The sequence below is a fragment of the Psychrobacter sp. ANT_H3 genome (genome assembly GCF_027919975.1).
In the GTDB taxonomy this organism is placed as follows: Bacteria; Pseudomonadota; Gammaproteobacteria; order Pseudomonadales; family Moraxellaceae; genus Psychrobacter; species Psychrobacter maritimus.
The window spans coordinates 115,344-173,014 of sequence record NZ_JAQISM010000001.1 but is presented as its reverse complement, the minus strand read 5'-3'; the positions used below and the strand labels follow the sequence as shown (position 1 = coordinate 173,014).

Here is a 57,671-nt window from a genome sequence, read left to right as displayed (position 1 = left end):
GTTACCGGTTCTTTGCCTCGTACCAATAGTTTGGTCAGTTTTTCTGATATCCAGATTAATGGGTATAGCAGTAAAATAATACCGCGTACAAAATAAGCCACCATGCCACTTAATTGACGCCAATAGACTGTGCCCAACGTTTTTGGAATAATCTCAGATAAAAATAAAATTGCCAAGGTCATAATGGCAGAAAATAGCCCAAACCAAGCGCTACCAAAAACAATCGTCGCCTGTGCACCAGCGCCAATAGAACCTAAGGTATGTGCAACCGTGTTTAAGGTTAAGATAGCCGCTAATGACTGATCGATATTATCAATCTTTAAGCGTCTTAGCATGTTGGCTTTTTTGGGGTTAGTCTCTTGAACATCGGCGATATATGACGGCGTCATACTAAGTAATGCAGACTCTGCCAACGAACAAATAAATGAGATACCAATCGCTACTACCACAAATAAGATAAGCAGTAGAACGCTGGTCGGGCTTGGGTCTGCTAAGGCATCAGCAGCCAGCACCGATTGCGGCAGTAATAGAGTGAGGAATAGCGTTATCAATGCAGATAACGTAGCAAGCCGTTTTATAACAAAACGCCACATATTAAGGCGCATCATACCGAAGTAATTTTTACTAAAGCGAGTATAGCCACCCATCGTCGGGGGAGGTTCAGCGGATGCGTCTTTACGACAGGCGCGCGGACGGTATAAACGAGGTACAGATATAAAAGAGGTGAACAAGTTAGGTAACCTAAACAAAGAAGTAAAAGGAAGTCACAATATATCATGAGCTGACGGCAGCAGATAGAAAATAATAGCCGATAGCGTCTAATTTTTATCTATTTAACGACCAAAATCATGCTCAAGACAGCCTATTATACCCCCATTTATAGCGATATAAACCCTCGTTTAATCGTAGCAGCAATAATGGCATTCCATAGTAAATAACCATTTGTATCAAAGATATAATGTATATAACAAAGCTATTTTTTGACTATTGTGATGCTATGCCAATTGATATATCTACTTAATAGTCGGCTTTTACTGCTTGCTGAGCGTCAGAGCACTCTGCCCTTTAACTCCAATCATTCTATCATTTAGAATAGCAAAACGATTGTTAGGCTAAATATTGGCGGTTAGTATGTTAAATGGGTAACAAAAACACGCCTAGCCTATGATTAACAGTTACCAAGTCTGGGATTTTTTGTTACTATGCCTGTAAATTTATTGTTATCTATGACTTACTGAGAGAAATTATGAGCTTTTTTATTCAAGCTGCCCATGCTGCGCCAGAAACTGCCGGAGCTGCGTCACTATTTGGTCAAATCTTGTTGCCAGTGGCGTTTTTTGCCATTTTTTACTTTTTGGTGATTCGTCCACAGTCTAAACGCACCAAAGAGCACCGCGCTATGGTCAATTCATTGACTGTCGGTAGCGAAATCATCTTTGCTGGCGGCCTTATGGGTCGTATCAAAGCACTAGAAGGCGATTATGCGGTTGTGAGCTTAAACAACAACACTGACGTTAAAGTACAACGTGCTTCTGTTATTTCAGTATTGCCCGCTGGTACTATCGAAAGCGTTTAAGCATTATCGATGTATTTGATGATTGTTAAATATGAATTATTGAACATTGGTTGTGACTAATTGATGGCTATTATCAATTAATAGTTGTAATGACTTTAAAATGACCGTACATTATTTACGGTCATTTTTCGCTTTACTGCTTTACGCTTTACCGTTTTTTGCTTTACTATCATCGCGGATGATCACAGTGGTGCATGATTCAGTACGACTACTAAAACAATATAGTAGCTCTCCCTTTAGTCACTCACCCTTGTTATCGCTAACTTCCCATCTGCTAACTTGTGGCCTGCGTCGCCAGTAGTTTATCAACTTAAAGAAGTGATTATGCAATATCCCGCTTGGAAATACTTACTCATCACCGTCGTGCTCATCATTGCCGGTCTATATGCGGCTCCTAACCTATATCCTGATGAACCTGCCGTACAGATTACCAGTGCAGCAGCAGGTACGCAGCTGTCTGAAGGTATCTTGACTCAGTCTCAAAGCTTGCTCGAAGAAGCAGGCTTGAACAATCATGATGGTACCTTTGAAGGCAATAGTGCGCTGGTGCGTCTCGACAATCCCGTCGATCAGCTAAAGGCTCAGGAAGTGCTGCGTCAAAATCTAGGCGAGGACTATGTGGTCGCGCTGAACTTGGCACAGACTACTCCTGAGTGGCTACGTGATATCGGCGCAAGACCCATGAAACTCGGGCTTGATTTGCGCGGTGGTGTGCGTTTCGTGCTAGAAGTGGATATGGACAAGGCGCTCGAACAACGCTTAACCAGCGCCAGTCGTGATATGCGCCGTGACCTACGTGCTGAACGTATTGCGGTTAAAGGTATCAAAACAGAAAAGCGTGGCGTGGTGCTGCATTTTTCTGATACTGATACCCGTAACCGTGCGCAAAACATCTTGCAAGGCTCAATGGGTAACACATTCTCCTTACAGTCTTCTATTGATGAGCAAGGCCCTGCCCTGATTTTAGCTTATAACGATGCAACCTTAGACGAAATCAATAGCTACGCGGTCAATCAAAACTTGACCACCCTACGCAATCGTATTGCTGAGCTTGGGGTTACTGAGGCCTTGGTACAATCACAAGGCGCTAGCCGTATCGTGGTTGAGCTACCGGGTGTACAAGATACTGCAGAAGCAAAACGTGTCCTTGGTCGTACGGCAAACCTTGAGTTCCGTATGGTCGCTGAAGGCGCTGAAAATTATATGGGCGGTATTCCGCCTGCTGGTACCGAAGCATTTCCATTTGAAACGCTTGATGGTCCACCAGTATTGCTAGAGCGTCAAGCGATTGTCACCGGTGACAAGGTTACGAACGCGCAGACAGGTATTGATGAAAGCGGCTCACCTGAAGTAAGCATTACCCTAGATAGTGCTGGTGGTAAGCTGATGCAAAACGCCACGCGTACGGCTGTCGGCAAACAAATGGCGGTGCTGTTTATTGAAAATAAACAACGCATTACTTATGAAGAAAATCCAGCAACTGGTGAGACCGTCGAAGTACGTACGCCGTATGCTGAGACTAAAGTTATTAACCGTGCCAATATCCAAGCGGTACTGGGTTCTTCTTTCCGTATTACTGGGCTTGATAGCAGTGCTGAAGCCGCTGAGCTTGCGCTATTGTTACGTTCAGGTGCATTGGCAGCCCCGATGTATTTCGTTGAAGAACGCACCATTGGTCCATCATTAGGCCAAGAAAATATCGATAAAGGCCTATTCTCTACCCAAGTGGGTTATCTACTGGTCTTCGCCTTTATGATTATTTTCTATCGCTTATTTGGGGTGATTGCTAATATTGCCCTAGCGATTAACGTCATTATCATTATTGCCATTATGTCAATTTTAGGCTCATCACTGACCCTACCCGGTATTGCCGGTATCGTCTTAACCATCGGTATGGCGGTCGATGCCAACGTGCTGATTTTTGAGCGTATACGTGAAGAGCTGGCAAACGGGGTCAGACCAAAATCCGCTATCGTGGCAGGTTTTGATCGTGCCTTTAGTAGTATTTTCGATGCCAACATCACCACGTTATTGGTCGCGTTTATCTTATTTGCGATTGGTACGGGTCCGATTAAAGGCTTTGCGGTTACCCTCGCGATTGGTATTGTCAGCTCACTATTTACCGCGATTTTGGTAACCCGTGCGCTGGTACAACTTGCTTACGGTAAGCGTAAATCTATCAAACGTCTGAGCATCGGTTAGGAGAAAACTATGGCCATCGATAATAACAACCCTTTAGAACAACAGAACAACCCCGAACCGAATGGCTCAAATAGCGAAGCTAGTACGCGCCGCCGTAAAAAACCGCGCCGTGATGGTAAAGGCAGTAATACCCAAAGCAATAAGACTTCTAAGACGAGCTTGAGTAAAAATAAAACCCGTCGCGGTGGTAAAGATGCGAGTCAAGACAGCCATGCATTGGCCACGCAAGCAATGGATACTAATCTAAATAATTTAGACATAGGTGATGCTGAAGATAATGCAGCAGCAGAAGCTGAAGGTGGCATCAAAGCCATTGGCGATCAACGTATCATCCCATTTATGAAGTTAGAAAAGCCGATGGCACTTCTATCACTGCTGATGGTGATTGGTAGTATTATCGCCATTGCCGTCAATGGTCTAAATCTAGGTCTTGATTTCACCGGCGGGGTTTCAGCAGATGTACGTTATGAGCAGCCTGCTGAGCAAGTCGAAGTGGTTAAAGCCTTGGCTGACAATGGTTTTGATGATGCTGTCGTGCAGTATTTAGGGACGCGTCAAGAGCTTTTAGTACGTCTACCACCACAGTCTGACAACGTCGACGGACTTAATGCCAGTCTGAGTAAGGCGTTGGCACTGCCTAATAATAATGTTGAAATCAGTAATGTTAATATTATCGGTAGCCAAGTAGGTAACGACATCTATCTAAGCTCAGTCATGTCATTGGTGTTGGCACTGGCCTGTATGCTGGGCTATGTTGCCTTACGTTTCCAGTTTAAGCTGGCGCTTGGTGCGGTACTGTCGCTATTCCACGATGCTATCGTGACCATCGGGATTTTTGCATTATTTGGTTTTCCGTTTGATTTAACCGTCCTAGCTGCTATTTTAGCCTTGATTGGTTATTCAATAAACGATACCATCGTCGTTTATGACCGTATCCGTGAGAACTTTCGCCGTGTCCGTGGTATCACGCCGCGTCAAACGGTTGATTTGTCACTGACAGAGACCCTACGCCGTACCATTATGACCATTTCAACGGTTCTGTTAGTAGTCCTTGCAATGCTATTCTTAGGCGGAGAGGGTTTATACTGGTTCTCAGTCGCCCTATTTATCGGTTTACTGGCAGGAACGTATTCATCTACTTATATTGCAAGCTCTATTCCTTTAAGAATGGGTTTATCACGTGATGACTTTATCGTTAAAGTAAAACCTGAGTTTGAAGAAGAAATCGTAACCTTTAATGATCCAAAAATGTATGAGCAAGATTAATGCTTACCTCAAAGGCAATAATTAGACCTTTTAATTATTAAGCTGCTAGTTATTAAGCTGATGAGCGTTATCCTGACAAAAGCACCTAAACTCTAGGTGCTTTTGTCTTTATATTATTTATATTTTAATGTTATTTGAAGAGTGATTACTAAACTTCTCTGCCTCGTTATATAAGCGACTAAGCTATGTCATCTACCTTGCCGCCAAGTACTATGCCGCCTATCGATACTCGCTATGCGCGCATTATCGCCATCGCCTTGCCAGTATTATTGGCCAACCTTGCGATGCCGCTACAAAGCGTCATTGATACAGCGATTGTCGGTAATATGAATGACACCGCTAAGCTTGCTGGGATGGGCTTAGCCATACAGCTGCTGTCTTTAATACTGGTCAGCTTTAACTTTTTGCAATATGCGTCATCTGGACTGTCGGCACAAGCATTGGGGCAACTGGCTAATAAAGATGCCCTTAACAATAACAATGTGCCATTAAACGCGTCTAACCGAACACCATCACCGCTGTTGTCGATTTTGCAACGGGCTTTATTATTGGCCTTTATGATTGGCGCGGTTTTACTTATCGCAAAACCTTGGTTAATTGATTTTGGCTTGCAAGCGCTCTCCGCCAATCCTGATAGTGGCAGCGCGGCAAAGACTTATTTAGATGTACGTTTTTGGGGCGTTATCGCTGAGCTGATGAACTTTGCCTTTATCGGCTGGTTTGCTGGTCAAGGTAAGACCCGCTACATGCTTTATCAACAAGGCTTTATCGCTATCCTTAATATCATACTGACCTTGTTTTTTGTTTATGTGATGCAGATGGGCTTGGTTGGGGTGGCGTTAGGTACGACAATTGCCTTTTGGCTTGGCGTAGTTTTGGCATTATGGCTCAGCCGTCGACATCTACAAATCTCTTGGCGAGCGTTATTGACCGCCAATAAAGAACACTTTACCAAAGATAAAATGCTTAGGCTATTTTCATTAAATAAAGACATTTTTATCCGTACGTTAATTTTAACAGTAAGCTTTGCTTGGATTACCCGCCTGTCTGCCCAAAGCGGCGATGTCATACTGGCTGCCAACGCCATCTTATTGCAGGTATTGAGTATCTCAGCCTTTGCCCTTGATGGCGTGGCGGTATCTGCAGAAACCTTAAGCGGACAAGCTGCGGGACGACGTGACTGGCCACGGTTTCGTATTATCGTTAAGCGCACAGGCGTGGTTAGCTATGGGCTTGCCATTATGCTAAGTGCGATATGGTGGCTTGCCATGCCGACTTATTTACAATTGATGACCAATATCGAGCCGGTGTTTGCGCTTGCTTATGACTATCACCTTTATGCCGTACTTCTCCCCCTTGTAGGCGTTGGCGCTTATTGGTTAGATGGGATATTTTTTGGTTTAACGGCAGGTAGTGTCATTCGTAATGCCGCACTGATATTGGCGGTTATCTTTTTCCCATTAAGTTGGCTACTGTATCAACAATGGGATATGACCGGCATCTGGCTGAGCGTTTGGTGCTTATTATTATTAAGATTGATTATACTCGGTGGGTTTTTATATCGTGCCCATCAGACAGGTAGTTATGAAAAATTGCAGCCTGAAGCCTGATCATTAAGAGCATTTAGCTAAAATGATGCTTGTATGATGAATTTAAAAAACAAGAAAAAAGACCATAAACGACAAATTAAAGTAAGAAAAAATTAGGATGTCACGTGAATACTCAATCAAATGAGATAAATCAAAATCAAGCCTACCATTACGATTGGGCGGAAGGCTTTAAAAAAAGCTTGCCAGTCGCCATGGGTTATCTGCCAGCAGGGATTGCCTTTGGTGTGCTCGCACAAGTGGCGGGTGTGCCGGTGTGGGCTACTATCATGCTAAGTGTGGTCTTATATGCAGGCGCGGCGCAATATGCTTGTCTGCCGATGCTGAGTGCTGGATTACCGATTGGCAATATCGCAACCAATATTGCTGCTATTAACTTGCGCCATGTTTTTTATGGTATGCCGTTATTACAGTATCTACCAAAAAACAAAATAGCCAAGACTTATTGTTTATTTGCCTTAACAGACGAAACGTTTTCAGTGATGACCAGTTTGCCAAATGAGTCGCGCCAATCATTGATACTGCCTATTAGTCTGTTTAATCAAAGCTGGTGGGTATTAGCTGGTGCGATTGGCGTGATGATTGGCAGCGCCCTAAGCGATTTAATACCGCATTTGGATTTTGCCTTGGTCTGTTTATTTGCGATTTTAGCTTATGAGCAATTCCAAAGTATCAAACGCTATTTCCCCATTGGTATTGCCGTCATTGCTTTGGTCATAGCCTCATTCTTTACTAGCAACTGGCTATTATTGGTAGCGATTACAATTTGTATGCTGATGATTTTAGCCCGTGGAGTTTGGGTGCAGCGCAGTGTGCAAGGAGGCAGCAATGAGCAGTAGTTACCTGATTTTTGCAACGTTCGCGATGGCCGCAGTGACGTTTATTACTCGCGCCCTGCCCGCCTTAATACCCAAAAAGCTACTGGATACGCCGTGGCTACATCGCTTAAATGAAAGCTTGCCGCTGTCTGTGATGGTATTGCTAATCTTAACCAGTCTTTCTTATCAAGGTTTGTCAGGCAATGCGAGTTTAAATAGTGCTGAAGTACATTTATTAATGGCACAAATAGGCGCGTTATTATCAGTATTAGTCGTTTATCATATTAGCCGTCAGTTACTGGTCAGTATGATCGTCGGTATCGCTGCGATTAATGGCTTTTTATGGCTATTTACGCATTTCTTAGGCTGATTAAAGGTTTATTGTATATAGCAGATTAATTTTAAAAAAGATACAGCGCGACTGGGATGAATTTTTCGTAGCCTCTGTGATAACAGCAAGCGAGGAAAATTTATACCAGTCGCATGTGGCTGTTAATTCATCAATTATATTTCACACTGACTACATTTATTTTTGCCCATAAAAAAGGCTGCAATCTCAATGATTGCAGCCTTTTTATTTTGCCATTACTTTATTTTAAGATATTTGGTCTCTTACAGCTCTTCTACGCCCATCATATCGACTGGGGTATCAGCAACGATTTGTACGCCTTTTTTGCCAGTCTTAGCCGTGTCATTACGCTGCTCTTGTAGATGCTCAAGATAGGCTTCGTTGATTTGTCCGGTAATGTAGCAACCGTTGAACACCGCACAATCAAAGCCTTCGACCTTGCTATGCTTGGTATCTTTGACGGCTTCAATCAAATCGTCCAAATCTTGGAAAATCAAGCGGTCAGCACCGATAATCTCGCGTACTTCTTCAACGCTATGACCTGAGGCAATCAGCTCGCTACGCACTGGCATATCGATACCATAGACGTTTGGATATTTAACCGGCGGCGCAGCACTGGCAAAGAATACTTTACGGGCCCCGGCATCACGTGCCATTTGGATAATTTCATGACAAGTCGTACCGCGTACGATTGAATCATCAACCAAAAGGACATTTTTACCTTTAAACTCAAGCGGTACCGCACTTAGCTTTTGACGCACTGATTTTTTACGTTGCTGCTGACCTGGCATGATAAAGGTACGACCGATATAGCGGTTTTTCATAAACCCTTCACGGTATTTCACATTCATCTTTAGCGCCAGCTCCATCGCTGAGGTACGCGAGGTGTCAGGAATAGGAATGACCACGTCGATATCATGATCTTCGCCCCATTCAGCAAGGATTTTATCGGCCAGTTTTTCACCCATGCGTAGGCGTGATTTATAAACAGAGATATTGTCCATAATAGAATCTGGACGGGCAAAATACACATATTCAAAGATACAAGGCGTGTATTCTTTTTGCTCAACGCACTGATAAGTATGTATTTGATGATCTAAATCAATAAAGATAGCTTCACCAGGCTTAACGTCGCGCACGATACTAAAGCCCGAACCCGTCAACGCTACTGACTCTGAGGCGACCATATATTCTGTGCCGCCATTGGCTGCCATACGCTTACCGTAAATCAGCGGACGAATACCGTTTGGATCACGGAATGCTAGCAAACCATGGCCAGTAATCAGGGCGACCACGCCATAAGCGCCTTCAATGCGTCCATAAACCGCGGTGACTGCTTCAAAGATATCAGCAGGCGTCGGATTGGTTTTATCCAAATTTTGCATCTCATGCGCAAGGACATTTAGCAACACTTCAGAATCTGAGTCGGTATTTAAATGGCGGCGATCTTCTTGATATAGAGACTTAGCCAGACTTTCAGCATTGGTCAAGTTACCATTGTGCGCAAGGGTAATACCATAAGGCGAGTTGACATAAAAAGGCTGTGCTTCGGCACTACTTGAGGTGCCAGCGGTCGGGTAACGGACGTGACCGATACCAAACTTACCCACCAGCTTTAGCATATGACGATTCATAAATACGTCACGTACCATGCCATTTTCTTTACGTAAATAAAGACGCCCGTCCTGTAAAGTCACAATACCTGCCGCATCTTGCCCGCGATGCTGCAACATGGTTAAGGCATCATAAAGAATTTGATTGACTGGCTCATGAGCTGCGACCCCAACGACTCCACACATAGTTGTATCCTATTTTGTACCACACATTGATAACACAATAACGGCATAACTGCTGACAAAGTTATGGAACACATTGCCTGCCATTTACCGCCAAGCTGACGATTTTTCTGACTAAAAATCTTATAGATAATCAATAAGGCCTATTATCCATTAGACAAGTTGTTGATGATTGATAGAGGTGTATTTTACGAATATTAAAGCTGATTGAATAGCTTTTTATGAGCACTGATGATGCTTAGGACTGATTGACCTGATCCCACGCCAAGCCAAACATATCTGAGACCAGCTCTTTACCCATGGGGGCATAAGGCAGTAATTCAGGCGCGAGCACCGAGGTTTCCCATTGCGGCATTTGCACCAATAATGGCGCACTGACGCTAAGAACCACTAAGACCATAAGGACGTTTTTTGCCGCCCCAAGTACCCCGCCCGCCACTTTATCAAGGATACCAAGACGTAAGGTTTTGAGTACTCCGGAGAATACGAATGCAACTAGGTGCATGATGGCTAAGATGGCAATCACAATCACTAAAAAAGCCATCGCCATTTGCAAAACAGGATTTTCTACCATACCTGATAATTGCGGCGCGACGGAACCCGCCAATCGAGTGGCAGCAATAAGTGCAATAAACCAACCGACCAAACCGACAGCTGTCTTAATCAGACCTACCTGAAAACCACGCCATAAGCCAATCAGAACAACCACAGCAATCACAATGTCTAAACCACTCATGTTTATCGCCTCATTTGCATCTTATATCGGGTATTTCAGTGAAGGTGAAAAGCTTGCAGTTTTAACAATCTTTAAAAGGATTAAGCTTCCATGGCATCGTAATAGCCACCGATAGATTGAATGCAAGACTGTACCAGCCCAGGCCCTTTATAAATAAGCCCTGAATACAACTGCACCAAATCTGCACCCGCCTCGATTTTCTTGACGGCTTTGGCGCCGCTATCGATACCACCAACACCAATCAACGCTACCTTACCATCCAGCTGATCGGAGAATTGTTGTAAAATTTGCGTACTAATGTGGCTGACCGGACGACCGGATAAGCCGCCTGCTTGGTCGCCATCGGGCAAATCTTCGACGCCTACGCGGCTTAAAGTGGTATTGGTAGCAATCAAACCATCAATCTCAAAATCCAGCAGCTGCTGGGAGATATAATCGACTTGTAACGGCTCTAAATCAGGAGCGACCTTTAAGACCAAGGGCACATAAAAACCATATTCGGTTGCCAGCTGATTGTGACGGTTTTTAATGGTGTCTAATAATTGGGTTAACGCTTCACCGCTTTGTAGGTCGCGCAAATTTTTGGTATTCGGAGAGGAGATATTCACGGTGATATAAGAAGCATGCGCATAAACACGCTCTAAGCAATAGACATAATCATCAGCCGCATTTTCAACCGGTGTTGCAGCATTTTTACCGATATTAATACCGATATTGCCTTTGTATTTGCAACGTTTGACGTTTTCAACCAGGTAATCAACGCCTTGATTATTAAAACCCATACGATTAATGATGGCATCGGCTTGCTTGATTCTAAATAGTCTTGGTTTGTCATTGCCGACTTGCGGCTTTGGCGTGACAGTACCCACTTCGATAAAACCAAAACCCAACTCTGCCAGCGCATCGATATAGTCGCCGTTTTTGTCCAATCCGGCAGCAAGCCCAACGGGATTAGCAAACTGCAAACCCATACAGTCGGTTGGCTGCATTGACTGACCATATACTAAGCCCAATACACGCGCTTTATGAGCTTTATCTAATAAAGATAATGTCATCTCATGAGCGTGCTCGGGGTCCATATTAAACAAAAAAGGGCGAAGTAAGGCGTAAGACATAGTAATGACAGACCCTGCTTGAAAAGAAATGATAAATAAGAAAAACGAATGAGGTCAAGCGCTGCGATTATATCAGCTTAACTGAAATAAGACCAAAGTTTCATAGGACAAATTGCGCTAAATCATGCGAATAAACAATCGTTGATATTGCAAACGGACGCCCTTAACTAGTTAATGAGCTGATATCAAAAAGCATTTTTTTGAATGCATTGTTTATTCGTATTTGCTGCTTATTGATATTCGTGTTTTTTATATTAAGGAACTGGGCGTCCATCAGTAAGCGCAATCCAACCGCGTACAATACGGTATAGATGCCAAATAAAAGTAAAGCCCATAATAATAAAGCCTAAACTGGCCAATAATACCGAGCCGATGGCAATATTATTACTGTCAGCAAACATACTTACGCCAAAACTACCTAAGGCAAATGTGATGATAAGCACACCAATGACAAAAAAGACGATGCTATACCAAAACGTTTTAATCTGCCAATCAAAATGCGTGGCAAGCCATGTATTATCAGCATCGCGACGTTTGGCATAATTCATAAAGATAGGCACAATCCACAGCAGTCCCGCGGTAAAATAGCTGAGCACATAGAGCAAATACGTGATGTGATTATAGGTAATCAAAGAACGGCGCTTATTATCACTCATCGTATTATTGGGATTGTTTATCATACGGTCACTCGTTATCTTCTGTGGCTAATAGCTATATTATTGTGGCAAATGAGCAAGGTTTCAATGCAGCATATTTTAAAATATAAAGCTGCTTAAACATCAACTTGTTAGGTGTAAAAGTTGTTAGGCATAAAGGTTGTTAAGCATACCTCTTAAGAAGTTACGGTCGCCTGTACCTGAATCGCTTTAGTGACCAAATCTTGCTGCATCGACAGTTGGGTAAATTGCCAACCTTGCTGCTCAAGCTTACCCAGTGCGCCGCTCACCACCGCTTGGCTTGGATGCGTAAAGCTTAATTGCACCGCATCGCCAGCAGCAATGACCTGCGCATCGGCAATCCCTGAATTGTTTAGCAGCGCATTGATACTGCTAGCTGGCGGCATGGCATCTACGCCATCTGCACTACTAGCCGCATTTAACGCATTGCTGTCAATGTTACCAGCTTGGGCACGTAACCAAAAATAATCGGCGACCTGCTCTTGATACTCATTTTTGCTAGCATTTGCTGCTTGATGGACGCTATAGCCGCCATAGCCACCGACAAATAACAGCAAAAACGCTGACAATAACAGCAGAGCTAATTGGTCGCGCGCAGACAATGCCTGCCAACGTGTCATTAAGATACTTTGATAGCTACTCATGCGCACTGATAAAGCACTGCTTTGAGGGTTAGTAGCAGTAGTGCTGCGTTTGGCGAGGCGCTGTAATCTTTTCATGGTTACCCTTTATTGCTGACGCTGCTATTGTTTGCTACCACATCAACGGTCACTTGACCACTAAACTGCCCTTGTTCATTGCCATTCACTTGTTCTAATTTGGCGTTTAAGCCTTGGGCGACAAGCGTATTAGTAAATTGATCAAGACTGCCACGGTCGGGCGCAATCAGTGTAAAGCTAAGCGCCGCTGGCTGCATGACTAACGCCTGCGCTCGTAATGACGACTGTTTAATCAACGGTGATATACGTGCCAATACCGCTATGTGAGAATCAGGCGCTTGGCTATCACTACGCAGTTTTGGTTGCAATTGCACTTGTAGCTTTGTGCGCGTACTAAGCGGCTCATTTGGAAACCAAGACTGATACTGGCTCGCAATCTCGGTTTTGGTCGCCGCTGTCGCCGCCTTATATTGATACCATTGCACCCCATCGGTTGCCATCTGCAATACCAATGCCGTCAGCGCGACCATCATCGCCACCCGTAGATACGGTGATAATTGCGAATCGGTTGATTTAATAAAAAAGTTCAGAGCATGACGTTCAGGATTTTCAAGCGGTTTAGGAGTAACGGGAAGCGTGGTTAATAGTAATTGATGCTCGGCAATCATTGCCGCTGTTTGAGTAGAGGCGCTGGCTGTGGGTGCAGGTTTTGTTAAATTAATACCATCGTCAAGTGCTGGCTCATCAGCAATGTTTTCAGCAAGACCGTTATTAGAAGTTTGATGAACAACGGCACTAGAGTCATCAAAGATGTCATCGATGGCTGGCAATAGCAGTACTTCGCTTAAATACGGAAAACGCTCAAAGATTAAAGGCAAGTAACTTACTGCCATGCCTTGATGTAAGGATTGGCGCAGCAGCATGGTTTGTTGGTCTTGGTATAATATGATTTGCTGCCCTGCGCCCTCTTCTGGCGTTGGTAATAATAGAAAGTCAGGCAGTAACGCTACGATGTTCATGCCAGCGAGCTTGGCACTTTGCTGCCATGATTGGATATCACTTTGAGCCAAAGCATAGAGATGATGGCTTGTATTTTCAGTCATTTGCCGAATGGCTAACTGCTCAACTGGTGTCAGAGAAGTTTCTTCAAATAAATACTGCTTACCGCTCATACCTAATTGTTTGAGCTGAGCGGTATTTAGCTCAGAATCTACTTGTAAGACATGGCTTGAGGGAAAATACAGACAAACAGATTTCTGGCTATTGGTTTTATAGCTACCATAAATATCATGCAGCTGTTGCCAGCCGTCAATCGATTGCCATTGCTTTATGTCTTCATGCCAGACCGCTAGTGGACTGTGCTGCGCTCTTAACCAAACATGTAACACCAAATGTGTCCTTAATTATCAAAGCTGTTGTTTAAAGCCATTACTTATTGAGGCTGTTATTTATTAAAGCTGCGGTCTAGCAAAAATCTAGATAGTTTTACGAGCGTTTGTATAGTCGATACTAAATAACATGGATACGTTATCTGACAAGGTGAAACTGGTACAAATTTTTCTAGCTTGCTGTGCCTACGCCAACAGAGGCTACAAAAAATTCCTTCCAGTTTCACTGTGTCTTCTTTATATGGAGCTGACTATATTACTGTTACTAATAAGGTTGAGCAGGAACAAAACGATCAATCTCAGTTGCCATACCCGTCATCACAAAATCCATCTCAAACACACGCGCTTCTGCTAAAGAAAACGATTCAGGATAATCACCCGTTAGCAGCCCTGCGATGTGAGCAACGATAGACATATGACAGACGACTACCAGACACTCTGCTTCAATATTACCAATATCGATGAGCGCCTGACGGGCATCGTCAGACGGCGTGATATTTTCTTGTATTTGTGAGGGCACGTTAGGGGCGCGTAACTGTAATGCCGCCAACGTCTGCTGCGCTCTCTTATAAGGACTCACGACAAAACAGTCAGGTTGATAATGAGTGGTAATATACTCTGCGGTTTGCGCAGCTTGCTGCTGACCAAAATCAGTCAACTGACGCGCACTATCTGGGCGCGTTTCATCTTCTGCTTGACCATGACGTACTAAGATAATTTTCATAATCTTAACCACCTTGTTTGTTGCTTTTACCTGACTATTTCGATACTAATGCTATTTAATTATTATACTGAAGCGACATGTTGATAAGCGTTTTATTTATTATCGCCATCTACTTTTTTATTTTTAGCATTTTTAGCATTGCTGCTTGCCGTTTGCATTTGCGCCGTTAATGAAGCATTGCTATGGTCATGCTCCATGACAAACTCAACATCGCTACGGAAGCCCGCCTCCATAAGATGTAAAGCAACGCCAAGTGCCGCTTTATCTTCATAAATGACTGCATGCAAGGCATGGGTAATCGGCATATAAATGCCTTCTTTGGTGGCTTTTTCATGTACCTGCTGAATGGTATTGACGCCTTCAGCGGTCTGCCCTAGTTTTTTGACCGCCGCATCGATGGTCATACCCCGACCGAGCATATTACCAATACGGTAGTTGCGACTCAGCTCTGAGCTACAAGTGGCATATAAGTCGCCGACGCCCGACAGACCTAAAAAGGTCAGCGGATTGGCACCAGCATGGACGCCAAAACGGCTCATTTCTGCTAAGCCACGGGTCAATATCATAGCCTTGGTGTTTTCACCGACTTCATAAGCTGCCGCCATTCCCATTGCAATGGCATAAATGTTTTTGAGCGCGCCACCAAGCTCGACACCGCGAACATCATCACTGGCAAACACTCTAAAAAACGCACTATGTAGCGCTGCTTGTACCGCATGGCGTAGTGGCTCAGAGTCACTGGCAATCACCGTAGCAGACGGCATGTTTTTCATGATTTCGATGGCAAGGTTTGGCCCTGACATTACGCCAAAGTTTACTTCTGGTAGCTCATCTTTAATAATATCACTCATTAAAGCGAAGGTATCTTTCTCCATACCTTTGGTCAAAGAAACGATAGATTGCCCGCTAATAAAGGGCGCAATACTTTTAAGGGTTTCGCGGAACGCAAGACCTGGAACAGCTATAAAAATAATATCGGTATCTTTGACCGCAGCTTGTAAATCGTGGCTGTATTTGAGGCGATCATCAAGCTTATAACCGGGCAGATATTTTTTATTGGTCTGCGTCTTTGCCATTGCTTTAACCGTACGCTTATTGCGTACCCAAAGCGTGGTATCACAGCCATTACGGGCGGCCAAGTTTGCCATTGCCGTACCAAAACTACCACCACCTAAAAATGCCAAACGCAATTTGGTTGGATTATTATGGATTTCTGCCATGTTTTTTGCCACGGCAGATTCAACCGCGCTAGGATTGAGCTTCTTACGTCCAAGCCCAGATTTGGTAGCACGCTCAATAATACCTGACAGCAAACTGTTTTGTTTTTCATCTGCTTTATTCTCTGCCTGACTGCTATCTATACTTTTGTCTTTATTTTTGTCATTAGCGCTGGTCATATTCTTTTATCCGTGTTGACTGACTGAATTATGAGTAGATTTGATGCTGAGTATACAGGGAGACTAACGGCATGTTTCAACAATTATTGATATAAAATCGCTATTTTAATCGAACAACCTGATTAATTTACTCATTATTTTCTTTAATGAGTGACTTTAGCGCTGCATCTGCTCTGCCATGATATCTCTGTAACCCTACTACGCTATTGCCTTTATGAATCGAAGCGTAGCAAGGGCTCAATATCAATGGGCTTGCGCGTGGGCATATCACAAGGACTGCTGCCAGTATAAACAAAAGCCGTGACATAATCATCTGCGCCAACGCCAAAATATTCTTTAACGGCAGGCTCATTACATAGCAAGCCTGTGCGCCAAACCGTACTAAACCCTTGGGCTTTTAGCGCCAAAATAAGGTTTTGCACTGCGGCGCCAGTGCTTAGCACTTGCTCAAAAGGCGGCACTTTTTTATGTACTTGCATCTGGGTAACGACCGTAATAATCACCGGCGCACGTAGCGGCATATTGTAGGTTTTTTGGCGAGATTTCTCAGACAGCGTTTCACCCTCTTGTGCCGCTTGTGCTTCAGCAGCTGCTAAAAAGGCACGACCCAAGTCATGACGTGCATTGCCTTGGGTAACAATAAAGCGCCATGGTTGCAGTTTTTTGTGATCAGGCGCGGTAACTGCACAATCGATAGCCGCTTTAATCTGACTTTCTGTTGGTGCCGGAATACTCAGGTTGCCGATGCTGCGTCTCGACTTAATCCAATTAATCAGCTGCTCATCGGTCACTTGTGCATTTGTCACTATAGGGCTTTCGGTATTATTTTGCGGCGCGCTTTTACTTGATTGCTCAGCGCTACTATCGTTATTCTCTTCTAAGGTGTCTGCTGAATTACTCATAATGTATCCTTATTTTTTATTATGCTGCATCCGTATCTTCGACTCGATGCTCCATTCTTAAGTAATCTTCTGACTGCATCTCAAGCAGGCGTGAACGCGTACGCTCAATCTCAAACGCTAACTTCTCTCCTTGATACAGCTCAAGAATAGACTGCTCTGCTCGAACCAATAGTTTGACGCGGCGATCATAAAATTCATCAACCAGATAAATAAAACGGCGGGTCGGATCACGCAAATTATCATCTAAAGCGGGTACGGCATTGATTAAGACGGTGCTAAACTCTTTGGCAATTTCAATAAAATCAGACGCTGAACGTGGCTCCATACATAAATGACGGAAGTCACAGAATAAAATATCTTCGGTACGCGCATTAATTCTAATTTCACGACCATTGATAGTAATAGGCTCATTGCTGATTTTTTGATTATTAGATAAGCTGGCGAAACGGTTAGCAAGCCAATGGTGATTGGCCTTAGTCAAAGGCGACTCATATAGCTCCGCTTGCTGCAAGACACGCAGGCGATAATCAATGCCAGAGTCAATATTCATTACCGTCGTATGGCGCTCAACTTCGGCGATAGCCGGCATAAAGCGGTCACGGTGCAGACCATCTTTATAGAGACCAGACGGCTCAATGTTTGATGTGGCGACCAAAGTTACGCCACGATTAAATAACATGGTGAACAAATCACCCAAAATCATGGCGTCGGAGACGTTGGAGACAAAGAACTCATCAAAGCAGATAATCACTGCTTCTGCATAAATGATATCCGCGACTTTTTCCAACGGGTCGCTCTGACCCTGCAGATTATTTAGCTCTTGATGGACGCGCTGCATAAAGTGATGAAAATGCTGGCGCATCTTACGCTCAATGGTTAAAGAGTCGTAAAACATATCCATCATCCATGTTTTACCACGTCCTACCCCGCCCCACATATACAAACCTTTGGGCGCGACGGGCTTTGCTTTTAAAAAGCTAAAAAAGCCTTTTTTTTGTTCGACGCTACTATTGAGCTGATGATACAACTCATCTAAATAGCTCATCGCCTGATATTGCTGCTCATCTCGAGTAAACTCATCAGTGCTAATGGCCTGCTCATAACGTTGCAAGGGAGATAAACTCATAATACGACTCATCATTAGACAAAATAAATATAAAAATGGTGGATGTTATTTTCTTAACCATATTAAAGCGGACATTCTATCGCTAATTAGCTACACAACATCGGATGGTAATATCTAGACAATCAGCTATTTACTACCAAAGCTATGTTCTTCTAACAAGCCTTTAAGCTCAGATAAACGCCCGTGGAAAAAGTGCCCAGCGCCATCAATGACACTAACCGCTAGCCCTAAGCGTTCAGCAAATTCCTGCATGCTAGCCGGCGCAATAACATTATCTTCATTCCCGTATATCTCAAAAGTTTTATCAACGGGTAAAGTAATGTCACTGTTGTCATTTTTTTCAACGGATGGCGCGATAAGGGCAACTTTTTCTATCTCAAAATCACTCAGTCCCCAAATATGCGGCGACACCATGACTTGCTCAGCAACACGTGCCGTGACATAACCGCCAAAGGAAAAACCACCTAACCACAATTTACGTGCGTTGGTTTGCTCTGCAATCCATTGTAGCACGGTCATTGCATCTACTACTTCCCCTTCCGCATAATCGTGCTCGCCAGTTGACTGCCCGACACCGCGAAAGTTAAAACGTACCACATGCATGCCATTATCACGAGCAAATCGATACATGGTCGTGACTACCTTATTATTCATCGTACCATCGAATAACGGATTAGGATGGCAAAGCAGCGCCACCGTATCGGTATTGGGATCGTTAGGATTGTCTTGTTGCCAAAGTGCGTCAACTTCGAGCACGCCAGCAGGAGCAGGAATCAGTTGCATAGAATTACTTACTAATTAAGAATGAATAGTCCAATTATCCTAGATATGGTTTATATTTCAAGTGATTTGCTGTGTACTGGTGCTGTTTGTCTCATTTTGGAGTGACGGTAAGGAGCAATCACCTTGAATAACTGCTGATTTCAGAAAAATCTCCACTGCTTCATTGCCAATATGACATATACCTGCAATATCAAACACAATAACAGCCTAGACACTCAAGAGTACGATAGGTTAGATTCATACTGTTTATTTTTTATGTTTAACTAACAGCCTTTTAGGAAACAGTTATGAATACTTTTAATAAAACCTTGACTTTAACGGCAACATTAGCAGCGGCATTAGCATTAAGCGCTTGCCAAAGTACGCCTTCTTCGCCGGTTATCCAACGCGCCAATTCTATTTATGAAACCACTGGCATTGCCGATACCAAAGTAAAAGCCCAGCAAAATGCGATAGACAGCGCGCAAAAAACCTGCCGAAACAAGCAGGTTATTATCGTTGATGACAAAGTAAAATATAATGGTATTTTAAATGAGCAAACTGGCCGTATGATTGGGCAAGCGGGTGCGGTCATTGGTTCGATATTTGGTACGGGTTCACCAGACTTATCACGTAAAGATGATTATGAGTATATGATTAATTTCCGTTGCCAATAAGACAGTTATTATTTAGCTTTTAGCTTTTAGCTTTTAGCTTTTAGCTTTTAGCTTTTAGCTTTTAGCTTTTAGCTTTTAGCCAATAAGTTTGCGAGATAGATAGTATATTCATCGCGGCTTATTGGCTTTACTTTTTGTAGCGGCACTTTTGGGGTAAACTACCCTAACTAATGTCCCATACATTCAAATCAGTCTATAACTAGTAGCTACTTGCGACTGGTATAAATTTTCCTTGCTTACTGCTATCACAGAGGCTGCGAAAAATTCATCCCAGTCGCACTATATTATTGATTTTAAAGTGGCTCTACTATAAAAGAGACTCTACTATATAAGCAGCCCGTTTTTAAACCTTCTTACCTTTGGTCTATCATTATGCGCAAACCCAACCTGTCACATACAAAACAAGCTAAGGTTTTAGCGCCTGCCAAAGATTTAGCGACCTTGGAGGCCGAACTGGCTGAGCAAGAAAACAGTCTCGAAGTCAGTTTAGAAGATACGGTCTTACGGCTGAGCGACTATCTATCCGCGGTCGATATGGTTATCAAACAAACCTTTAATCACCGCGTATGGGTAAAAGCTGAGATTCGTAATTTATCAAGTAAAGGTGGGCATTATTACTTTGAGCTGGCAGAAAAAGATGACGATGGCAAAGTCATTGCCAGCTGCCGTGGTAACCTTTGGCGCTTTAAAGCCGCACGCGTCTTAGCAAAGTTTGAGCGCGCCACAGGCATGCCGCTTGACCGTGATTTGACCGTATTACTCAAAGTATCGGCAGGCTTCCATGCGCAATATGGCTTTTCACTCACCATTGAAGATATCGACCCAAGCTATACGTTAGGCGACTTGGCACGGCAATATGCCGAGATGGTCGACCGCTTGACTGGCGAAGGCTTATTAAACCTCAATCAGCAATTACCTATCCCATTTGATATTGAGCATGTCTTAGTCATTGCCCCTGAAAAAGCCGCCGGATTGGGCGACTTTCAAGCCGACGCTGACCGCTTAGCTCGTACAGGGGCCTGTCACTTCCATTACCATCACGCTACCTTTCAGGGCAATCATGCGCCAGGCGAAATCCGTCAAGCTATCGTCAGCGCCCAGCAGCAATTTTATGATACTTATCAGCGCCTGCCCGATTTGTTAGTCATTATTCGTGGTGGCGGTGCCGTTGGTGATTTAGCCTATCTCAACGATTATGAGCTGGCCGCGCTCGTTGCCGAGCAGCCTATCCCTGTCTGGGTCGGTATCGGTCATGAGCGTGACAAAGTTATCTTAGATGAAGTGGCGCATACCAGCTTCGATACGCCGTCAAAAGTCATTGCAGCTATCATGGCGCATTTAGCGCAATTGGTCACGCAAACGCTGCAATACCAAGCGCAAATAAAACAAGCAGCACAGCGTCAATTAAATAGCGCTGAGCAACAGACGACGCGTCAGTTGAGCCAAATACAATCGCAGACGATTGGTCAATTGACCGCCCTGCAAAAAGACAGTGATTATGCTTGGCGTAGTATTCAGCAAAGCGCTCAGCGGCAGGTGAAGCAAGCTGCCAGACTAACCAGCGATTTGCACGCACAAACTCAAGCCTCTGCTTATCAGCAGTTAGCAAGCGCAGCTACGCACAGTCAAATCAATAAAAAAACGATTATGCACAGTGCGCAGCAGCAGTTGCTACAAGCACGACGTGATAGCGAACATCTGCGGGATATTGTAGTCTTGCATCGTCCTTCTCGCGTGCTTAAACAAGGCTATACCATGCTGACTGATGCAAAAGATAAAAAAATACTAACCAGCAGTACGCAACTTTATGCTGAGCAAACGGTACATATCGTCTTAAAAGATGGTAAGGCAAAAGCACAAATTATTGATTTGGAGACCAATTAGTTATAGCCTATTTGCCATAAAAATACAGAGCTGCTGGGATAAACTTTGCGTAGCCTCGAACAGTGACGAAGTCACAGAGCAAACAAGGAAAATTTATACCAGCAGCAGACTCCTGAAACTAAAATATTTAACAACTTTTTATCTACTTTTCTTTCTATATTTTTTTCTTAAACTAATGTGAATATGAGGAAACCTTATGACAACCCCTACTCGCAAACGCAAAAAAGCCGCCCCAAAAACTTTTAAGGCAGCTTACGATATTCTAAAAACCAATGCCGCTGAATTACAGCAACAAGATGAGCCAGACATTGATAATCTAATGACGACTGTTGAAGAGTCGATTGCCGCTTATCGCGTTTGCGAAACCCGTATCAATGCGGTACAGCAAGCTCTAGATGCCGCCTTCGCTGAAGAAGATACCACAGAGAATAGCGACATTTAAGTTAAGTCAGTTCTATTCAGGCTCATCGACTTCAAATACTTGGCGCAAATAGGCAAGATACGTATCGTTATTGATCATGGTCTTGCCTGGGCTGTCTGACAGCTTAGCAACTGGCTGCCCATTACATTCAACCAATTTTAAGACGATGTTTATTGGAGTGATGCCCATATCATTGGTCAAATTGGTGCCAATGCCAAAGCTGGTTCTTATTTGCCCTTTAAAATATTGATGTAAATCCCAAGCCTTATTTAAATCCAAGCCATCACTAAAGGTTAAAATCTTGGTTCTTGGGTCTATCTTTAATTTCTTATAATGAGCAATCGCCTTGTCACCCCAGGTATACGGGTCGCCACTATCATGACGCAGACCATCGAAAAGCTTGGCAAAATACAAATCAAAGTCGCGTAAAAACGCATCCATGCCAACGACATCGGTCAGCGCAATACCCAAATCACCACGATATTCATGTACCCACGCTTCAAGCGCGGCTTTTTGTGAATCACGCAAACGCACATCCAATGCCTGAAATGCCTGCATAAACTCATGTGCCATCGTTCCTATCGGCGTCATTCCAAGTTTTTTTGCTAAATACACGTTGGAAGTTCCGCTGACAATTTCTGGTTCCGCTTTATGTAAAGTCTCAACCACATGAGCTTGCCATACTTTACTAAAACGTCTACGAGTCCCAAAATCAGCGACGATAAACGGCGGTGTCGGTCTATCACGGCTATAATTTGCTTGTTCTTCTGCATAACGATGCAATAAAGCCACTTTTTCATCAAGTCGACGCTGCCCTTCTTCAATGACGCTGGCATTTGATAACGCCCTAAAATACAGCTCATTGACTATCGCTAATACAAACACCTCAAAGAACATCGCCTGAATCATCGGCCCTTCAATATCGATACATAAACGATTTTTGTCATCGATACTGACTGTGATAAAACGACGTTTTAGCTTAAATAATTCCAAATAATCCACGAAGTCTGAGCGCATAAAGCGCAACTTACGTAAATATTCCAGCTCATCTTCTAAAAATCGCAACTCACATAAGCTGTCTAGCTGTTGCTCTAAATCTTCTTTGATATCAGCTAAAGGATAAACCGTGTCTTGATTATTGCGGCAGCGGAAACGATAAACACCATGGGTCTGCGGAAACTGATGCAGCATGGCTTGCAGCATGGTAAATTTATATAAGTCGTTATCGAGTAAAGAAGTAATAATGGGTTCAAAAGTTTTAGAAGTATGAGTAACGGTCATGTTACAGCCTTAAATACAAAAATGAAAAGCCGCCAAACAAAGCGAGCGACGAAATAGGTATCAATAACTATCAAGGTGCTAATAATAGAAAACGTTAAGATTTTGAGTATAACGAAGTTTGTCTCATTTTTCATAATTCAACGGTTATAACAGCAAAAATACAACGATAATAAATGTATTCATCATGTGGCTATAGCCTATAAATTTGAAACATCAGCCATAAAAAAGACGTTAAGCCTATACTTAACGTCTCTTCATGAGTTTAATTATCAAGGTTAATCATTAAGGTTTTGCAGGCTTTACCAATTTAACCAAGGGCGCATAGCCTGACTGCGGCATCACATCGACTGGGATAAACTGTAGCGCCCCGCCGTTGATACAGTAACGCAGCCCGCCACGGTCTTTTGGTCCATCAGGGAATACATGACCCAAATGCGAGTCTGCTACCCGTGAGCGAATCTCGGTACGCACCATGTTAAAGGCGGTATCGTCGTGTTGGGTAATTACTTGCTTATCAATTGGTTTGGTGAAGCTTGGCCAACCGCAGCCAGATTGGTATTTATCGGTTGATAAAAATAGCGGCTCACCGCTCACCACATCAACATAAATACCCGGCGCAAATAAATTGTCGTATTCATGACTAAAGGCGCGCTCAGTACCTGCATCTTGCGTGATATTGTATTGTGCTTTGGTCAGAGTATTCTTCAGCGCGCCTTTATCAAAATTAGCATAGCGTTTAGGATCTAAGGTTTCAGCGACCGTGCTTACAGGCGCAAGCTTGGTACGCGCAGTGCCTTCCGGCTTATCATCAGCCAAACTTAAATCGACATGACAATAGCCATTTGGATTTTTTGCCAAGTAATCTTGATGATACATCTCAGCCAAGTAAAAATTATCCAGCGGTGCGTTTTCTACCACAACTTTTTGTTTATACTGGCTTTGCACACGTTTAAGCGCAGCATCAATCACCGCTTTGTCTGCTTTATCGGTATAATAAACGCCCGAACGGTACTGAACGCCGCGATCATTACCTTGCTTATTAAGACTGGTTGGATCTATCACGCGCAAATAGTATTTTAAAATAGTATCGAGATCGGTTTTATCGGCATCATAGGTTACTTTGACGGCTTCGGCATGACCTGAGCCACGAATCACTTGCTCATAGCTTGGATTAGCCGTCTCGCCATTGGCATAGCCTGATACCGCATCGACGACACCTTCGACGCGCTCCATATAAGCTTCCACGCCCCAGAAACAGCCACCTGCCAGATAGATTGAGCGCGTATTAATCGCCTTACCTTTATCGTTATAATAAACGCCATCTTTTTGCTTAATGGTTTCAATCTTACTATTGTTATCTAATGCTTGGGCGTTTGCCGGTTTGGCATTGCCTGCTTTTAGCTCGGCAAAATCATTATCAGCATTTTCAGCAAGAGCATAAGCTTGCTCTGCCGATATATTGCCTTTTACCAAATGTACCAAATTGCCGCTTTTATCGAGTATCGCCCAGCTAGGATACACTTGTACGCCAAGCTTATTAATCAGCTCACCTGAAGCGTCAGACAATACTGGCAGCTTAGGATAGTCGGCTTGCACGCCCGCATACCAAGTACTGAACTCACCATCAGCTTTTTCATTGAGATGACCAGGACTGGCAACGGTGACCACATTTAAATCCGCAAATTTAGGATCGGTACGCCATTCCTCGGTTTCTGCAAGCGTCCCTAGGCATAACGGGCACCAGCTTGCCCAGAATTTAATCAAAGTTGGTTTATTAGGGTCAATGACCGCAGCACCTGTTTTGCCCAAGCCCTTTGTCAATTGCGGCAACGCCTGCATTTGCCCAAGCATGTCAGACGGTAACATGTCACGTGAGCTTTTCACGCCACTGTTTTGGCTACCTGTATTGGCGCTACTACTGGCATTGCTCTTAGCATTGTTTTCTGCGCTACTCATTTGCCCACAAGCAACCAATATCCCTGCACTTAATACGGTCGTCACCCCAAAAGCGCTGACATTTTTTAGCCACCGCGCTGCTGCATGCGGTGAAGATGTCGCTAAATCACTAGCGTTATTGCGCTCATGATAACGGATTTTTTTCTGCGACTTATTATCTTGTTTATCAGGTAGCATGGTGGATCCTTTTTACGAAGTCTTGCGAGCAAATACTTAGTTTGAATGGTCTTTTATGGTTTTTTATAGGCTTGTTATGCTGTTTATTAGGGTAATTATGCTTAGACTAAATGCGTTAGGAGCGCTATAAAATCTAGACAGGATATATATAAAGGTTATGAGATAAATGCGGTTAGGTAAAGATGGCTAAAATTTAAGATAAGCATAAAAAACTTATCTACATTAGATTATCTTAATAGTATAACCCCACAATAGAGTTTAATTTAAGAGTTAATGACAGCTCACTACACTTTTTTAACAACGCAGTAAGGTTGTTGATATAGAAATTAGAGATATGGAAGTAGTGGAAGCAATAATGATGCCTAGTCACTTTTTATTTAGTGACTTTTTATTTAGTGACTTTTTATTTAGTGACTTTTTGTTTAGTTACTTTTGCTTAGTCACTTTTATATGAGGCTAAATGAGAGGAAAATCAATATCTACAAACAAATCAATCTATTATCTGATTATTTCACACTTAAAAACCTGCTATTAGAATCAGTTTTTTGCAGCAGTTAATTTAAAAAATTAATTATTAAGCAAATATAGCGCTTGACTGAATTAACTTTTAGCCCTCATAAACTGTGCAACATAATCATCGGCTGGATTTTGGCGCAAATCATTTGGCGTACCCGTTTGCACTAAGCGCCCACCATTTAAAATACTAATACGCTGACCGACTTTAACCGCTTCATCTATATCATGCGTAATAAAAACAATGGTCTTATTGAGCCGTGCTTGTAGCTCAAGTAATTGGTCTTGCAATTGCGCACGAATGAGGGGGTCAAGCGCGGAAAATGCTTCGTCCATCAGCAGAATTGGATTATCCGTTGCCAGCGCGCGTGCTAGCCCGACACGCTGCTGCATACCACCTGAAAGCTCATCAGGATAGCTGTGCTCCAAGTTTGGCAGCCCGACTTCATTAAGCCAATGCCGAGCAACTTCATGACGCTCGCTCACACTCATCTTACGCACACGCAGACCGTAAGCGACGTTTTGCATCACCGTCATATGTGGCACTAAACCAAAGTGCTGAAATACCATGCTGACCGTTTGCTGCCGATAATGTTGTAGCTCCTTATCATTAAGCTCTAAAATATTAATAGCCGAGTTTTTATTGGCAGCGGTTTGGGACGAACCTTCCTCTGCTATCGGGCTTTGCGCGTTGCCCTTATTTTTTGCATTAATGCTGGTATCAACCCATATTTTGCCACTGGTTGGATCAATCAAGCGATTGATATGGCGTATCAGTGTTGATTTTCCTGAACCTGATAGCCCCATAATACAATGCAGCTCGCCCGCCTTAATATTCAAATTGATATCATATAGCCCGACCGAGTAGCCCGTTTGCTCCTTGACCGCAATGCTATCCATACCTTCAGCCAATAATGCCAATGCAGACTGTGCTTGCGAGCTATTGGCATTATAAATCTTACTGATGTTCTCTAGCTGGATATGATTCATCGTTGCTCTCGCTATTTGTATTTTTTATTTGCATTGTTTCGTGATGGTCACTTTTACTGCTTGTGATATTCACTTCTAATATGGAGCACAGTGCTAACCAATCGGACGTCTGCCAGCGTCGATGGTTTTTTGCCGTGCGCGCTTACCTTGACCGAATGCTTGCGTAATACGGTCAATGATAATCGCAACGATGACAATCGCTGTACCTGCTTGCAAGCCCTGACCGATATTAAGCGTTTGGATAGATTGCAAGACATCTTCGCCAAGACCGGGGGCACCAATCATAGAAGCCAATACCACCATAGAAAGTGACATCATTACCGCCTGATTAATACCCGCCATGATACTGGGGAGCGCTTGGGGTAATTTAATCCAAATAAGTAGCTGCAGATGCGTACTACCGAACGAGCGCCCTGCTTCGACCATCTCATGATTGACTTGGGTAATACCCAAAGTCGTCAAACGAATCAGTGGCGGCAAGGCATAAATAATGGTGGCAAATAGCGCTGGTACTTTACCAATACCAAACAGCATGAGCACTGGAATAAGATAAACAAAGCTTGGCATGGTCTGCATGACATCTAGTATCGGTGTCACAATTCTACGCAGGATTTTACTGCCTGACATGGCAATGCCAATAGGAATACCAATCACTACCGTGACCAATACCGATACGATAAGCAGCGCAAAGGTGTCAATCAAGGCGCCCCATAGCCCAAAGGCGCCGATAAGAAACAATCCTGCCCCGCACGCTAGCGCAAACCAAATTTTACGCACGCCAAACCACGCCAATACCGTCACAAGTGCAATAATTAACCAAGGCGGAATAACCGTTAATAGCCGCTCAATGGGTAGCAAGAGATAGGTTAACGCCACCGTACTGATAGTACGAAAGACGTCACCGTAGTTTTGGACAACGTTTGCTAATATATTATTAAGCGGAGTCTCAAGTGACCACGAAGGAAAGCTTGATGATAGGCCAAATTTGTTAGCATTGGATGCCTCGTTATTACTGTCACCAGTATTCGCAACAGCCGCGCCTGTTAGGCTAATACCTAACTTAGCAGCAAGTCTTGTGGCCGCTTCCTCAGATAGCCAATGTTGCCAGACGTTTGGATTCTCACGCAAAAACGTTAAGGCTTGCTCATCGCCGCTCCGTTTACTTTCACTCATCTCTAAGATAGCCCCATTGAGCTCATCGGAGCTAAACTGAACCTTTTTGAAGACAGCAGCCAGCTCAGGATTAGATTCAATAAACGGTGTCGATACCGCGATACCTAAAGGTGATACTGGGAATCCAGAAACACAATTGGCTGTGCCATCAGCAAGTAGCAAGTCTTGCCAGCAAGCGTCGTCATGGGCGGGAAATGCTAATGGCGCAAAGTCGTATTTTGCCATCAAGCCTGTAGGCTGCCAGTAGTAGAATAATAGCGGTTTATGCTGTTCAAAAGCAGAGGCAATCTCTGCATCGAGCGCAGCACCGGTTCCGGGATGGGCATTGTTAAAAATACTGTCTAAACCGGTATTTTTAAGCAAACGGCTATTAAATATCTCACACGTCCAACCAGACGGACAATTCATAAAACGCGATTTTCTTGGGTCTTCAGGGTCTTTAAATAGCTCAGCGTATTTGGGCAAATCTTGGTAGCTGCGTAGACCTGGGTTTTCGTCTAGGACATATTTGGGTACATACCAACCTTGGGTAGCGCCGCCTTTCAGCGTATCACCGATGACCGCCACTTTATTTTGGGCGATGGCTTGCTCCATGATTGGCGAGCGCCCAACCCACTGCTCGCTAATCACTTGAATGTCGTTTTGTGATAATGCAGTTTCAAGCGCAGGACCGGCGCCCGGCACTTCTTCTATCGTACAATCATAGCCATCTTCAGCGATGTACTTAAGCACCCCAGAGATAAACTGACCGCTCTCCCATGTCAGTGCGCCAAATTTGATAGGTGCATCACAAGCTGCTGACGCCGATACCGGCAGCAACAAGGCACTCATACACAGTAAACTTAACGCAATCCATTGGCGCATGGGATATCCTATTTATTGTTTTTATTATCAGCATTAACGCTAAAGTTAGTAGTACTGACATCTTGAACCAAGAGTATGTTGCCTTTGACTAGTTTGGTGATTAATGCCTAAATTAGCTATTGCTGATTAATCTAAAATTGACACTATAATCGTTTAGGCTTACTACAAAGTGTAGCGATTTATAGATAGGATGACAAATGCTCATTAATTTTAATTGTTGGTTTTTAACTATTGGTTATTAATCACTAAATTTTAGGCAAAAAAATAGCACCTACCTGAATAGATGCTATTTTTTATCGTGTTGCTTGCTTAACCAAAAACTGTTTTATCATTAGCTATTTTATTATTGGCTATTTCAAAAACAGCGCCATGGCTTTTTTAAACAAGCCACCGTATGGCGGTAGTAAAATATTAAGACCATTCAACTTCGATTGTACAAACACAGGCTTCATATGACTAAGACGCTCAAAGCCGGCTTTACCGTGATAAGCGCCCGTACCTGAGTGTCCAACACCGCCAAACGGCAAATCATGTTGCGCCACATGCATAATGACTTCATTAATACACAGGCCACCCGATACCGTATTATTACGCACCTGATCTATCTCGCTATTGTTATCACCAAAGACGTATAGCGCCAACGGGCGTGGGCGCTCATTGATAAAACGAATGGCATCATCAAGGCTGTCATAGTGCATCAAGGGTAAAATCGGGGCAAAAATCTCGTTTTGCATGACATCGCTATCAGGCGCAGGCTCACTGACAATCACGGGCGGCATCAGGCGGCTGTCAATATCAGCATCCGTATCAGTCAGCGGATGAACCTCATCGCCTGCCAAGCCATCTAGATAGCCTTGTACACGTTTAAACTGCGCACCATTAATGATGTGTGAATAGTCAGGATTGTCTGCAATATTGGGATAATGTTTTTCCATCCACTCTTTTGCCAGACGGATAAACTCTTCATGATATCGACGCGGAATGAGCACATAATCAGGCGCAATACAGGTCTGACCGGCATTAAGCGTTTTGCCCATCATCACGCGATTGACGGCGTTTTCTAAGTTGGCACCTTCCAAAATGACGACAGGCGACTTACCACCAAGCTCAAGGGTGACCGGCGTTAAATTTGGTGCAGCAGCAGCCATGACCTTTTTGCCGACCGCGGTTGAGCCGGTATATAATAAATGGTCAAAGGGCAGTTGGCTAAAGGCTTGAGCAATCTCAACTTCGCCGATGACCACAGAAACCATATCCGGTGAAAAATAACGTGAAATGGTTTCAGCGAACGTTTGGGCAAATTGCGGTGCGGCCTCGCTCATTTTAATCATAATGCGATTACCCGCCGCCAGTGCATCAATCATAGGTCCGACTGCCAAAAATAGCGGGTAATTCCAAGGCACCATGATACCAACCACGCCAAGCGGCTGCGGCTGAATCTCATTATGAGCCGGCATATAAAGCGCTGAAATCGATACACGCTGCGGTTTCATCCATTTTTTACCATGTTTTCTGGCATGGCTGATACCGGTAAAGCTCGGAAAAAGCTCGGCGAACTGGGTCTCTGACTCACTGCGATAGCCAAAATCGGTGCTAATCGCTTTGGCAAGTAGCTCTTGATTGTCGCTTAGCATCACCTCTAGATTGTCGAGTTGATTTTCACGCGTGGCCCAATCATTGATGGGCTGCGTGCGGCTCAAATTTTGTAGGCGTAAAAATTGCGCCTGCATATCAGCGACGGTCTTAATGATGCTTAGGGATTCGTTTGCATCATTGGCATGGTTTGAAGCTTGAGCTTGGTTAGTTGGCGTCGGCTCGCTTTGGAAAAGCGTGTTCTGATTATTATCGGTCATTTATCTTCCTTGTCATAGGCGTTAGAGTCGGCACGCTATAATAGATTTAAGACTCTGAATACATGATCAGGCGCAATATACGCCGCCTATATCTTATATGGCACTTATATACTCACCTTCAACTGATGGCTGTTGATGAACCGTTTTCAATAATGAAGGCGGATGAGATTCCTTTCAATGCTATTCGACACTATTTTAGTCAACGCCGTTTAATGTAGCGCATCGACCAGTGAATGAACAGCACCTTTGATTGACTAGTGGGTCTGTATGAAATACGTGTCATTTAAGGTCTATATTGCTGCTATTTATCAGTATTTTTACTGCCGCTAAATGGAGTAAGCGAATAGCGCAGCTGACGCAAATATAGAGTTGGGCACAATTGCTAAAACTGCTACACTGAATCTCAGTAATAGGGTTTATCCAATCTACAAATGCGATCACACTGTTGGGATTAATTTTTCGCAGCCTCTGTCTGCATCGGCACAGCAAGGAAGATTAATCCGAGCAGCATCTGTGTATAAATCTATTGCTTATATTTAGTATTGACTATCACTCTAGGCAACTAGACTCTAAAAACATCCTTCTAAAACATCAAAATATAAGACAGTCATTCTTATGCAAAATAACGCGCAACCCCTCAATGAAATGCTAGTCAGCAAGTCGCTCTCAGCTGCTGATTATGTTCCCACCCTTGATGCCATGCTATCGCGTACGTTGGCGCGTATTGCGCTCAAAAAAGAGCAAGGTCTACGCACCCCTGACGAGCTATGGATTGTCGATCATAATGATGTCTATACGCTTGGACAAGCCGGTAAAGAAGAGCATATCCTGCAACGTACCAATACCCCTATTATCAAGACCGACCGCGGTGGTCAGGTGACATGGCACGGGCATGGGCAGTTGGTTATCTATTGGTTGTTTGATTTAGAAAGTTTGGGTTGGAGTGTACGCAATATGGTATCGCACGCCGAACAAGCGATTGAAGATGTGGTCAATGACTGCCTAAAAAGCCACGCGTCTAATAGTGTCAATACCAGTGCCGATATCAGCGCCCATGCGCGCCGTGATGCACCCGGTGTTTATTTATATAGCCATCTAAATACTGCCAGCAACGAGAACGCTCAATCTCTGTCTAACGCACCCGCTGATGACGCCATTATGCTCGGTAAAATCGCCTCACTTGGCTTTAAAATCAAGCATGGTTTTAGCTATCATGGGGTTGCGATTAATTTAGATTGTGATTTATCGGCCTTTAATGCGATTAATCCTTGCGGCTATGCGGGCATGCAAATGTTACGACTGGCTGACTTCGTTGCGATGGATGAGCAAACGCAGGATGAGCAAATGGCAGTGCAGGCAGCTGAACAATCTATGCAAACAATTGCCAACTGTTTAAGCTATCAACAAGTGACCCAAAAGCTTATCGATAATATTGCCAAACGTCATGCGGGACATATCCAATTGCGTGCGCTCGCTCCAAAGTAATTTTTTAAGTCTTTTTTATACAGTCTTTTTAAATTAAATACTGTTCTTTGCATAATCCTTTTTTGCATAATATCGTGCACGCTTAGACTTAAGCATTGTGAGAAAATTTGAGTCAAACTTGTTATAATCGCAGGCGCACAAATTGGGCGCCGCAATAACCTTAGCGAACCAACATTTAACCCTTTATCATTGAAGCATTCATAACAAAAGCACCTTGGAGCAATTTATGGCAGATTTTAATAAAATTTTAGACGCAGGCGACGTCGATGGCGGCATCATTAATGTGGTCGTAGAAATCCCAACTGGTAGCAGCCATAAAATTGAGTGGAATCGCGAATTGGCAGTTTTTGAGCTTGACCGTGTTGATCCACAGATTTTTGCTAAACCTTGTAACTATGGTTTTATTCCGCAAACCCTTGATGAAGATGGCGACGAGTTAGATGCGCTTATCATCACAGAACAGCCTTTGCCTACTGGTATTTTCTTAAAAGCGAAAGTAATCGGCGTGATGAAATTCGTTGATGATGGCGAAGTTGATGACAAAATCGTCGTCGTACCAGCTGACGACCGTGATACAGGCAATGCTTATAACAGCCTAGAAGATCTGCCAAAGCAGCTGATCAACCAGTTACAGTTCCATTTCAGCCACTATAAAGACCTTAAAAAAGCCGGTACAACGGTGGTCGAATTTTGGGGTGACGTCGCAGAAGCTAAAGAAGTCATCAAAGAGTCTATCCAACGCTGGAAAGACTTATAAATTATCCTAGATAATTTATAAGAAGCGTTTATTGCAATTTTTATTGAAATACAATAAGCGCCATGAAAATACCGCAGACATGATAATGGTTGCGGTATTTTTTTGCTTGAATTTTGCGCCGATAAAATGGTTATAATACCCTCACTTACCTATTATCATACCCAATAAGGACTGTCATGTTTGACTCTGATTTAGGCTCAACGCCCGCCAATAAAAAACTGCCAAAAGCCGTTATGATGATGGTCGAAAAAGGCAATTTGGTGCAGGCGATTAAAACCTTGGCCGCTGATGAAAATATCAGTATGGATGCCGCCAAATCTCGGATAGATGCTTATGAGCTTGCGCTAAAGAACAAGCAGCAGCAAACCCTCACGACTATCGCCAACAAACAAGGCATCCCAAGCCAAGCCTTTAGCTTTGATAGAGAGCAAGTGCAAGAAGAGTCGGAGCGCTTGACGAAGACTCGCGTTAAAACCACCCCCACAGAGCAAGGATTCCAAAGTCTACAAGAGGGCGTTGACAGTCAGCTTAATGACCTGGGCTATAAAAAACCGCTTATTCCTTATTGGGCAAAGCGGCTATTGGTCATTGCTGCGGTGATGGCAGGGTTATTTTGGATAATGTGGCGTGTGTTTGGCTAGTCTATTATAAGTGGTTCCATTATAGCAGTCTGTTTTAAGTGGTCTGTTAATAGGTTTGAAGGGTGAAATAGGTGGTTCCGTTGGGGTATAGTCCAACTAAACCTATTGAAATAGCTCATCTAGTTTTGCGACAGCATCATCATATTCTTTGCCTGGATCTAGAAATGCTGTTTTAAATGAATAGTAATCTGCCAAAAACTCCAATGAGCATCCGCCTAAAGATTTTGCTTTTTCCATAAGCTTCATTCTAGAATCAAAAGGTATATACCATGAGTCATCTTCTAATAAGCAATTAACTAACATATCAACATCGAAGCATTCTTCTACTGCTTTATCAAATTTACTGAAAACATCTCTCCATGCCCCCATATCTGCATCTACTTTTGCTTCAGACATTTTCCTAATTTGAGTACTAATGCTACAGATATTCACTTATACCTCTACTTAAGTTCCAGAAAATAAATATCCAAACATATCTAGAATATAGCTTAAAGCACCCTCAACATAAGCTACGATGGAGAGATTGCAAAAGCTAACTTAATAGTTTTCAATCAATGACCTCATAGGTATTAAGATTATATCTGAAACCTACTGTTCGAAGCCTGTATAGAGCATCGATCAACATGATCCAGAGGTAATAAAGTAATGATCAAACAAAAAAGCTTTAAGCCCTATCCAATAAATATACTGCCTGATGGATTCATCTATCCTGCTCGTTATCTACAATTAGCAAACTGCACTAAAACGGTACAGTCCGATGAATACTTTCAATGGTGGTTTGTAGATTCTGAAACAGATGGTGGTAAGTTATCATATAGATTGAGAAACCATAAAATTGAAAGGCTTAACTTGGTGCCTTTTGCTCAAAACGGGGACTGGCTAGCATACTTTGATGGAGATGATCGCTTAGGTGATCCAAAAATATTTGTAATTGACCTTAGTGACTTACCCTTTCATATGATTTGTGAAAACTTTGACGAATGGCTTAATAAAGCAGAGCAGGATTATTGGTGATAGCTAATCTTAAGCTTGATAATCTAATGTTTTGTACACCACGAAGTACACTGCAACCATTTTAGAAATTTGAAACCGTTAATACTATTAGCCCACAGCCAAAGATTCAAGTCCTCACTAGGGGACCGAACTGATTCAATCAGTTCGGCAGTTATGAAATCATTAAGTTAGTTGAGTGCGCTATACAGACAGCGAACTGTAAGCTATATTCTCAATAATTATGGCAGGTTCTGTAAAAAAATGGACATTGAAATGAAGGCTAACATACGAACGTATCTTTGGGGTCACGAATCCTTTACTAATACATTAAAGAATGATTTTGTTTGGGACGTTGATAAATATTGGGATCTGGAAATCTTTTTACTAGATATTATTAAAGACATTGAAAATAAGGAAACTGTAGACAAGACGGTGATGGCAGATGTTTATTATTTAGGAAGATCAATTGAAACAGCATTTTCTTCAACTCTAAACCCATATGATGGTTGGAGTGTAGAAAATATAGATATAGAAGAGTTAACAGAATATTACGATAGGTTTACTCATATTATGAGAATTTTCTGGGGAAAAATCCCTTTACGTGATAATGACTATTTACTGAAAGAAAACCCCTTGTTTAAAGGGCTTTAAATATATTTAACTGTGATGCTTTATTAAAAACCTTCACACTGTAAATATTTCAGTGAGTCAAAGCGCCGATGACATTAGCACACAGCTGAACATTCAAATCCTCACTAGATAGCAGCCATTATTCCCATAACGGTGATTATGTTAAATAGAAATCCACTGACTACCCATTTATATAATTAAAAATAATTTTAAGGCATTAAAAAAGAGATACCGTGGCATCTCTTTGTTTAAATTCATCAGACATATTATCTTAGTGATGCTCACCCGGTAGAATTCTAGCAAAGGCACGCTGAGCAAGGTTTGGTTTTTTATCAGTCGTCAATCCAGCGCGGGTACTTGGAAAAATACGATAACCCATCGATTGAATACCAACGTTAATTGCTGGTGCTAATGAATAAGTCGCCGATGCAAATTTACCCATGTTACTGGCAATACTGTTTGGTTTATGAACAATCGCTTTGGCAACCATCATCGCCGCTTCATCAGGCATAAGCGCAGGCATGTAGCGATATAGTTTAGTGGGCTCAATCATCGGTGTGCGCACCAATGGCATAAAGATATTAGTAATGGTGACATTATCGCCTTTTACTTCAGCAGCCAAGCAGCGGCTAAAGGCATCCAATGCCGATTTCGAGGCGACATAAGCGGCAAAACGCGGGCTATTCGCCAGCACACCAATCGATGAGATATTAACGATTTGACCGGTCTGGCGCTCAATCATGGTCGGCAAAAATCCAAGCACTATTTTAACCGCGCCAAAGTAATTGATATCCATGGTACGCTCAAAATCATGGAAGCGATCTATAGACTCGTGTACCGAGCGGCGAATTGAGCGACCAGCGTTATTGACCAAGACATCAACATGGCCGAAATCTGCCAAAATTTGCGTGCTAACAGTTTCAATATCATCCATATTGGTCAAATCACAAGGGTAATAACTGGCCTTGCCACCAAGCTCCTCGATACTCTCTTTAACGGCTTTCAGTTTGTCTTCAGTACGTGCCAATAAAATAACATGAGCACCGCATTCACTGAGCAGATAGGCTGTACGCTCACCAATGCCACTTGATGCTCCTGTGATAATAATATGCTTATCTTTGACTGCTTTGCTGATTGCTTTTTTTGAGGGATTGGCCATAAAAGATCCTTTTCGTAAATGATATTTCCGTTAATGTTCGCCTAAAGCATAACAAATATAATTGGATTAAAGTTAATAAAGAAGCCGTAAAACGTATTTAATATCATGAATATTAGCAGTTAGGTATTTATTATCAAGTGGATTGCTTAAACTGACCGTTTTTTCTTGCTATTCGTGCGCGTGCAAAAAGGCTTCGACCACGCGAAACTGCCCAGCGGTACTCTCCTCGCCATACATCGCTTGGCGAAAAGCATTGGAATTGGGAATGCCGGTGGTATACCAAGCAATGTGCTTGCGGGCAATTCGGCAGCCTGAATATTCGCCATAAAACTCATATAGTTCTTGCAAATGCGCTAGGACAATCTCTTTTATCTCGCTCACACTAGGTGCCGCAAGCACTTCTCCTGAGCGCAAAAAATGTTCGATATCGCGAAATATCCAAGGCTGCCCTTGCGCGGCACGCCCTATCATCACCGCATCACAACCGGTCAGCTCATAGACACGCTGCGCTTTTTGCGCGCTATCGATATCACCATTGGCAATCACTGGAATACTGATGCTTTCTTTGACCTCACGGATCAGCTCATAACGCGCCTCGCCGGTATACATGTCCTCACGCGTACGCCCGTGAATGGCAATCGCCGCAATACCTGCTTGCTCTGCACGTTTGGCGACGCGCAAAATATTCTCACGCCCATTCTCATAGCCCAATCGGGTCTTTAACGTGACGGGCGCATTGACGCTATTTACCGCAGCATCTAGCAAGCGCGCGACCAAATCTTCATCTTGCAAAAGTGCAGAACCCGCCAACCTACGGCACACTTTTTTGGCAGGACAGCCCATATTAATATCAATAATCTGTGCGCCATTATCGATCTGATAACGTGCCGCTTCTGCCAATTTATCCGGTTCTGCGCCGGCTATTTGCGCAGAAATAGGCGCTATTTCGTTATCAAAATTGGCACGATAGAGCGATTTTTTGCGCGCATAAAGCGCCGTATCAGCGATAATCATTTCACTAACCGCATGCCCTGCCCCAAAGGATTTACACAAGCGTCGAAAGGGATTGTCGGTCACGCCAGCCATCGGTGCGACCATCAGGCGATTTTCAATCGTCAAGCCGCCAATGACCAATGGCTGCAATAAAGGATGGTCATTAGCAGTTTGTGCTGATGAGTGACTAGACACTGGATTATTTATAGGCATAAAAAACGGCTTGATTCATGGTGAAAACAAGCCGTTATTCTAAGGGTTCGTACGCATATTGCAAGTCATTCAGGCAATCATTTGCTCAGCGCACGTCAAGGGACAAAATGCCTATTTATCAAAGACACTGCCCTGCTCTAAGGTAATATCATCATCGTGCTCTTGCATACGCCACGGTAAAATATCAGGCGATTCATTGATAAAGTGCAAGTATTTCTCGAACTGATCAATAATGTCATTAATCACTGACTCTGGTTGATAGCCATACAAATCGTAGGTTTGACCACCACGGCGCAAGTAAACCTCCGCACGATAATGATGCTCTTGCGGTAATTTATTCGCCATCGCTTCCGTATAATAATCAGGCGCTTCATGTTCTGATAGACGCACTTCGTACCAAAATTCAACGTTATCGCCGCCTCGTAACTCAAGCACCACGCGATCATTAATCTCATCATAATTTACATCAGGCAACCAGCCTGTTTCAGCAAACTTTTCTGAGACTTCATTCATCGACGAGACAACTGTACCTTTAATATAATTCAGTACTTTTTCACGCGTTGGCTGCTGCGTCATATAATCAATACGGTCGCGCCATGCGTCTAGTTTAAGGAGATGCGGCGGCAGATGATTGTCATTGGCCAAGCTTTGATTGCGATGACCTTCGATACGTAGCGCACGCCACATGCCAAATATGGCAATTAAGATAATCACTGCAAAAGGTAATGCACTGACGATGGCGGCGGTTTGTAAGGCCGTTAAGCCCCCTGCAATCAGCAGTACTGCAGCGACCGCGCCCTCAGTGACCACCCAAAATGAGCGCTGCCACCATGGCGTATCGCTACGGCCACCCGCTGCGAGTGAATCAATCACCAACGACCCAGAATCCGATGAAGTCACAAAAAAGGTAATAATCAATAAAACGGTCAATGAAGAGACAAATTCAGTAAAAGGTAGATTCTCTAATAGTTTAAACAAGGCAATGGCTTGGTCGTTTTGTACTTCGCTGATTAATGAGGTGTAACCATCGAACATAATCATATGTAGCGCCGTGTCACCAAATACGGCAAACCAAAAGAAAGTAAAAAATGTTGGTACTAACATCACGCCAAAGACAAACTCACGAATGGTACGACCACGGCTAATCTTCGCAATAAATAAGCCTACAAAGGGTGCCCATGCAATCGTCCATGCAAAGATAAACAATGTCCAGTTACTAATCCAATCACTCAGCTGATACGCTTGTAAACTAAAGGTGCGCTCAACGATATTGCCCAAATAGCTACCGGTATTTTCCATAAAGGCATTGAGAATAAAGACAGTCGGACCAACGACAAAGACAAACAGCATTAACGCCGTTGCCAATACCATATTTAAGATAGATAAGCGTTTAACCCCTTTATCCATACCCGCCAGCACCGAAACCAATGCCGCCGCGGTAACCAGCGCAATCGTAACCACTTGGACGGTAATATTGACAGGAATTAAATCCGGCAATAAATAATTTAAACCGGCATTAATCTGCGAGACCGACAAACCCAAACTGGTGGCAATACCAAACATCGTACCCAAAATGGCAAACACATCAACCGTATGCCCGATAGGACCATAAATCTTGTCACCGATTAATGGATATAAGGTTGAGCGCATCGATAAGGGTAAGCCATGCCGAAAGGAGAAGTATGCGAGCGACAGACCAACGACCCCATAAATAGACCAAATATGAAAGCCCCAGTGAAAGTAGGCAATCTGCATGGCTTCTTTTGCGGCGGCAATGGTCTGCGGTTCTGATAATGGCGGACTGGCGAAATGTAAGACCGGCTCTGCCACGCCAAAGAAGAGTAAGGCAATACCGTAGCCCGCCGAAAATAGCATGGCGAACCACTCAAGAAAGCCATACTCAGCCTCGGCATGATCAGGGCCTAGCTTGATACTACCGTAAGGCGAAAATGCCAATACGATGATAAACATCAAAAAAATCGCCACCGCCAGCATATAAAACCAGCCAAAGGTTTCGGTAATATAATTTAATACTGTACCAAACAACTCGCCAGCGGCTTCAGGATTAAGGGATGTGCCTATAACTAACAGCAACATAATGACGGCCGCTGGCACAAATACCGGCAGCAAAATGGTGGAACTGGATGATTCAGGCTTCATAAATGGAGTCTCGTAACGGTGAGAAAAATATCAAAAAGTTTTCAAAGCATTCAAAATGTAAAAATACCTACGTAAAATATGCACCAATTTTTACCACATTGAACGCCTAAACCCCAGAACCATGCCAAATATGTAACATCAATTTAACATTTGTTACACCACTATTACCTAAAAATAAAAAAGGCAACTTGTTAGCTGCCTTTTTATCCATACTTTTCTATTAACATTTATAAAAAATTTTTTCTAACGCAATGTCTAAGCAATAAATTTCAGCTCTACAGCTTAAGCATTAATAACCTCTGCTAATTGTTTTGCCATTTCAGCAAGTTCGCCATGATCTGCTTGCGTTACCGCATGGCGACCTAGTTCATGAATGCTCGATGGAATCAGGTGCACGTGATAATGAAAAACAGTTTGCCCTGCTTGTGCGCCATTTAGCTGCATTTGAATAATACCTTCACGCTCGAATACTTGGCGCTGCGCTTGCATGACTTTTTTGGCAGTCATTAATACTGCTGCGGCATATTCTGGCTCAAGATCGACTAAATCAATGGCTTTTTGCTTAGGAATCACCAATACATGACCTTTTGCTTGCGGCATAATATCCATAAAGGCGAGGGTTTTATCGTCCTCGAAAACCTTATGATAAGGGATATCGCCGTTAAGCATTTTGGCAAAAATATTATTGTCATCGTATTTGATTTGGTTGTCTTGACTCATTTTCATTCCTTAATTGGTTATTAGTAATTGGTTATTAGTAATTGTTGATCAGTATTAGAGGGTAAATATCTCAGCAAATATAGTGGACGAAATATGGGCTGAGTACAAGGGCTTGAGGATTTGCAAGCATCACGATTAATTTGTTGACGAGTGATGCGCTTTAAATGTTATATTAACCCTCTATTTTAATCACCCTACGTTTATGGATTTGACTGCCTTGCCAACCCAATCATTAGATGAGCCGTCAGATAATGACGCCACTTATTCACAACCCTATTATTCAGAAACCTACGATACAACGCTGCCGTCTAGCTCTATAGCAGATGCGACAGAACAAGTTAGCATTGAGGACGAGGTTGAGGCTAAAACTCGTACGCAAACCCTTGAGCCAAATGCCATTATCTTAGCTGAAGCATTGAGCGATAAAGCAATCAGCTGGCGTATTCATAATTGCAAAATCAGTAAAAAAACCATTACGCAGGATATGCCGCTACCCTTTTTATATCATTACGACAGTTTAGATGACAGTATTAAACAAACCTATCCGCTAACACCGTCATTGCTTGCACAATTTAATACTCCGATGACGGCGAATGAGGCGGCGAAACTTATCGGTATTGATAAAGCGCTGATAACCAGCCCTTGGCATGTCAAAGTAGTTGGCTCATTGGTGGTGTTTAGCGAAGCGCTGCAATTGGCGGTACGTTTGCATTGGACCAATACCGGTAAAGACACCCAGCAAATTTATACCAAAGATGAAGCGGATGCGCTTACTGCTGCCTTTAAAGAGTGGCAGTTTTTTGGTCGTATTGATGTCCTATATAAAAATACCAAACAGACGTTAATCAGTATCGATGAACAAGCTGAAGGCGATAAACAGATACTGACTATTGATGCCAGCTCCGACTATCAATTCTTGCCAGCGACTCACGCCTTGGTCGTCATCGCCAAACTAGAAGCTGATAAAAGCGAGCTACCTTGGTTTGAGAGCGCTATTTTAGAGCGTCTTGCCTAAATATTGACCCTTAAGTCTTTATGATTCGGGGTTAATTGTTTTCAGTTACTCATATCTAATGGTATGGTAATGACTTAGTATTATTCACTAGTACTCACACTGCATAAAAAGCACACTATCAGTATGACAGCGGATGCTGCACACGTTAATAAATCTCGCTCATTTGTAAGGAATATCACATGGATTATCGCTCAAAAACTTCTACTGGCGGTCGTAATATGGCAGGTGCTCGTGCCCTATGGCGCGCAACCGGCATGACTGATGGCGACTTTGGCAAACCAATTATTGCAATTGCCAACTCCTTTACGCAGTTTGTACCCGGTCATGTGCATCTAAAAGACTTGGGGCAAATGGTTGCGCGTGAGATTGAAAAAGCGGGCGGCGTGGCAAAAGAGTTTAATACTATTGCAGTCGATGATGGTATTGCCATGGGTCATAGCGGTATGCTGTATTCACTACCAAGTCGTGACTTGATTGCCGATTCGGTTGAATATATGGTCAATGCGCATTGCGCCGATGCCCTAGTTTGTATTTCTAACTGTGACAAAATCACCCCTGGTATGCTAATGGCGGCTATGCGCCTTAATATTCCAGTGGTGTTTATTTCAGGCGGCCCGATGGAAGCGGGTAAAGTGATTGCCAGTACCGTAGCGCATAGTCACAATAACGATGGCGGTAGCGACGTCCATACCACTGACAGTAAAGGCAATGCGATTCGTAAGCTTGATTTAGTCGATGCGATGATGGATGCCGCTGATGATAGCATCAGTGATGAAGACGTCTTAGCCATTGAAAGCTCAGCGTGTCCGACTTGTGGTTCGTGCTCTGGCATGTTTACTGCTAACTCTATGAATTGCTTGACCGAAGCTTTAGGTTTGGCATTACCGGGTAATGGTTCGCTGCTGGCCACTCATTCGCTGCGCCGCGAGTTATTTTTAGAAGCTGGGCGCACGATTGTGTCATTGGCCAAGCGCCGCTATGAGCAAGATGATGATTCTGTATTACCGCGCTCTATCGCCACCAAAGCCGCCTTTGAAAACGCGATGACTCTAGATATCGCCATGGGCGGCTCAACCAATACTATTTTGCATCTGCTAGCTGCCGCCAATGAAGCGGAAGTCGATTTTAAAATGCATGATATCGATCGTTTAAGTCGCGGTGTGCCTTGCCTAGCAAAAGTTGCTCCTGCATCGCAAAAATACCATATGGAAGATGTGCACCGTGCTGGTGGTGTATTTGCGCTGTTGGCCGAGCTTGATCGTGCGGGCTTACTCCATACTGACTTGCCAACCATTCATAGTGCCACGATGAAAGAAGCCATCGATAAATGGGACATCATGAACCCTGACAATCTTGAGGCGCGTGCACGTTATATTGCTGCTCCTGGTGGCGTCCGTACTACTGAGGCCTTCTCGCAGTCAAAAGAATGGCCGAACCTCGACGTCAACCGTGAGTCAGGCTGTATTCGTAGTGCTCAGCATGCTTATTCAACCGATGGCGGCTTAGCAGTACTATACGGCAACATCGCCGAACGTGGCTGCGTGGTCAAAACCGCTGGCGTCGATGAAAGCATCTTAGTCTTTACCGGACGCGCACGCATTTTTGAATCGCAAGACGATGCCGTAGCAGCTGTGCTTGCTGATCAAATCGTAGCCGGTGATGTGGTCATCATCCGCTATGAGGGTCCAAAAGGTGGCCCTGGCATGCAAGAGATGCTCTATCCAACGACTTACCTAAAGTCTAAAGGTCTAGGTAAAGAGTGTGCGCTGTTAACTGACGGTCGTTTCTCTGGTGGTACCTCAGGTTTATCAATTGGTCATGCCAGCCCTGAAGCGGCTGAAGGCGGTGCGATTGGCCTGGTTGAAGAAGGCGATACCATTCATATCGACATCCCAAACCGTACTATCAATATGCAAGTCAGTGATGAAGAGTTGGCAGCTCGTCGCGAAGCCATGGAAGCACGCGGTCGCGATGCATGGAAGCCTGTGAGTCGCGAGCGTCACGTCTCTCCTGCTCTACGTGCTTATGCGGCTATGACGACCAGTGCCGATACCGGTGCCGTCCGTGATGTGAGCCAAGTTGAGCGTTAAGCAAAAAACTTTGCTTATAAGTTTTTTTAAAAATACAGTCTTAAAGAAATACAGTCTTAAAGAAATACTCTTAAAGCAATACTTTTATAGAATTATCCAAAGCCTGCGCTATGCAGGCTTTTTTTTCACCAAAAAACAACGTAGCCGCCATTCTGATAACGTTTTTTTGCGGTATTAAAAAGCGTTTACCCTCATTATTAAGAGCTAATAAACATCATCTAATATCGCATCTCTAAATCCTATAAAACAGCGTGCCGCAAACTTATGATTGAAAATTATAATTTATTCTTATTGGTCTGCGGCATTGCCTTTTTATTTGGGGCGCTGTTTCCTATTATTTTTAAACGCACGCCCATCTCATTACCCATGTTACAGGTGAGCTTTGGTTTACTGATGGGTTATTGGTGGACGAGTTTATCTTTTTTAAACCCGATTGATAATGGTCTTATTATCGAAAAACTGACCGAGATTGTGGTATTGGTTTCATTAGTCGGTGCGGGTATTAAGATTGATACTGAGCTATCGTGGCACTTATGGCGACCGACTGTGCGCTTACTGCTTATCACCATGCCGATTGGTATTTTTGCGATGGCCGTCTTAGGCTATTATGCTTTTGGTTTGACGCTGGGCGCTGCTATCTTACTCGGCGCTGTACTGGCACCGACCGACCCCGTACTAGCCTCTAGCATTCAAGTAGGCCCGCCTAACACCGGCGGCGAAGATGCACCGCGCTTTACTTTAACCTCAGAAGCGGGGCTAAATGATGGGCTCGCATTTCCTTTTGTCTATCTCGCGATTAAGATAGCGGAAGCTTATAGCGGAGGTCAGCAGTTCACAGGTGAGATGCTGTGGTCTTGGTTCACCCATGATGTGCTGTGGAAAATTGGCGCAGGCCTGATAGTTGGCATTGTGGTTGGTAAAGTTTTGGCAAAGCTGGTGTTTTCGAAATACAGCCACAACACCACTATTTCCCAAGGCTATGTGGTGATTGCCATCACATTGCTCGCCTATGGACTGGCAGAATACGTGCATAGCTATGGGTTTATTGCCGTATTTGTTGCAGCCTTTGCCTTTCGGCGTTCAGAGCGTGAACACAGCTATCATCACAAATTGCACGATTTTGCTGAACAATCAGAAGGTTTGCTGATGTCCTTAGTGCTTGTTATCTTTGGCATGTTCTTAGGTCAAGGCTTGCAAGCGGGGGTTGAGCTGACGTGGCGCGTCTATATCGTCAGCTTTACCTTTTTATTACTGATTCGCCCTATTGGTGGCTTTATCGCTTTATCAGGATTAAACCTTCCGCGTACCGAAAAATACGCTATTTCTGCCCTCGGTATTCGCGGTATTGGAACTTTATATTATTTATCTTATGCTCTCAATCAAGGATTCTTTAATAATGAAGATGCCCTTAAACTTTGGATAGTGTGCTCCATTGTGATTTTAACTTCTATCTTTATCCATGGTTTAAGTGCGACAAGGCTGCTTAAAATGACGCCCAATAAGTCGCATTAGTATCAATTGCCCATGATGCTAATTAACCTTATCTATCAGCATCCACCAAATCCAATACTGCTTCCGTTAGCGCAAACTGACGGACATCATTAAGCATCGTTACATCAAAATTATGGATAAAGGCCAATGACAGTTGGCGCGTAGGGTCACACCAAGCAACCGAGCCGTTATAACCCATATGACCAAAGCCTTGCGCCCTATCATTACTCGCTTCGCTGTCACAAAGACTAAAACGGCGATGATAGCCCAAACGCCAATTCATTTTTGCAGGCATCACTGCATCCATGCCGGTAACTTGCGGGGTTGATAGCTGCTGAAAGGTTTGCTCATCAATCAGTGTCTGCCCCTGCCATGTACCGCCATTGGCTAGCATGGCATAAATAATTGCTAATGCTTGCGCTGAGGCCACGCCATTGGCAGCAGGGATAACAGCCTGTAATGTGCGTTTATCATAATAATCAATAGGTTGCTTATTGGCTAAAATAAGAGCGGATTTATAATTTTTTAGATTAAGCTGGCTATTATTAAAGTATAAACGATTAATTTTTGCCGTATCTAGACTGGGTAGCTCATCTACCGTTGTACTTTCGTTTATACTTCCATTTTTACCATCACTTGCGCTTGCTTGATTGGTTAGCGCTCTTTTTTGCCAACAAGCATAGCTTGGTAGACTGGTGTAAGTATGCAAAGTATTGGCAGAGTCCGCCCTTAACACTGGTTTACTACGGCGAGGACGCGCTTGCACGCTTTGTTGACTGCTTTCTAGGTTTGTTCCTAAATCGCCTTCTTGCTCTGCTACCTGCTCTGCTGTCTCAAAATACTTAACTAGATGCGCAACGTCGTTTACCTTGTTCTCTGGTACGCCAAAATAACAGCTATCTGCAATTCCAAGAGGCTCGGTTAAATAATGGCGCAATGCCTCAGCTAATGGCATATCAGTAACAGCTTCTATCACGCCGCCTAACACCCAGCCATAAACCAGCGCGCTATAAGCACTCTCATATAACTCACTCTGTTCTGGGGCGGTTATCGGCATGGCAGCAACTTTCTCTAGCATCATATTCCAATCAAGCACGGTTTCATTATCGACATCGATACTTTGAATCGAAAATAAATTGCCCTGATGCGACATCACGCGACGCAGCGTAATCTGCTCTTTGCCCTGCGCCGCAAAAGCTGGCCAATAATCAGCAATCGGTCGGTCATAATCAAGTAATTGCTGTGATACCAATACGTGAACTAAGGTCGCCAAAATACCCTTACCCGTCGAAAAATTAAGCGATAACGTATCAGGACTCCATGACAAATCCGCGCGTGCCATGCCCACACTTGCTTGAGCGATGCATTGTCCCGCCTGATAAACCACCAATGCCCCACCGGCTGGCGCATCATCAAGCTGTAAGTCCGTTAGCAGTTGTTGTAATCGTTGCTGAAGATCAAGGTTAATGGCGACAGTTGATTTAATCGCTTCATTCGGGGCGCTTGATTCATGGACGTTGTTATTATTTGCTTGCGCATTATTTTTTATCATTATTTACTCGCTTTATTTTTAATCTGAGTTATAAAAAACCATTATTACACTTAAAAAACTGCCTGCTGATAAAATTTACTCAATAAAAAGGCAACCTATTGGTCGCCTTTTTATTGAGCCCTGCTAATCAGTATAAATGGAATTGACGATAGCTTAGCGCGGCACTAATAAACGATTATGAACCTCTTCTGCAAGCTTCGTCAAACCATGACTACGCCCACGTTCCATTGCCGTATCCATTTTACGCCCACGTAACCAGCCGGCACGCAGCGCAATTGCTGCGCCAGCACGATTGCCAGAGCCACAATGCATAACGGTTTTTTTGCCATGATGCTGACGTAGGATGTTATCAAACGCCAATATCTTTAGCTGTTTTAAATCATTCGCACCGCTTATAGGTAGCTGCTCATAAGCCATGCCAGCACCCTCGACCGCCGCTCGTTCATCAAAACTTAGCTCATCATCAGGTTGCAAGTTAATCACCAACTCAACGCCAGCGGCCGCCAAAGCGGCTACTTTTGCTTCATCGAGCGCACCGCAGACAATGGTATTTGCCTCTGGACGAAAATAAGGCTCAAAGATACTTGCTAAATTGATACCGTTATCTATAACGCTTGCAGCATTTTGTTCGTTAGTATCGCTTTGCACGTTGGCAGCGCTTTGCTCATTAGCAGCGCTTTGGTCTATCACAGCTGAACTATCAGGCTCAGCTGCGCTTATTGCATTTTCATGTAAAGTCATAATTAGTGAGGTATTCGTGAAATATGAATGTTAGAAATATGGCCTATTTTACTGGTTGTCAGCTTGCAATTTAATCACACCTGCAAGATGCGGCTTGTCATTCTTAGCGCTATATAAGCCAAACTCACAGCTATCGTCTGCATTTTTAAGCTGTGCGACTGGTTCCGCAATCAGCTCTACTTCAGCGGGCAAAAAGATAGGCAGTTTAAATGACACTTCAACCGTACAAGCATCTGGCAGCTCATCCATCAAAGCCAAACATTTGGCCTTTGACCACATACCATGAGCAATGGCTTTTGGGAAACCAAACGCGCGTGCTGATAGTGGATGCAAATGGATAAGGTTAAAGTCACCTGAAACAAACGCATAACGACGACCGATATCTTCTGGTACTTCAAAGATGCTGTGCACACCGTCTTCATTGACTGCTGGCTTCACGGTTACTGGACGCGGCGTGCTTTTTTTATCTTTGCTGCTTGATTTTTTGCCGCGTGATAAATAAGTAGAGGTCCCTTCCCAAATGACTTCATCATTTGATTTCACTGTGGTGACAAAATCAAACTGCTGACCTTGGGCATGGTCGCGCAAGTTATCAAATTTTACCGCCATGGCAACCGTTTCACGCTCACCGATAGGACGATACTGAGTGACGCTATTATCCACGTGTACCAAACCTAGCATGGCAAATGGAAACGGCTCTTTGACCATCATATTCATCTGCAACGTCTGTGATAAGACTGAAAAATACGTCACAGGCACTTTGCCATTATCAGCGAAACCACAAATTTTACGATAGTCATCAAGATTGCTTTGATCGATGTGCAAGTCATCTACATAATAGGTCGCTTGTGGCAATTGGTCGCGACTGATTTTTCCGCTATTACCGATAGGCAATAAGCTCTTAACAATATTAGCATAAGTGGTATGCGCTTTTGGCAACGCATCATAATGTTTGTCTGACATAATAAATCCTAAGTGGGGCTTGAGCAAATTTTCTGGCTAGATGTAAAATGCGATGCATTCGTTTATTAGTAAGTGCATTGACTGATACTTACTTTGATTAATATTTACTTTGATTAATATTTACTTTGATTAATACTTGCTTTAAGTAATATTGACACTTATTTTGATTAATATAGGTTTTGATTAAAAGGTAATTTCGCCCAACAAAGAGGGTCACTCCCTTTACCCAATCCAGCTATTTATCATTATAGTAATAACCCGCCGCCAACGTAAAAAACCATCTAACAAACCGGGCAAGTTATTATTACTGTGTTTTTATCATAAAAAAGCCACCCTAGGGCAGCTTTATTACAATTTATCAGCAATTTTTTCGTAAGCATATGTGAGGTAAATCTAAAACCTTACTGGATATCATATACTTAGTGCAAGCTTAATTGAGATTAATCATCTATGTTATTAAGCAAAATTTTGCCTGCATTATATTTACTAAGCACCTAATAAGCTTTGACCACACACACGTACAATGTTGCCATTTAGTCCGCCAGAAGCTGGTGAAGCAAACCATGCAATGGTTTCAGCTACGTCTACTGGCAAGCCGCCTTGGCTCATTGAGTTCATACGGCGACCGGCTTCACGAATGGCAAATGGAATCGCTTCTGTCATTTGCGTTTCGATAAATCCTGGGGCAACAGCGTTAATCGTCATACCTTTCGCATTGTCTTCTAACTGTTTAGCAGTGGCATTGACCAAACCAATAACGCCTGCTTTCGAGGTTGCATAGTTACTTTGACCTAAGTTACCAGCGATACCTGAGATTGATGAGACGCAAACAATACGCGCATTTTCTTTTAGCACATCATTATCAAGCAAGTAGCGGTTTAGCTTGGCAATACTGCCCAAGTTGATATTGATGACCATATCCCATTTTTGCTCGTCCATGTTGGCAAGCGTTTTATCACGCGTGATACCAGCATTATGAATCACTGAATCTAAACCGCCACGTTTTTGCGCAGCTTCAGCGATTTCTTTGCCCGCATCTTCACTGGTGATGTCGACTGTTAGGACTGAACCACTGATTTCGCTTGCCACTTTTTGTAAGTCAGCTTGCTGCTGTGGTACATCAAGACAGATAACGTGAGCGCCTTCGCGCGCTAAAACACGAGCGATTGCTTCACCAATACCGCGACTTGCGCCCGTAACCAGCATGGTTTTGCCGCCCAAAGGCTGTGCCCAATCAACGTCAACGTTAGCGCCGTTACTGACACGTACCACTTGTCCTGAAACATAGGCTGAACGTGCTGAGGTGAAAAAGCGTAATGTTGAGTCTAAGTTTTGCTCAGCGCCTTCGGCAACATAAATAAGCTGGGCTGTGATACCGCGCTTAAACTCTTTACCGACCGACTTCACAAAACCTTCAAGCGCGCGCTGAGCCAATGCCGCTTCGATATCGGTGAGGTCTTCTGGTGGACGACCAATAATAATAACGCGACCTGACTTTTCTACGCGGCGCGCAACAGCATGAAAGAATTCATACACTTGCTTTAGCTCATCAGCATTACTGATATTACTGGCATCAAATAATAGGACTTTAAATTTATCATCGCCGCCTGTATTGGCCTTGGCTTTAACGCCGGCATCAGACAGCACATCTTTCACATTATCACTGCTATTTACAAACACGTCAGCATGCAGCTCTGACAAAATACGGGCTACTGACTCACTGATGGCGGTATTATCACCATTAGCACGACCAACCAATACGCTACCACGTACCGCAGGCTGGCCACTATCAAAACGATCAAGCTCTACTGGCATAGGCAAGCCTAAGTTTTTTGCTACTTTTTTACCAATAGAAGACTGAACAAAATCACCATAACGGTCTGACATAATATAATCCTATAATTAACGAGTAAGATAAAAATTAACGGGTAAATAATAGTAAACAAAAATGCAATGCGCCTATTATAAAGACTCACCAGCACTATCATTGATAAAAATTATTAGCATTTAGTAAATGGGCTTAAAACTGCCTCAACTATACACTTCCATGCGAAACAAGTCCAAAAGCCACTAATGTCTATAACAATCTGTAGACAAGCCAGTATACAAGATGGCTGCTTTTTCTCGGGTCAAAAACACCAAACTTATGCTAAAATCTAACGTATAAGTTATGGCAAACGCATTTATAGATAACAATATATTATCAAAAGCTCTGTTATGCAATGCAAATAATCAACACTAGCCAGTCGAAATGGCTGTTGTTAACTGACGTGGAGCGTTATTAACCCTTGCGATAGCTTAAACATAGTGTCACATCATTTGCCAAAGGCATACAGTAAGGCCGTAAAAAACGCCTTATGATAAGCCACTGCATTTTAACCATTGTTATGTAATATAATCGCTGTCATTAGATAGCAATCATTCAGTAATAGTATCTGTATACGATTTTTTTTAATGTTTTAAGACTTTTTATTAAGCACTTTTTTACTGCTTTTTTTAATTAATACGTTCTTCCCTTTTTTCTTCTACCCATACTTTTTAAGGATAATATTATGAGTAATAAAAATAATCACCCTGATAGCCCTGTTGTTGAAAGCACCGTTGTAAAAGCCAGCGATACAAAAAATACCGAATCAGCTGCGAAAGAGTCAGCTGCTAATTCAAAAGCGACTGAGTCGAAAAAAGCAGATACTAAAGCCAACGACACTAAAGCGACTGATACAAAAACAGCCAGCTCTAAAAAAGACAGCGCTGCTAAAGATGACAACAAAGCCAAAGAAGCGGATAAAAAAGCGGATACGACTAGCGCTAACAAAACCACTACTACTGCTAAAAAAGCCAGCCCAACCAAGCTTAGCTCAGGTCAACATCGCGTGGCTATCTTAGGCGGCAACCGTATTCCTTTTGCTCGCTCAAATGGTACTTATGCAGATGTCAGCAACACTGACATGCTAACCGCAGCATTAGATGGTCTGGTTGAGCGTTTTAACTTACAAGACAAAAAAGTCGGTGAAGTGGTTGCTGGCGCAGTCATGAAACTGAGCCGCGATATCAACTTAACGCGTGAAGCGACATTAAGCACGGCATTGAACCCACATACCCCAACCTATGATATCTCACAAGCTTGTGGTACTGGCTTGCAAGCAACGTTTGCTGCTGCCAATAAAATCGCCCTTGGTATTATCGATTCGGCCATTACTGGCGGTGTTGATACGACTTCTGACGCGCCTATCGCAGTTGGCGATGGCTTACGTAAAGTGTTGATTAAATTGGGCGCTGCTAAAGACAACAAACAACGTCTAAAAGCGCTAATGGGTTTAAATCCAAAAGACTTACTTGATACCCCGCAAAATGGCGAGCCACGTACCGGTTTATCAATGGGCGACCATCAAGCGATTACCACACTTGAGTGGAACATCAGCCGTGAAGCACAAGATGAGCTTGCTTTTACTAGCCATCAAAACCTAGCGCGCGCTTATGATGAAGGTTTCTTTGATGACCTAATCACCCCGTATAAAGGTCTGACGCGCGACAATAACTTGCGCCCAGATACTACTTTAGAGAAATTAGCTAAATTAAAGCCTGTATTTGGTAAAAAGAACGCCAATCCTACCATGACAGCGGCTAACTCTACACCGCTAACGGATGGTGCTTCTTGTGTACTATTAGGTACTGATGAGTGGGCGGCAGCAAATGGCCTGAAGCCTTTGGCTTATATCGTTCATCAAGAAACCGCTGCTGTTGACTTCATCGGTAAGTCTGGCGATAAAGAAGGCTTACTGATGGCGCCAGCTTATGCAGTACCGCGTATGCTTGAGCGTGCTGGTCTGACCTTGCAAGATTTTGACTTTTATGAGATTCATGAAGCGTTTGCCTCACAAGTATTATCAACTCTTGCTGCTTGGGAAGATGAGAAATTCTGTGCAGAGCGTCTAGGTCTTGATGCGCCATTAGGTTCTATCGATCGTAGCAAGCTAAACGTTAATGGTTCATCACTTGCCGCCGGTCACCCATTTGCTGCAACGGGTGGTCGTATCCTAGCTACTGCTGCTAAATTACTGGATCAAAAAGGTTCAGGTCGCGCGCTTATCTCTATCTGCGCCGCTGGTGGTCAAGGTGTAACTTGCATCCTAGAGAAATAATTACTCTAAGATATCCTTAGACAGTCAATAGCGTTAAGCTTTTAAAACACCCTTTAATCCAATGATTAAAGGGTGTTTTTTTGTCTAAATAAAAGTGTTATAAAGCGAATGCAACAAGCAAACACTGCTCACTCATAGCTGCATCATTAGATATGTTAAAATAGCGGTATAAAAGGCATTTATATAAAAATTTGTCATATAAAGAGCTGTCATCATAAAAGGCAGTCATAAAAATAGGTATTAGGAGCTTACTATGAGCAAGGATCCCTCGTCGATTGATCAGCAAACCTTAACCACGACCAAGCGGCGTGAGCTATCAGCGCTTGAACAAGGCAGCTTCATTACCCGAATGGATAAAGAGGTGTTTGGCGATGAGCTGCGCCGAAAAATGCATCAAGACTTGATAGATAGCTATGATGAAGAGCTTGAAAATGAGATAGACGATTACGTGCGCGACTTCCGTTTTGATGGGCGCGAGATGAGTGAGCAAGAAAAGCTTGATCGCCGTACCTATTTTCAAGAGTTATTGCGACTGCAACGAGAGCTTATTAAGCTGCAAGATTGGGTGGTTGAATATGGTGAGCGTATTGTCGTGATATTTGAAGGGCGTGATTCTGCTGGCAAAGGCGGCGCTATCAAGCGTATTACTCAGCGTTTAAACCCACGTGTCTGCCGAGTGGCTGCCCTACCTGCTCCAACAGAACGTGAGCAATCGCAGTGGTATTTCCAGCGCTATGTGGCGCATCTGCCTGCTGCTGGTGAAATTGTCTTATTTGATCGTAGCTGGTATAACCGTGTGGGCGTCGAGCGCGTCATGGGATTTTGTACCGATGCCCAGTACGAAGAGTTTTTCCAATCGGTACCTGAATTTGAGCGCATGCTGGTACGTTCAGGTATTCGCTTGGTCAAGTATTGGTTTTCGATTACCGATGATGAGCAACATTCACGTTTTATGAGCCGGATTCATGATCCACTTAAACAGTGGAAACTGTCAGCGATGGATTTGCAATCACGCCGCCGCTGGGAGGATTATACCAAGGCAAAAGAAACCATGTTTGAGCGCACGCATATTCCTGAAGCGCCGTGGTGGGTGGTCGAAGGCAATAATAAAAAACGCGCACGGCTAAACTGTATTGCCCATTTACTTGAGCAAATCCCGTATAAAGAAGTACCGCGTGATGAGGTCGAGCTGCCTGAACGCAAGCGCGATGACGAATACTACCGCGAGCCGATTCCTGATGATATGTATGTGCCACCGCGTTATTAAATAAACAAATTTATGCACGTATTATTTAATAAAATATGACGCATGAAAAAGCAGCCTTATACATTTATAAGGCTGCTTTTTTTATATTATTTCGCTAGTATTTATAATAATCATAGCGAATACGATTGCTGATCTGTAGAAACACTACATGGTATAAGTCGACTGTAAACTATCAATCTTACCGGCCAATAAACGCTCGACCTCATTTTTAATTCTTAGCCCAGCGATATCTGTACCTATCTGCACCCCAAAGCCTGCTGGACGGCCACTTTGGCTTTTAGAATTAATCCAAACCACCTTGCCGTTCATAGGCAAGCGTTCGCTAGAATTGGGCAAAGTCACGGCAATAAAAACCTCATCGCCCAGTTTTTGTATTCTATCAGACGGCACAAATAACGCGCCATTGGTCACAAAGGATAAATAGCTTGCGTATAACGTTTCCATATCTTCAATATGACAGGTTAAAATCCCGCCACGTCCTGGCATTGCCATAGTCAGCTTCCTTTATGAGTGAGGTTTACTTTATTTTAATTTAATTTATAAATACGCCAATTCTTGCATCAGCTTATCATAAGCGAATTTTTCTTGCACATTTTGTTGTAGGGCGATTTTTGTCTGTTGCAGACTGTTTATAAACGCCTCAAAGCTACTTTCAGCAGGTTTATAATTGCTGAAAGAGGCGGATAAATCAATGTCCTTTTGCAGCGCATCGAGACCCAAACATACGCGGCGCATATCGACCAGCATCAGCTCCGACAGTTGAATAAACTCGCTCATACTCAGCTGGGTTTGCCAATAATCGCTTGCCGCAATGCTACTGCGTTTACCGCTACGTAACGCTTGCCACGTTGTCAGCCATAACGCGCGCTTACTATACCAAGGCGCTTGTGCAAGGGCAACCGCTGCTAAAGGCGCACCATTTGCCAATTGTATCAGCTGCTCAATGGCCGCCGTGCCGACCGCCTCACGGTTGACCGTACTGCCTAAAGCATGAGTGACATAATCGACTGAAACAGCAGGATCAATCGTTTGCAATGCCAGCTGCTGAACGCGGCTTTTTATGGTTGGCAGTAACTGCGCCGGAGTATCACTGATGAGGAATAAATGCACTTGCGCTTGCGGCTCTTCCAAGGTTTTAAGCAGCGCATTAGCCGCAGCAATGGTCATTTGCTCTGCATAATCTAGCACACAAATCCGCATACCCTGCCCGCCTTGATAAATAAATGGCTGTAGAGCACGGATATCATCGACTTTTATTTTCAATGCGGCGTTACTAGCAGCTTTGGCAGATTTTTTGTCTTTTGCGGTGCTAGTTGCTGCTTCTTTAGCATGAGCATTATCGGCACTGACTGGCATACTAATCATTGGCAAGACTTGTAAGCTTGGATGCGTCCCTGATCTAAGCCATTGACAGCTCTCACAAACGCCGCAAGCGCCGAGCGGATGGCTATCGCGCTCGCGGCATAATAACCATGCTACCAAGCGCCAGACAAAAGCACGCTTACCCATCCCTTGCATACCGGCCGCTAAGAGCGCGTGCGGTAAGGATTGCTGCGGCATTAACACCCGCTTGGTCAGCTGCGACCATAACTCATTTTGCCACGGTAGTAACGGTGCAAAATAAATACTATCGCTCAAAGGCACTGTGCTGGTCATTTCAGTTATCTCACTTATGGTCATCGCTCAATGCTTTTAATGCGTTCACTACCTTTAACACGTTGAACACCTTTAATATATTCAATCTGCTAATACACTTAAAACCTTTAAAGACCGAATAAACCAATTATTTTTAATCAAAAATATTGGTTTTTTACTTAGGCTATTATTAATTATCTATATCAGCAGTTTTGAAAATCTATTAAACTCATGGCATTTAGACGGTCCAAATCTTCTTGGGTATCGACGCCTGCTGGCAGATGACAGGCTGCTGGGGCAATAGCAATATGGCCACCATTTTCTAATACCCGTAACTGCTCTAAGCTTTCCAGTGTTTCGAGTGGCGTTTGCAACCAGTGTACAAACTGCTGTAACAAGCTGACGCGGTAGGCGTATAACCCTAAGTGGCGATAAGCATTTTTTGGCGCTTGCTGCTGTGTAGCGCTGTCCTTTGCCAATACTGCATCACGGTCACACGGAATCGGCGCACGGCTAAAATATAATGCTCGCTGTAAACCGTTAGACGCCTGACTGACAACTTTCACGACCGATGGGCGCATAAACGTCTCGTAGTCTTCGATAGGTTCGCATAAAGTCGCCATCACGCTCTCGGCATCTTGTACCAACAACGCTTTAACTTGCTCTAATAATAACGGCGGTACTAAAGGCTCATCACCTTGCATATTGACCACGATATCATGCTCAGCCCAGCCTTTAATAGCAGCGACCTCAGCCAAGCGATCAGTTCCTGACGCGTGCGCGCTACTCGTCATCACCACATCAAAGCCTGCCTCTCTACAAACTTTAGCAATTGCTTCGTCATCCGTGGCAATACACATATCATCAGCAAAATCAGCCAACTGTGCCTTTTCAGCTACCCACAGTATCATTGGCTTGCCATGGATAGCTAATAATGGCTTGCCAGGTAAGCGGGTACTTTTAAAGCGCGCAGGAATAACAATATGCGTTTTGGCTGGCATTGTTTTAGTTGCTGACGACATGATTTATTCCTATAAAAATTATCTAAGCTTTTAGCCATTATTGATATCAATATTTAAAGCTTTTAATTGCTGCTGTAAGCTGTCATAACAACTGTCCGATAACACCGCAGTCACTGGCAATACCCATAGGCGACTGACAAGCTCTTGATACTCTTTACTAAGTGGTTGGCGACTAATCGCATCCAATAGCAGCGCCCTGATTTTGACCGCGTCTTTGCTAGTCACAATGATAGGCTGCTCGGTATATTGTAAAAGCTCATGCAAGTTAAAATCATAATGATCCGGATAAGCATGGCCAATGACATCGAAGCCAAGCGATATTAAGGTATCAAAAAAACGCTGTGGATAGCCGATACCGCTTACCGCATGTACCCGACTATTTGACGTGGGTGGCATAGGTAGCATAGGTATTTTTTCTGCTGTGACATTTGAGCCATCTATTTCAGCAGCAGAAGACCATAAAAGCTGTAATTTATCAGCTTGTAGATGCATCGTTAAACGCTTAGCTTGATTGTTATTATCCGTCGCTACCATCTCTGCTTTTTCATGATAAACCACATTTGCGCCTTGTAAGCGTGACATGGGTTCACGTAAAAAACCGGTCGGTAGCAGCTGCTGATTACCAAAGCCGCGTGATGCATCAACCACTATCCATTCGATATCACGTTGCAGCGCATAATGCTGCAAGCCATCATCAGCAATAATCAGTTGTAAATCAGGGTAAGCATTTAATAAGGTTGTAATCGCTTGTTTACGATTGGGGCATACTGCCATAGCAGCGCCTGTCATATTAACAATTAAAGAGGGCTCGTCCCCTACGATGCTTGGCAAGCTATCGGTATGCACCAAAGCTGGCATCTGGCTGTTATCACCACCATAACCACGGCTGATAACGCCCACCTTTAAGCCTTGCTTTTGTAGGTGAGTGACTAACTCAATAATTAACGGTGTCTTACCGCTGCCACCTACCGTAATATTACCGATAACCATTACTGGAATAGGCGCACGATAGCTTGAAAGCAGGCCTATTGTATAAGCCTGCCGACGTATCATCGTAATGAATCCATACAACCAGCTCACAGGCAACAGTAGCCAGAGCCAAGCGGCCTGACG

49 protein-coding genes (2 of these 49 cut by a window edge) are annotated in these 57,671 nt (G+C 43.5%); 19 read left to right on the top strand and 30 right to left on the bottom strand.

Features of this window, described 5'->3' with window-relative positions; translation table 11 throughout:
- Nucleotides 1–716, bottom strand: the 5' portion of a protein-coding gene (locus PG901_RS00685; protein ID WP_201624349.1) for a CNNM domain-containing protein. It extends 622 nt beyond the left edge of the window; 716 of the gene's 1,338 nt are visible here — the first part of the coding sequence; its start codon is at nt 714–716; its stop codon lies beyond the left edge, outside the window.
- Between the two features lie 530 nt (nt 717–1,246).
- Between PG901_RS00685 and yajC the strand changes: the two genes are divergently transcribed.
- The 6 genes from yajC (at nt 1,247) to PG901_RS00655 (ending at nt 7,839) form a co-directional block, all read left to right on the top strand.
- A complete protein-coding gene (gene yajC, locus PG901_RS00680; protein WP_201543085.1) occupies nt 1,247–1,576 on the top strand; it encodes a preprotein translocase subunit YajC in 330 nt (109 codons plus the stop codon).
- A gap of 324 nt (nt 1,577–1,900) precedes the next feature.
- Nucleotides 1,901–3,778 carry a protein translocase subunit SecD gene (gene secD / locus PG901_RS00675; RefSeq protein WP_271133112.1) on the top strand — a complete coding sequence of 626 codons (1,878 nt, stop codon included), beginning with the start codon at nt 1,901–1,903 and terminating at the stop codon, nt 3,776–3,778.
- A 9-nt stretch (nt 3,779–3,787) separates the two neighbouring features.
- Nucleotides 3,788–5,044, top strand: coding sequence for a protein translocase subunit SecF (secF, locus tag PG901_RS00670; protein WP_271133111.1), 1,257 nt, complete (start codon nt 3,788–3,790; stop codon nt 5,042–5,044).
- Nucleotides 5,045–5,229: 185 nt separating this feature from the next.
- Nucleotides 5,230–6,654 (top strand): MATE family efflux transporter, encoded by a 1,425-nt coding sequence (locus PG901_RS00665; RefSeq protein WP_271133110.1) that lies wholly within the window; start codon nt 5,230–5,232, stop codon nt 6,652–6,654.
- Nucleotides 6,655–6,758: 104 nt separating this feature from the next.
- Nucleotides 6,759–7,490 carry an AzlC family ABC transporter permease gene (locus PG901_RS00660; RefSeq protein WP_201628588.1) on the top strand — a complete coding sequence of 244 codons (732 nt, stop codon included), beginning with the start codon at nt 6,759–6,761 and terminating at the stop codon, nt 7,488–7,490.
- Nucleotides 7,480–7,839 carry an AzlD domain-containing protein gene (locus PG901_RS00655; RefSeq protein ID WP_271133109.1) on the top strand — a complete coding sequence of 120 codons (360 nt, stop codon included), beginning with the start codon at nt 7,480–7,482 and terminating at the stop codon, nt 7,837–7,839. The genes PG901_RS00660 and PG901_RS00655 overlap by 11 nt, the downstream gene beginning before the upstream one ends.
- A 242-nt stretch (nt 7,840–8,081) precedes the next feature.
- Here the strand turns inward: PG901_RS00655 and purF are convergent, their stop codons facing one another.
- From purF to PG901_RS00600, 11 genes are all read right to left on the bottom strand, one after another.
- Nucleotides 8,082–9,617 (bottom strand): amidophosphoribosyltransferase, encoded by a 1,536-nt coding sequence (gene purF, locus PG901_RS00650; protein ID WP_201565357.1) that lies wholly within the window; start codon nt 9,615–9,617, stop codon nt 8,082–8,084.
- Nucleotides 9,618–9,852: 235 nt separating this feature from the next.
- Nucleotides 9,853–10,350 carry a CvpA family protein gene (locus PG901_RS00645; RefSeq protein WP_271133108.1) on the bottom strand — a complete coding sequence of 166 codons (498 nt, stop codon included), beginning with the start codon at nt 10,348–10,350 and terminating at the stop codon, nt 9,853–9,855.
- Nucleotides 10,351–10,430: 80 nt separating this feature from the next.
- Nucleotides 10,431–11,465, bottom strand: a complete 1,035-nt coding sequence (locus PG901_RS00640) for a quinone-dependent dihydroorotate dehydrogenase (protein ID WP_271133107.1) — start codon at nt 11,463–11,465, stop codon at nt 10,431–10,433.
- Between the two features lie 254 nt (nt 11,466–11,719).
- The gene (locus PG901_RS00635) at nt 11,720–12,145 is read right to left on the bottom strand and encodes a DUF4870 family protein (RefSeq protein WP_271133106.1); all 426 of its coding nucleotides are present in this window, start codon (nt 12,143–12,145) and stop codon (nt 11,720–11,722) included.
- A gap of 152 nt (nt 12,146–12,297) precedes the next feature.
- Nucleotides 12,298–12,861, bottom strand: a complete 564-nt coding sequence (gene gspM / locus PG901_RS00630; RefSeq protein WP_271133105.1) for a type II secretion system protein GspM — start codon at nt 12,859–12,861, stop codon at nt 12,298–12,300.
- A gap of 2 nt (nt 12,862–12,863) precedes the next feature.
- Entirely contained in the window at nt 12,864–14,189 is a 1,326-nt protein-coding gene (gene gspL / locus PG901_RS00625; RefSeq protein ID WP_271133104.1) for a type II secretion system protein GspL, read from the bottom strand.
- A gap of 265 nt (nt 14,190–14,454) precedes the next feature.
- Nucleotides 14,455–14,913 (bottom strand): SixA phosphatase family protein, encoded by a 459-nt coding sequence (locus tag PG901_RS00620; protein WP_201565363.1) that lies wholly within the window; start codon nt 14,911–14,913, stop codon nt 14,455–14,457.
- 92 nt (nt 14,914–15,005) lie between these two features.
- Entirely contained in the window at nt 15,006–16,310 is a 1,305-nt protein-coding gene (locus PG901_RS00615; RefSeq protein ID WP_271133103.1) for an NAD(P)H-dependent glycerol-3-phosphate dehydrogenase, read from the bottom strand.
- Nucleotides 16,311–16,522: 212 nt separating this feature from the next.
- On the bottom strand, nt 16,523–17,212 hold the full coding sequence (locus tag PG901_RS00610; protein ID WP_271133102.1) for a nitroreductase family protein: 690 nt from the start codon (nt 17,210–17,212) through the stop codon (nt 16,523–16,525).
- Between the two features lie 19 nt (nt 17,213–17,231).
- Nucleotides 17,232–18,338 carry a cell division protein ZapE gene (gene zapE, locus PG901_RS00605; protein ID WP_201628595.1) on the bottom strand — a complete coding sequence of 369 codons (1,107 nt, stop codon included), beginning with the start codon at nt 18,336–18,338 and terminating at the stop codon, nt 17,232–17,234.
- A gap of 126 nt (nt 18,339–18,464) precedes the next feature.
- Nucleotides 18,465–19,121, bottom strand: coding sequence for an alpha/beta hydrolase (locus PG901_RS00600; protein WP_271133101.1), 657 nt, complete (start codon nt 19,119–19,121; stop codon nt 18,465–18,467).
- Nucleotides 19,122–19,408: 287 nt separating this feature from the next.
- Here PG901_RS00600 and PG901_RS00595 point away from each other — a divergent pair, with 287 nt between their 5' ends.
- From PG901_RS00595 to xseB, 3 genes are all read left to right on the top strand, one after another.
- The gene (locus tag PG901_RS00595) at nt 19,409–19,777 is read left to right on the top strand and encodes a hypothetical protein (protein WP_201565367.1); all 369 of its coding nucleotides are present in this window, start codon (nt 19,409–19,411) and stop codon (nt 19,775–19,777) included.
- 372 nt (nt 19,778–20,149) lie between these two features.
- Nucleotides 20,150–21,661: an exodeoxyribonuclease VII large subunit gene (gene xseA, locus PG901_RS00590; protein WP_271133100.1), complete on the top strand. Its 1,512-nt coding sequence runs from the start codon at nt 20,150–20,152 to the stop codon at nt 21,659–21,661.
- Nucleotides 21,662–21,857: 196 nt separating this feature from the next.
- A complete protein-coding gene (gene xseB, locus PG901_RS00585; protein ID WP_183617778.1) occupies nt 21,858–22,103 on the top strand; it encodes an exodeoxyribonuclease VII small subunit in 246 nt (81 codons plus the stop codon).
- A gap of 12 nt (nt 22,104–22,115) precedes the next feature.
- Here xseB and pncB read toward each other — a convergent pair whose 3' ends face one another.
- The 5 genes from pncB to PG901_RS00560 form a co-directional block, all read right to left on the bottom strand.
- Nucleotides 22,116–23,363, bottom strand: coding sequence for a nicotinate phosphoribosyltransferase (gene pncB / locus PG901_RS00580; RefSeq protein WP_271133099.1), 1,248 nt, complete (start codon nt 23,361–23,363; stop codon nt 22,116–22,118).
- A 282-nt stretch (nt 23,364–23,645) separates the two neighbouring features.
- Nucleotides 23,646–25,496 (bottom strand): bifunctional peptide-methionine (S)-S-oxide reductase MsrA/peptide-methionine (R)-S-oxide reductase MsrB, encoded by a 1,851-nt coding sequence (gene msrAB, locus PG901_RS00575; RefSeq protein WP_271133098.1) that lies wholly within the window; start codon nt 25,494–25,496, stop codon nt 23,646–23,648.
- A 600-nt stretch (nt 25,497–26,096) separates the two neighbouring features.
- Nucleotides 26,097–26,999, bottom strand: coding sequence for an ATP-binding cassette domain-containing protein (locus PG901_RS00570; RefSeq protein WP_271133097.1), 903 nt, complete (start codon nt 26,997–26,999; stop codon nt 26,097–26,099).
- Between the two features lie 93 nt (nt 27,000–27,092).
- Nucleotides 27,093–29,036 carry a glycine betaine ABC transporter substrate-binding protein gene (locus PG901_RS00565; protein ID WP_271133096.1) on the bottom strand — a complete coding sequence of 648 codons (1,944 nt, stop codon included), beginning with the start codon at nt 29,034–29,036 and terminating at the stop codon, nt 27,093–27,095.
- A 350-nt stretch (nt 29,037–29,386) separates the two neighbouring features.
- Nucleotides 29,387–30,889 carry a coniferyl aldehyde dehydrogenase gene (locus tag PG901_RS00560; protein ID WP_271133095.1) on the bottom strand — a complete coding sequence of 501 codons (1,503 nt, stop codon included), beginning with the start codon at nt 30,887–30,889 and terminating at the stop codon, nt 29,387–29,389.
- 615 nt (nt 30,890–31,504) lie between these two features.
- On the opposite strand from PG901_RS00560, the gene PG901_RS00555 reads away from it, so the two are divergent.
- The 3 genes from PG901_RS00555 to PG901_RS00545 all read left to right on the top strand — a co-directional run bounded on the left by PG901_RS00555 (nt 31,505) and on the right by PG901_RS00545 (nt 33,772).
- A complete protein-coding gene (locus tag PG901_RS00555) occupies nt 31,505–32,374 on the top strand; it encodes a lipoyl protein ligase domain-containing protein (protein WP_271133094.1) in 870 nt (289 codons plus the stop codon).
- Nucleotides 32,375–32,600: 226 nt separating this feature from the next.
- Complete coding sequence (locus PG901_RS00550) at nt 32,601–33,131, top strand: inorganic diphosphatase (RefSeq protein ID WP_271133093.1); 531 nt, start codon at nt 32,601–32,603, stop codon at nt 33,129–33,131.
- Nucleotides 33,132–33,307: 176 nt separating this feature from the next.
- Entirely contained in the window at nt 33,308–33,772 is a 465-nt protein-coding gene (locus PG901_RS00545) for a hypothetical protein (RefSeq protein WP_271133092.1), read from the top strand.
- 102 nt (nt 33,773–33,874) lie between these two features.
- Here PG901_RS00545 and PG901_RS00540 read toward each other — a convergent pair whose 3' ends face one another.
- The gene (locus tag PG901_RS00540; RefSeq protein WP_020443287.1) at nt 33,875–34,168 is read right to left on the bottom strand and encodes a hypothetical protein; all 294 of its coding nucleotides are present in this window, start codon (nt 34,166–34,168) and stop codon (nt 33,875–33,877) included.
- A gap of 249 nt (nt 34,169–34,417) precedes the next feature.
- Here PG901_RS00540 and PG901_RS00535 point away from each other — a divergent pair, with 249 nt between their 5' ends.
- Nucleotides 34,418–34,786 carry a hypothetical protein gene (locus tag PG901_RS00535; protein ID WP_271133091.1) on the top strand — a complete coding sequence of 123 codons (369 nt, stop codon included), beginning with the start codon at nt 34,418–34,420 and terminating at the stop codon, nt 34,784–34,786.
- Between the two features lie 252 nt (nt 34,787–35,038).
- Nucleotides 35,039–35,416 carry a hypothetical protein gene (locus tag PG901_RS00530; protein WP_020443285.1) on the top strand — a complete coding sequence of 126 codons (378 nt, stop codon included), beginning with the start codon at nt 35,039–35,041 and terminating at the stop codon, nt 35,414–35,416.
- Nucleotides 35,417–35,666: 250 nt separating this feature from the next.
- Here PG901_RS00530 and PG901_RS00525 read toward each other — a convergent pair whose 3' ends face one another.
- The 4 genes from PG901_RS00525 to PG901_RS00510 form a co-directional block, all read right to left on the bottom strand.
- On the bottom strand, nt 35,667–36,554 hold the full coding sequence (locus PG901_RS00525) for an SDR family NAD(P)-dependent oxidoreductase (protein WP_271133090.1): 888 nt from the start codon (nt 36,552–36,554) through the stop codon (nt 35,667–35,669).
- Nucleotides 36,555–36,722: 168 nt separating this feature from the next.
- A complete protein-coding gene (dusB, locus tag PG901_RS00520) occupies nt 36,723–37,760 on the bottom strand; it encodes a tRNA dihydrouridine synthase DusB (RefSeq protein WP_271133089.1) in 1,038 nt (345 codons plus the stop codon).
- Between the two features lie 111 nt (nt 37,761–37,871).
- Complete coding sequence (locus PG901_RS00515) at nt 37,872–39,920, bottom strand: BCCT family transporter (protein ID WP_271133088.1); 2,049 nt, start codon at nt 39,918–39,920, stop codon at nt 37,872–37,874.
- A gap of 282 nt (nt 39,921–40,202) precedes the next feature.
- A complete protein-coding gene (locus PG901_RS00510) occupies nt 40,203–40,640 on the bottom strand; it encodes an HIT family protein (protein ID WP_271133087.1) in 438 nt (145 codons plus the stop codon).
- 202 nt (nt 40,641–40,842) lie between these two features.
- Here PG901_RS00510 and PG901_RS00505 point away from each other — a divergent pair, with 202 nt between their 5' ends.
- The 3 genes from PG901_RS00505 (at nt 40,843) to PG901_RS00495 (ending at nt 45,257) form a co-directional block, all read left to right on the top strand.
- Nucleotides 40,843–41,655, top strand: coding sequence for a hypothetical protein (locus PG901_RS00505; protein WP_271133086.1), 813 nt, complete (start codon nt 40,843–40,845; stop codon nt 41,653–41,655).
- A 179-nt stretch (nt 41,656–41,834) separates the two neighbouring features.
- Complete coding sequence (gene ilvD, locus PG901_RS00500) at nt 41,835–43,745, top strand: dihydroxy-acid dehydratase (protein ID WP_201628613.1); 1,911 nt, start codon at nt 41,835–41,837, stop codon at nt 43,743–43,745.
- 264 nt (nt 43,746–44,009) lie between these two features.
- Nucleotides 44,010–45,257 (top strand): cation:proton antiporter, encoded by a 1,248-nt coding sequence (locus PG901_RS00495; RefSeq protein WP_201624262.1) that lies wholly within the window; start codon nt 44,010–44,012, stop codon nt 45,255–45,257.
- Between the two features lie 28 nt (nt 45,258–45,285).
- Here the strand turns inward: PG901_RS00495 and PG901_RS00490 are convergent, their stop codons facing one another.
- The 4 genes from PG901_RS00490 to PG901_RS00475 all read right to left on the bottom strand — a co-directional run bounded on the left by PG901_RS00490 (nt 45,286) and on the right by PG901_RS00475 (nt 50,379).
- Nucleotides 45,286–46,788, bottom strand: coding sequence for a serine hydrolase domain-containing protein (locus PG901_RS00490; RefSeq protein WP_271133085.1), 1,503 nt, complete (start codon nt 46,786–46,788; stop codon nt 45,286–45,288).
- 153 nt (nt 46,789–46,941) lie between these two features.
- Nucleotides 46,942–47,529 (bottom strand): beta-lactamase hydrolase domain-containing protein, encoded by a 588-nt coding sequence (locus tag PG901_RS00485; RefSeq protein WP_271133084.1) that lies wholly within the window; start codon nt 47,527–47,529, stop codon nt 46,942–46,944.
- Nucleotides 47,530–47,577: 48 nt separating this feature from the next.
- Complete coding sequence (locus PG901_RS00480; RefSeq protein ID WP_183617744.1) at nt 47,578–48,492, bottom strand: MaoC family dehydratase; 915 nt, start codon at nt 48,490–48,492, stop codon at nt 47,578–47,580.
- Nucleotides 48,493–48,978: 486 nt separating this feature from the next.
- Nucleotides 48,979–50,379: a 3-oxoacyl-ACP reductase gene (locus PG901_RS00475; protein WP_271133083.1), complete on the bottom strand. Its 1,401-nt coding sequence runs from the start codon at nt 50,377–50,379 to the stop codon at nt 48,979–48,981.
- Between the two features lie 665 nt (nt 50,380–51,044).
- On the opposite strand from PG901_RS00475, the gene PG901_RS00470 reads away from it, so the two are divergent.
- Nucleotides 51,045–52,634 (top strand): acetyl-CoA C-acetyltransferase, encoded by a 1,590-nt coding sequence (locus PG901_RS00470; protein WP_271133082.1) that lies wholly within the window; start codon nt 51,045–51,047, stop codon nt 52,632–52,634.
- 253 nt (nt 52,635–52,887) lie between these two features.
- On the top strand, nt 52,888–53,901 hold the full coding sequence (ppk2, locus tag PG901_RS00465; protein WP_271133081.1) for a polyphosphate kinase 2: 1,014 nt from the start codon (nt 52,888–52,890) through the stop codon (nt 53,899–53,901).
- 144 nt (nt 53,902–54,045) lie between these two features.
- Here ppk2 and PG901_RS00460 read toward each other — a convergent pair whose 3' ends face one another.
- From PG901_RS00460 to lpxK, 4 genes are all read right to left on the bottom strand, one after another.
- Nucleotides 54,046–54,393, bottom strand: coding sequence for a PilZ domain-containing protein (locus PG901_RS00460; RefSeq protein WP_271133080.1), 348 nt, complete (start codon nt 54,391–54,393; stop codon nt 54,046–54,048).
- 45 nt (nt 54,394–54,438) lie between these two features.
- Nucleotides 54,439–55,557: a DNA polymerase III subunit delta' gene (locus PG901_RS00455; protein WP_201624252.1), complete on the bottom strand. Its 1,119-nt coding sequence runs from the start codon at nt 55,555–55,557 to the stop codon at nt 54,439–54,441.
- 182 nt (nt 55,558–55,739) lie between these two features.
- Complete coding sequence (kdsB, locus tag PG901_RS00450) at nt 55,740–56,558, bottom strand: 3-deoxy-manno-octulosonate cytidylyltransferase (protein WP_271133079.1); 819 nt, start codon at nt 56,556–56,558, stop codon at nt 55,740–55,742.
- A 30-nt stretch (nt 56,559–56,588) separates the two neighbouring features.
- On the bottom strand, nt 56,589–57,671 hold the 3' portion of the coding sequence (lpxK, locus tag PG901_RS00445) for a tetraacyldisaccharide 4'-kinase (protein ID WP_271133078.1). 36 nt of this gene lie beyond the right edge of the window; the window shows 1,083 of its 1,119 coding nt (coding positions 37–1,119); its start codon lies beyond the right edge, outside the window; its stop codon occupies nt 56,589–56,591.

Bases quoted from the DNA above. Each gene is read 5' to 3' on its own strand.
- xseB (WP_183617778.1), top strand. From the start codon at position 21,858: ATGACAACCCCTACTCGCAAACGCAAAAAAGCCGCCCCAAAAACTTTT.
- PG901_RS00550 (WP_271133093.1), top strand. From the start codon at position 32,601: ATGGCAGATTTTAATAAAATTTTAGACGCAGGCGACGTCGATGGCGGC.
- PG901_RS00540 (WP_020443287.1), bottom strand. From the start codon at position 34,168: ATGTCTGAAGCAAAAGTAGATGCAGATATGGGGGCATGGAGAGATGTT.
- PG901_RS00620 (WP_201565363.1), bottom strand. From the start codon at position 14,913: ATGAAAATTATCTTAGTACGTCATGGTCAAGCAGAAGATGAAACGCGC.
- PG901_RS00535 (WP_271133091.1), top strand. From the start codon at position 34,418: ATGATCAAACAAAAAAGCTTTAAGCCCTATCCAATAAATATACTGCCT.
- PG901_RS00645 (WP_271133108.1), bottom strand. From the start codon at position 10,350: ATGAGTGGTTTAGACATTGTGATTGCTGTGGTTGTTCTGATTGGCTTA.
- PG901_RS00565 (WP_271133096.1), bottom strand. From the start codon at position 29,036: ATGCGCCAATGGATTGCGTTAAGTTTACTGTGTATGAGTGCCTTGTTG.
- PG901_RS00475 (WP_271133083.1), bottom strand. From the start codon at position 50,379: ATGTCAGACCGTTATGGTGATTTTGTTCAGTCTTCTATTGGTAAAAAA.
- PG901_RS00560 (WP_271133095.1), bottom strand. From the start codon at position 30,889: ATGACCGATAATAATCAGAACACGCTTTTCCAAAGCGAGCCGACGCCA.
- PG901_RS00545 (WP_271133092.1), top strand. From the start codon at position 33,308: ATGTTTGACTCTGATTTAGGCTCAACGCCCGCCAATAAAAAACTGCCA.
- PG901_RS00595 (WP_201565367.1), top strand. From the start codon at position 19,409: ATGAATACTTTTAATAAAACCTTGACTTTAACGGCAACATTAGCAGCG.
- PG901_RS00555 (WP_271133094.1), top strand. From the start codon at position 31,505: ATGCAAAATAACGCGCAACCCCTCAATGAAATGCTAGTCAGCAAGTCG.
- kdsB (WP_271133079.1), bottom strand. From the start codon at position 56,558: ATGTCGTCAGCAACTAAAACAATGCCAGCCAAAACGCATATTGTTATT.
- yajC (WP_201543085.1), top strand. From the start codon at position 1,247: ATGAGCTTTTTTATTCAAGCTGCCCATGCTGCGCCAGAAACTGCCGGA.
- secD (WP_271133112.1), top strand. From the start codon at position 1,901: ATGCAATATCCCGCTTGGAAATACTTACTCATCACCGTCGTGCTCATC.
- ppk2 (WP_271133081.1), top strand. From the start codon at position 52,888: ATGAGCAAGGATCCCTCGTCGATTGATCAGCAAACCTTAACCACGACC.
- PG901_RS00635 (WP_271133106.1), bottom strand. From the start codon at position 12,145: ATGATAAACAATCCCAATAATACGATGAGTGATAATAAGCGCCGTTCT.
- PG901_RS00525 (WP_271133090.1), bottom strand. From the start codon at position 36,554: ATGGCCAATCCCTCAAAAAAAGCAATCAGCAAAGCAGTCAAAGATAAG.
- PG901_RS00530 (WP_020443285.1), top strand. From the start codon at position 35,039: ATGAAGGCTAACATACGAACGTATCTTTGGGGTCACGAATCCTTTACT.
- ilvD (WP_201628613.1), top strand. From the start codon at position 41,835: ATGGATTATCGCTCAAAAACTTCTACTGGCGGTCGTAATATGGCAGGT.
- purF (WP_201565357.1), bottom strand. From the start codon at position 9,617: ATGTGTGGAGTCGTTGGGGTCGCAGCTCATGAGCCAGTCAATCAAATT.
- PG901_RS00495 (WP_201624262.1), top strand. From the start codon at position 44,010: ATGATTGAAAATTATAATTTATTCTTATTGGTCTGCGGCATTGCCTTT.
- PG901_RS00480 (WP_183617744.1), bottom strand. From the start codon at position 48,492: ATGTCAGACAAACATTATGATGCGTTGCCAAAAGCGCATACCACTTAT.
- PG901_RS00515 (WP_271133088.1), bottom strand. From the start codon at position 39,920: ATGAAGCCTGAATCATCCAGTTCCACCATTTTGCTGCCGGTATTTGTG.
- PG901_RS00510 (WP_271133087.1), bottom strand. From the start codon at position 40,640: ATGAGTCAAGACAACCAAATCAAATACGATGACAATAATATTTTTGCC.
- xseA (WP_271133100.1), top strand. From the start codon at position 20,150: ATGCGCAAACCCAACCTGTCACATACAAAACAAGCTAAGGTTTTAGCG.
- PG901_RS00470 (WP_271133082.1), top strand. From the start codon at position 51,045: ATGAGTAATAAAAATAATCACCCTGATAGCCCTGTTGTTGAAAGCACC.
- PG901_RS00505 (WP_271133086.1), top strand. From the start codon at position 40,843: ATGGATTTGACTGCCTTGCCAACCCAATCATTAGATGAGCCGTCAGAT.
- pncB (WP_271133099.1), bottom strand. From the start codon at position 23,363: ATGACCGTTACTCATACTTCTAAAACTTTTGAACCCATTATTACTTCT.
- PG901_RS00640 (WP_271133107.1), bottom strand. From the start codon at position 11,465: ATGTCTTACGCCTTACTTCGCCCTTTTTTGTTTAATATGGACCCCGAG.
- PG901_RS00455 (WP_201624252.1), bottom strand. From the start codon at position 55,557: ATGACCAGCACAGTGCCTTTGAGCGATAGTATTTATTTTGCACCGTTA.
- PG901_RS00485 (WP_271133084.1), bottom strand. From the start codon at position 47,529: ATGACTTTACATGAAAATGCAATAAGCGCAGCTGAGCCTGATAGTTCA.
- secF (WP_271133111.1), top strand. From the start codon at position 3,788: ATGGCCATCGATAATAACAACCCTTTAGAACAACAGAACAACCCCGAA.
- PG901_RS00460 (WP_271133080.1), bottom strand. From the start codon at position 54,393: ATGGCAATGCCAGGACGTGGCGGGATTTTAACCTGTCATATTGAAGAT.
- msrAB (WP_271133098.1), bottom strand. From the start codon at position 25,496: ATGCTACCTGATAAACAAGATAATAAGTCGCAGAAAAAAATCCGTTAT.
- PG901_RS00490 (WP_271133085.1), bottom strand. From the start codon at position 46,788: ATGATAAAAAATAATGCGCAAGCAAATAATAACAACGTCCATGAATCA.
- PG901_RS00615 (WP_271133103.1), bottom strand. From the start codon at position 16,310: ATGACCAGCGCTAATGACAAAAATAAAGACAAAAGTATAGATAGCAGT.
- PG901_RS00610 (WP_271133102.1), bottom strand. From the start codon at position 17,212: ATGAGTAATTCAGCAGACACCTTAGAAGAGAATAACGATAGTAGCGCT.
- gspM (WP_271133105.1), bottom strand. From the start codon at position 12,861: ATGAAAAGATTACAGCGCCTCGCCAAACGCAGCACTACTGCTACTAAC.
- PG901_RS00600 (WP_271133101.1), bottom strand. From the start codon at position 19,121: ATGCAACTGATTCCTGCTCCTGCTGGCGTGCTCGAAGTTGACGCACTT.
- dusB (WP_271133089.1), bottom strand. From the start codon at position 37,760: ATGCCTATAAATAATCCAGTGTCTAGTCACTCATCAGCACAAACTGCT.
- PG901_RS00655 (WP_271133109.1), top strand. From the start codon at position 7,480: ATGAGCAGTAGTTACCTGATTTTTGCAACGTTCGCGATGGCCGCAGTG.
- zapE (WP_201628595.1), bottom strand. From the start codon at position 18,338: ATGAGTTTATCTCCCTTGCAACGTTATGAGCAGGCCATTAGCACTGAT.
- PG901_RS00570 (WP_271133097.1), bottom strand. From the start codon at position 26,999: ATGAATCATATCCAGCTAGAGAACATCAGTAAGATTTATAATGCCAAT.
- PG901_RS00665 (WP_271133110.1), top strand. From the start codon at position 5,230: ATGTCATCTACCTTGCCGCCAAGTACTATGCCGCCTATCGATACTCGC.